Source organism: Staphylococcus sp. IVB6181 (assembly GCF_025561445.1).
In the GTDB taxonomy this organism is placed as follows: Bacteria; Bacillota; Bacilli; order Staphylococcales; family Staphylococcaceae; genus Staphylococcus; species Staphylococcus simulans_B.
The window spans coordinates 1,730,144-1,787,814 of the sequence record NZ_CP095096.1; the positions used below are offsets into that span (position 1 = coordinate 1,730,144).

Sequence of the window (57,671 nt, forward strand, 5' to 3'; positions counted from 1 at the left end):
CATACGTATTGACTTTATTGTATGTGACACAAGGTGAGAACACATTGACGAATGAGAAGCCGTCATGGTTGATTGCTTCTTCAATTAATGATGTGAGCCCTTTAATATCACTTGAGAATCCTTGTCCGACAAATGTTGCACCAGATGATAAAGCAAGTTCTAAAGGTGCTACGTTTTGTTCAATATTGCCTTTAGGCGTTGTTTTTGTCACAAAACCTGGTGCTGATGAAGGTGAAGTTTGACCTTTAGTCAATCCATAGATTTGGTTATCCATAACAATATACGTAATGTTCATGTTACGGCGTAAAGCATGAATCGTATGACCCATACCGATTGCATAACCATCACCGTCGCCGCCAGAACAAATCACTGTTAAATCTTTGTTCGCCATTTTAACGCCTTGTGCAATCGGCAAAGCACGACCATGAATTGCGTGCAGACCGTATGAATTGATATAACCTGATAAACGGCCGGAACAACCGATACCTGTAATTAACGCTACTTCTTCAGGTTCTAATCCGACATTCGCAGCTGCTTTTTGAATCGCTGCTTGTACTGAGAAGTCACCGCACCCTGGACACCAGTTGGGTTTCACGTTATTTCTAAAATCTTTAAATGTTGCCACCTGTAACCACTCCTTCAGTTTCTTTGGCAATTTCTAAACCTTTATCTTCAATTTCATGCGGTAAGAATGGTGTACCATCGTATTTTGTTTGTTTTACAAGTTTTTGATGGACATTTACATTCATTTTCAAGATATTTGCTAGTTGTCCTTGGTAGTTATGTTCAACAACTACGACTTTTTTAGCTTTATCGACCGCTTCTTGTACGATTTCTGTCGGGAATGGATGCAGTTGCTTGATTTGCAAGTGGTTGACTTTAACCCCTTCTTGTTCAAGTCTTGCTTTCCCTTCTTGAATTGCGCCTTTTGTAGAAATAAATCCGATATATAAAATATCTGCATCATCATAAGCTTGATCATCTACAACCGGTTCGCTGATTAATAAGTTTTCAGTTTTACGCATACGTTTATCCATTTGTTCTTGGCGGTTTTGTGCAGACTCACTAGGTTTGCCGTCTTGGCTGTGTTCAACACCAGTTACATGGTGAATACCGCCTTTAACGCCTGGGATAGGACGCGGAGAAACACCGCTTGCTGTAAGCGCATAACGTTTAAAGTAAGCTTTGTCATCTTCTTCACGTTCAATATCGCCTTGCAGTAATTCGCCGCGTTTGATTTCAACGCGATTGAAATCAAGCTGTTCTACTGTTTGTTTGCCTAATGCCAACTGCAAGTCGCTTAAAATGATAACTGGGCATTGATATTCTTCAGCTAAGTTGAAAGCTTCTACTGTTAAATAGAATGAATCTTCCGCATCTGTTGGTGCTAATACAATCTTAGGAATATCACCATGTGTACCGTAAATCATTTGCATTAAATCTGATTGTTCTTCTTTGGTAGGCAATCCTGTTGAAGGACCTCCGCGTTGTGTATTGACAATCACTAAAGGTGTTTCAGTCATACCTGAAAGACCGATAGATTCCATCATCAATGAAAGACCGGGACCTGCTGAAGCTGTGAATGCACGCACACCTGCATAGTTTGCGCCGATAGCCATTGTAGCCGCCGCAATTTCATCTTCTGTTTGAATCACTGTACCGCCGACTTTCGGTAAGTTATCAATCATATATTCCATGATTTCTGAAGCAGGTGTAATCGGATAAGCTGCCATAAATTTAGATCCTGCTGAAATAGCACCTAAGCCGACTGCATCGTTGCCGATCATATATAAGTGAGGTTCTGATTGACTTGCTTCTAAATGGAAATCTCCTTCTAAGTCTGTCATTTGTTCTTTCATTGCTTCATAGCCTGCATGTAAGGCTTGAATATTCATTTCAACAATACTTTCGCCTTTTTTACCGAATGTGTTGTCAATTAATGACTCAAAGGACTTAATATCTAAATCCATAATGGCACACGTTGCACCGATAGCCACCATGTTTTTCATAAGTTTTGTACCAAGTTCTTTTGCGATATCAGTAAAAGGCAGTACGATAAGTTGGGCTTTGCAATCTTCAGGTTTAGACGGTTTTGCTTTAGCATCCGCAATAATCACACTGTCGTCACGCATTTCATGATGATTGATTTCAATCGTTTCTTGATCAAACGCTACTAAAATATCTAAATCATCACTGATTGCATGCACAGGTGTATTGGATACTCTGATTTTATTATTGGTATGGCCGCCTTTAATTCGGCTTGAGAAATGTCTGTATCCGTAGAGGTAATAACCTTCACGATTCATTGCTGTGGCAAAGATTTCTCCAGTCGATTCAATTCCTTCACCTTGTTGTCCGCCAACTTTCCAAGATACTTGTGATTTCATACCTAGCTTTGCCTCCTGTAATATAGTTCATTCTAATCATAACAAAACAAACCACTGTATTACTATGATAACAGTGGTTTTAAGTGAAATTCATACTAACGGACGATACCCTTTAAATCATTTCAAAAGGATTATCTTCGTTAATTAAAATACGTTCAATATTTTTTGTTTTGCCGTTTTTATCTAAATCAATAATAACTCCGGATAATACTTCTCTGCCTTCGTCTGGTACAACATGACGCTGAGGCAGACTTGAAATAAAACGATAGATGACTTCATCACGATTAATGCCTAATATTCCATCATAATAACCAGTCATTCCTACATCTGTGATGTAACCTGTACCATTCGGCAAAATACGGTTATCTGAAGTTTGAATATGTGTATGTGTGCCCACAACAGCACTTGCACGGCCGTCTAAATACCAGCCCATAGCATTTTTCTCTGATGTTGTTTCCGCATGAAAGTCCACAAAGATATAAGGCGTTTCTTTTTGTGCTGCTTCAATTAATGCATCTGCTTTCTTAAACGGGTCATCAATATCTTGCATAAACGCACGGCCTTGCAGATTAATTACCGCAAGTTTCGTATCATTGATCTGCATATAGCGCATACCGACACCTGGTGCTTCATCAGGGAAATTGGCAGGTCGCACCATACGTTTTGCATCATCGATAAATTCATAAATTTGACGTTGTCCATACGTATGGTTGCCCATCGTCATAAAGTCAACGCCCTCTCTTAATAACTGTTTATAAATCTTTTCAGTCAGACCTTTACCGTGTGCCGCATTTTCCGCATTGACAATAGTTGCGGTCGGACGGTAATGTTTCTTTAATTTAGGCAAATATGTAGTAATCGCATTGCGCCCTACTTTGCCTACGATGTCGCCGATAAATAATATTCTCAACGTTCCTTCATCCTCTCATATTAGTTAGTTTAATGGAAAATCCATCAATTGAAAAGTGCCTAAGCCATTTAATATCATGCAGATGCAGTAAAGTTTTTTCAAAAAAATAATTAACTTTATGTAGAGGGGGTAAAGATGAATTAAGACGCTCATACACCGCAACGCTATAATTGTAAAAGAGCTGTCAAATTTTCAAAGCAGTTGTTCTTTTTAATCAATTTGTTGTATGTTATGATTTGTCTATCAAATTTATAGGAGATGTAAATAGTAAATGTCAATTAATATTGATCCCGAAAAGTTTGCAGAACTTGTACTTCAATCTAATCCATCTAAAAGCGACAATCCAGAAGATGTTGCAAAAGAGGCATTAGAACTTTATGTCAATGCATACCGTTTAGCTGAAAGATATGCACACTTATCTTCAAATGCATTTGATACATGCGAAGTACTTAAAGAAGTGAAAAATACAGATTTGCTTTTGACTAAATAAAACAACAATCTTAAATAAAAAACAATGAACAGTCCATCAATACCGACTGTTCATCCATCAGAAGTTAAGCATCTGCTTAACTTCTTTTTTATGCTTTATACCTATAATGTACACTTACGCTTCCTTCAAGTGATCAATCACAATCCTTAAATTGTCATCAATATATTTGTTCTTATGCGCAAACAGATAAAAGTCGCGTTGAATATCAACAGGCACCACCATCAATTTCTGATGATCATAAGGTGTGAGTGTCGTAGATGAAATAATAGAAATCCCCATTCCTCTTCTCACCATATTCTTTATCAATGTTGTATTATTCATCTCAACTAGAAAAACATCATTCAACCCTAGTTTTTCAATCCCTTTTTCTTGGTAGGCTCTGGTACCTGAACCCTTTTCTCTGATAAAGAAAGTATCAGCTGATTCAAACGGTTGACCTTTTTTACGAATTAAGACCAATTCATCATGTTCGATTTTCATTTTATTTAACGCATTATCTTGAATTTCCTTTTCTACTATTCCTAAATCAATCACATTATTTTTCAAATGTTCAATCACATGTTCAGAGTTGTCCAATCTTACATGAATATGAAGCTGAGGATATTTTAAAGCCAAATCTGCTAAATGCTCAGCCAAACGATATTCTCCATACGTATAACTGCTTCCGATTGTCAGTTCACCCGAAATAGTATGCGGCGCTTGTTTTAAATCTTTGATTAAACGTTCTTCTAAACGGCGTTTTTGAAGTGCATAATGAAACAGCTTTTCACCGTCTCTCGTCAAACGCATATTCGAGTACTTGAACTCAAATACTTTTACATCATATTCATTTTCCAATCGCTTGATATCTCTGCTGATGGAAGGCTGCGAGGTATATAAATTCTGTGCAGCTTTGGTATAACTTTTCGTTTTCACAACCTCAATTAATACTTTAAAAGGATCCATCCACAACACACCTTTTTGTTTATTCTACTCAATTATAACAAATCCGTTATAGTCTATATACCAATTATTTATTTAACGTTATAAGAAGCCCGTGCTAAATTAAAGGTATGAGGAGGCGTTACTATGAAAGTCATCAGACAAAAATCTTTTGCATTTGGAATAATCTTCACACTGATCATAGCGCTAATCAGTATGTTATTAGCCCAATTGCCTCTGTTAGAAAATTTAGGTGCACTGACTATCGCTATCTTATTTGCGATTGTGTACCGTCATTTAAAGGGCTATCCGGAAACTGTAAGATCGGGTATTGAGTTTTCAGCGAAACGTCTATTAAAAGTTGCGATTGTACTCTACGGGCTCAAACTCAATATCAATGAAATCATTACACAAGGACGTACCTTGTTATTAGTGGATATCTGTGTCGTGATATTCAGCATCGGATTTATCGTTTTATTAAACAAATGGATGAAAGGCGATAAACAAATCGGTCTCTTATTAGGTATCGGCACAGGTATTTGCGGTGCGGCTGCGATTGCGGCGACATCATCTATTTTAAAATCAAAAGAAAAAGACACTGCTTTAAGTGTCGGAATTATTGCCTTGATCGGAACACTGTTTTCATTAGTGTATACCGTCATCAGTTCTATTTTTCATATCTCGCCTGAACTTTATGGTGCTTGGTCAGGCAGCAGTTTGCATGAAATTGCTCATGTTGTATTAGCTGCTGGATTTGCGGGTGAAGCATCATTAAAAATCGGATTACTCGCTAAATTAGGCAGAGTCTTCTTATTAATACCAGTCAGTTTGATTTTGCTTTTTATCATGAGATTCAAATCACAAAATTCAAACGAAAAAGCTGCTATAGAAATTCCTTACTTCTTAATCGGATTCGTTATTGCCTCTTTAATTAATACGTATCTGCCGTTGCCAGAAGTATGGATGTCATGCTTAAACTTTATTTCTACATTACTTATTATTATGGCAATGGTCGGCTTAGGTTTAAATGTCGCACTCAAAGATATTAAAGACCGTGCAGGCATACCGCTTATCGCAATTGTGATTGCCTCTCTATTGCTTTCAGTACTTGTTTTTATCACATTATCTCTGCTCCACATATAAAAAATGGGCTAGAAATTCTAACCCATTTCATCTTTCTTATTTCAATTTGCACTGCGTTTTAACTTTCTGCTTTGTCTTTTTCTTCTTAATGTCTCCCATTGATGTTGTACAAATTCAATGATAGACAGTATTAAGTCTGTCATCATGATTACCTCTGGTTATTTGACTGATGTTTTCTTACTTTTAGATACCCTCAAGATAATCATGTTATGATATTTTCAGAAATCGAGTTTGAAGTATTTTTTACAACCTCATGTCAATCGAATGATTCAATTTTAATTTCGGAAATTAATATACCTTTCTTCAATTCCATAACAATGCTACTGTAACTTAATTCAAGATTATTTTCATAATTTTCACTCTTTTTTCTATAAATATGTTATTCTATTTATGTTATTTACTTTTCATCAAAGGAGTAGTTCATCATGAATATAAAGTCTATCAATTTGCTTCTATTTGATGTTATTTCGTCAGTAGGATCTAAAATCTTTAGCTTTGCCTGTGCTTTTTATATTTTGCATACAACACAAACATCGGCTATGTATTCTATTTTCTTAGCACTGATTGTTATTTCAACGGTCTTGAGTCAACCAATATTCGGAGTATTGACTGACAAATATAATAATAAAAGAATTATATTTGTTTCTCAAATCATTAATGTTATTGCACTCATCATTTTCATTCCGCTATATCAATCATTTTTCCACTATATATTAATCATAGGTATCATTTTAAACTTAACCGATGGTGCGATTAGTTTAGTTGTGAATGCAAATATCAAAAATATTTCACAAAATGATATGGAGCGATTCATCTCATTAAGACAAAGCTATAATTTAGCTATTAGCATTTTATCTCCAATCATCGGTGGTTTCCTTATAGCTTTTATCCATATTAAATATCTAGCAATGTTGAATGTTGCGACAGAAGCAATTGCGATTTTAATTATGTATTTTTTAACCATTGATCGTGTAACAGTTTCTAATAATAACAATAGCATGTTTTCAGATTTTAAAGAAGGACTCGCGTATCTCCTAAGAAACAATACTTTTATTCGTTTCATGATGATTGGCGTAATCCTTAACTTTTTAGTGAATGCTGTAATTGTAGGCGTACCGGTAATTTCTATCCAAACATGGCATATTAGTTCTGAGCAATTTGGTATTGTTGAATCAGCGACAACGATTGGCATGTTTAGTATGTCATTACTTTTATCTGTTTTCCCAATTAAGAAAAAGTTGAAAGGGCCATTCCAAATCTCAATGTTACTAATGTTCTTTTCAATTTTGTTTCTAGGTGTCTCTTTATTAATCCAACCGAATCCATTTCAAGGATTTATTATCTTATTCTTAGTTTATCTAATCAACGGCATCGCATTACCCTTAACAAACATCCCGTACTCTATTTTTTTGCAAACGTACATTGACGAAAATTATAAAGGCCGTGTCTTATCATTAAACCAGTCCATTGTTCTATGTATCACACCTTTATCATTATTGATTTTTGGATTTTTGCTTAACTACACACAAGCCGGTTTATTTATAGCTATTGCTGTTTTTGTCTTTATTATCTTGTGCTACTTCACAGTTGCTTTTAAAAAGGATGAAAATCTTCAATAACTGTTAGTTTTAATATGCATTTAGCTGTGTTCATGTCTTTATCCAAAGGCTTTGACACAGATTTTCTTTTTCAATCGAACTGATTTTATCATAAAAATCTGAGTTCACGTACTTACACAAAAAACATAAGCCATAAAAAAGGGCTCTATAATAAATTCGGTTGATGAGATAACCTAGCGGTTATTTCTCAATCGAATTTTTTGCATAAAAAGGGCGCAACCCCCTAATATTTAAGTTACCAACACAAATAAAGAGAGGAATTGCGCTTATGACACATTGTATAGCAAAAATACTTGATTATAAAGGGAAAAATATTACTTTTTCTGATGATGTTCAGGAAGTTTACTTTAACTTGGTAAGAACTTTACTATTTAAAGGCACTTTGACATACACACCAGATTGTTGTGAAAAATGCGGAGCAGTAAATGAAAACCATAGAATAGTAAAGAATGGTAAAAGAAAAACGATGATAAAGCTTATGAAGATTCAAGGTAGTCCCAGTTATTTAGAGCTCAAAAAACAAAGGTTCTTTTGTCGTTCATGCCATTCATCATTTGTAGCAAAGACGAATTTTGTGAAAAAACATCATAATTTCTGTAATAAATTAGCGCTGCATATTCTGTATCAAAGCCATGAGAATAGGTCTTGCAAAGGCATTGCTTACGATAACGATGTTAGTTCTGCTTCTGTAATACGTTATATTAATAAAACTGCAAATAGTGTTAAGTTAGGTCCATTTAATGAACTGCCCAAACATATCATGGTGGATGAATTCAAAAGTGTTAAAAATGTAGTAGGTAAAATGAGTTTTATATTTTGTGATGGTGATACGCATCAAATCGTAGATATTTTACCTGATCGTAGAAAGCGTGCATTATTTGCTTATTTTATCCGGTTTGATAGAGAAGTAAGAAAAAGAGTTGAAACAGTTACAACCGATATGTACAGCCCATATATTTCTTTATTTAAGCAGTTATTTCCAAATGCGAAAATCATTTTAGATCGATTTCACCTTGTTCAAGCATTAAATAGAGAACTCAATAGAGTTCGTATCAGGATAATGAATGAAAAAAGACATAAGGATGGCAAATACTATAGAAAACTTAAACATTATTGGAAGCTTATTCTTAAACCTTCCGAATCCTTGAATAGTACGCTTTATAAAGATAACAAGCTTTTCCCTGGATTAGAATCAGAAAAATCAATGATAAATTTTATTTTGGGTGAAAGCCCAGAGTTAAAGGATGTCTATGACAAAGTAAATGCGCTTCGTACATCAATAAAGACCAATGAAAATCATAAATTAACTCATCAAATTCTTAAATACCTTAAGGATAGAAATACTGATGGCGGACTTAAAAGAGTACTTAAAAGCTTTAGAAATTTTTTACCAGAAATTATGAATGCATTAAATCATCCTGGTCGCTCAAACGGCCCTATAGAAGCTATAAATAACAACATTAAAGTACTAAAAAGAATCGCTTATGGATACAGAAATTTCTATAACTTCAGAAATAGAATTCTAATCAAATTCAAGCTATTAGCTAAGAAAAAACATCGCTTCCATACCCCATTGCCTAAAGCAGCTTAAAATAAAAAATGCTCAGTTAGTAATACTAAATTCCATAGGAATTAAAGCAATACTAGCTGAGCGACATAGTTTATGGTAACTATAATATTTGATTTCAAATTTTATGCATCAACCGAATTTGACATAGAGCCTAAAAAAGAACCCTGAACTCTATGAGCCAAGGTTCTGTCATTTCAAAAATTATTTTGCATATTCAATTGCTCTCGTCTCACGAACAACTGTCACTTTGATATGTCCTGGATACTGTAATTCATCTTCGATTTGTTTTTTGATATCTCTTGCTAAGCGATGTGCTTTCAAGTCATCAATATCATCCGGTGATACAATCACGCGGATTTCTCTTCCGGCTTGAATCGCAAATGCTTTTTCAACACCTTCATAACCTTCAGATAAAGCTTCTAAGCGTTCTAATCTGCGGATATAATTTTCTAATGTCTCTTTACGTGCACCTGGGCGTGCTGCTGATAAAGCATCTGCCGCAGCGACTAAAATAGAGATAATAGATGTTGGTTCTACATCGCCGTGATGAGAATGAATCGCATTAATAACTGTTTCATTCTCATGATATTTCTTCGCAAGTTCTACACCGATTTCTACATGGCTGCCTTCAACTTCATGGTCAATGGCTTTACCTACGTCATGCAATAAACCGGCGCGTTTAGCCAATGTAACATCTTCTCCTAATTCAGCTGCCAGCATACCTGTTAAGTGTGCAACTTCAATAGAGTGTTTTAATACATTTTGGCCATAGCTTGTTCTGAATTTCAATCGACCTAATATTTTAACTAAGTCAGGATGCATGTTGTGAACGTTGATTTCAAATGTAGCTTGTTCACCAGCATCTCGGATAATATCATCTACTTCTTTACGTGCTTTCTCTACCATGTCTTCAATACGACCCGGATGAATCCGACCGTCTGAAACAAGGTTGACTAAAGCTGTGCGTGCAATTTCTCGTCGAATAGGATCAAAGCCCGATAAGATTACTGCTTCAGGTGTGTCATCTATAATTAAGTCGATACCCGTCAATGTTTCTAAAGTTCTAATATTACGGCCCTCACGACCAATAATACGTCCTTTCATTTCATCGTTAGGCAAGTTAACCACTGATACTGTTGACTCTGAAGTATGTTCAGCTGCTAAACGCTGAACTGTAGTTGCCAATAATTCTTTTGCGGTTTTATCGACTTTTTCTTTTGCTTCAATTTCCTTTTCTTTAACAAGTACTGCAATATCTTGTGACAGTTCTTCTTCAACACGTTGAAACTGTTCTTTAATCGCTTCATCGCGTGTGAGACCGGAGATGCGTTCTAATTCTTGTTCGTGCTTCATTATTATTGATTGAACACTACTCTCTTTTGCATCTACTTGTTGTTGTTTTTCTTCAATTTTCGATTCTTTTTGCTCTAAAATCTCATCTTTTTTGTCTAATAGATCAGACTTACGCTCTAAGTTATCTTCTTTTTGAAGAAGTCGGGCCTCTTGTTTTTGAAGATTTCCACGTATTTCTCGAAGTTCATTTTCTGTTTGTTCTTTTAAACGTTGATTTTCTTCTTTAGCCTCTAGTAATCTCTCTTTCTTGAGATTCTCTGCTTCTTTGTTCGCCTGATTGATTATATCATCTGCAGTTTGTTTGGCTTGCACTTGTTTCTCGTGCAAAACTTTTTGGGCTGCTATATACCCTACAACAACTCCTAGAATACAACCCAGCAAAATGAGTAGGAGGGTTAATAAATTCACACAAACACCTCCTTTTTCTAGGATTTTGTTTATTTGTATATCGATTTCAATATGATTATATGAAGAAATATAAGAATCATACATACCAATTGTACTTTTTAAACAGGAGCAGTGTCAAGGCTAATAGTTTACATAACCACCATAATTACACAAAGCAAAAAGAAAAACCTGGAAGCTGTTTTCCAGGTTTAAAAATCATCTATTCTTCATCGAATAAAGTTGTATTTGCGTCTTTATCCGCTTCTTTTTCTTCTTTCTCTTCAACATCTCCATCAAAGATACCTAATTTTTGTCTTAACTTGTGATCGATGTCTTCTTTGACTTCTGGATGTTCTTTCAAGTAGTTCTTAACATTTTCTTTACCTTGGCCCATACGGTCGCCGTTGTAAGAGTACCAAGCACCTGATTTATCGACAATATCATGTTCTACACCTAAGTCGATTAATTCGCCTTCTTTAGAGATACCTTGGCCGTACATGATGTCAACTTCAGCCACTCTGAATGGCGGTGCAACTTTGTTTTTAACGACTTTGATTTTAGTACGGTTACCCACGATTTCTTGGCCTTGCTTCAATTGTTCTGCACGACGAACTTCTAAACGTACTGAACTATAGAATTTCAATGCGCGACCACCAGGAGTTGTTTCTGGATTACCGAACATAACGCCAACTTTTTCACGGATTTGGTTGATGAAGATTGCTGTACAGTTTGATTTTGAAATGGCACCTGAAAGTTTACGCAATGCTTGAGACATTAAACGTGCTTGCAAACCAACGTGTGTATCTCCCATTTCACCTTCGATTTCAGCTTTAGGTGTTAACGCAGCAACTGAGTCGACAACAATAATGTCTACTGCACCGCTTCGTACGAATGCTTCCGCAATCTCTAAACCTTGTTCCCCGTGGTCAGGTTGAGATAAATAAAGGTTATCGATATCTACACCTAATGCTTCAGCGTATACAGGGTCTAATGCGTGCTCAGCATCAATAAATGCCGCTACGCCGCCTTGTTTTTGTACTTCCGCAATTGCATGCAAAGCAACTGTTGTTTTACCAGAACTTTCTGGTCCGTAAATTTCTACAATTCTTCCTTTAGGGTAGCCGCCTACTCCTAATGCATTATCTAGTGTAACTGAACCGCTTGATACACTTGAAACACGGCGAGCTTTGTTATCGCCCAATTTCATTACGGCACCTTTACCAAACGATTTCTCCATATTTTTAATGACAGTATCTAGCGCTTTTTGACGTTCATTATCCAATGTCTGGCCTCCTATTCGAGATGTAATCTCCAAATTATCTTAATTAATACTATACAGTGTTCCGATTTAAATTACAAGGAATAAACGAATATTTGTTCGCTTATTTTAACAATAACCTCACATTAGACCGAACACCCGTACCTATATAATTACATTTATTACTCTATTACCCTTAAGAAAACATATTTATTAATCGAATGTAGACATAATTCGGCGTTCTATGCTTAATTAATTTTCTTTTTTGGGTCATAGTAAATTCTTCTACTTTAAAATCATCTTGAGTCAATACACCAAGATAAACTTCATCTTCATGGTGCAAGAGTGCAATACCGATATCTGTTTGATAAAGTTCTTTGACTTGCTGTGCACCTGATTTCAATCGCGCTTCAAAAGCTTGATCAGCATCCACAAATACCGGATCATCAATCAGCATGCCTTTTAATTTATCCGCTTCGTCATCTTCTTTTAAATTGGAGTATACTTCGCCTGAAGTCACACCATCATAAATCGCAAATGTACCAGGGACTTTTTCTAAAGCTGCTTGTTCTATTGTTATGTCATCAGAACCGAAATAATAATTGCCGATACGATTTAATATAGCTTCTCTGACCGGCGCAATTAATGCTTTGCACTCTGCTTCGTTGTCGCCGCTAGCAGTGACACGTATTTTAACCTCATGCGGTCCTGCTAAAGGCGCAATCGTCGGATTCGATTGGTTATCGATTAAATCCAGCAATTCTGTCTCGACTCTGGACTCGCCGATACCCGCAAACTTAAGCTGTTCTGAGAATATCGTACCTTTCTCTTCCATTAACAGCGGCAGTAACTCTTCTTCTGCCATCGGCTCCATTTCTTTAGGCGGTCCCGGCATTAAGACAATACGTTTGCCGTCTTGTTCAACTAACATCCCTGGTGCCATGCCGACTTTGTTCGGTAAGACCGTTGCACCTTCAATTACTAGTGCTTGCTGTTTATTATTTTCACTCATTTCTTGCTTTTGTTCTTTAAAATATTCTTCAATATACTCTAATGCTGTCGCATCAGTCACAAGTGATTTCCCTAAAACTTTCGCAACCGTATGTTTGGTCAAGTCATCTTTTGTTGGCCCTAAACCCCCTGTCATCACGACAGTATCATTCTCTTCTAATGTTTGGCGCAATAAGCGTTCCAATCGTGCTTCATTATCACCGATTACTGCTTGTTCCGTTACATTCAAACCTACACCGTTGAATAACTGTGATAAGAATTTGGCATTGGTATTAAGTATTTGACCTAATAAGAGTTCTGATCCTACTGCTACTATAGAAATTTTCATAAAACTTCCTCCGTTTATATCACGTCATGTTTTCATTTGTTATATACAAATATAAGGGTGGCACAAACACAGTTATTTGTGAACTCATATGCACTGAACGTTCAACTGTATTGCACCACCCTATATCATCAATCTTATGCTTGTTTTTTAAAGACATCTCGGCCTTTATAGAAGTATTCAATACCTGAAAGTACAGTAAAGAATACACCGATGTATAATAAAACTTGTCCGATTGGGAAACCAATCCAATTTACTAATGGTTCGCCTAATAAAATCCAAACTAACGCAACCATTGTAACGGCTGTTTTGATTTTACCCAGCTGTCCTGCTGCACTGACAAACCCTTGCTCAATTTGAAGCAAGCGTAAACCTGTTACCGCAAACTCACGTGCAATAATAATAATTGCTACAACTGAGTTGGTTAAATCTAATTGCACTAAAACAATTAATGCACTGGCAACTAAAAGTTTGTCAGCAAGCGGGTCTAAGAATTTCCCCATATTGGTTACTAAGTTCCATTTTCTTGCTAAGTAGCCATCCGCAAAGTCGCTTAATGAAGCCACAATAAAAATAATGCCGCTGATAAAGAATTCGATGCGAATGGAGTGTCCTCCGATAAATGACATTTTCCCGAAGCCGAAATCGACTAAAGCGAAAAGAATCAATAACGGAATTAAAATTACCCTGAAGATTGTTATCTGATTGGGCAGATTCATAAACATTTCCTCTTTTCTTGCTATATTATATTAAGAATACTGCTGCTACCCATATTGCCAAAGTCGCAACAATAAACCCAGACAGCCAAATCACCAGCTGTTTAGAATCACTGCTTTGCGTTTTATAATCCGGCGGATTAGAACTACTGAATTGCTCAATCGTGTCATCATATAAGCTGTCAGTCGAGTTCGGCAATTCTTCTTGATGATTTTTAATCAGGATAGACGCATCAGTATTCACTGCTTTGGCATATTTAGAGATAATCCCTTCTGCATAATTGGGATTGGTAAGTGCATCAAAATCATTATTTTCAATAAGCGTCAAAGTTTCTCTTTTAACTTTTGTTTTTGATTCCAACTCATTTAATGTCATACCTAAGCGTTCTCTTTTTCCTTTTAACGTCTGTCCGATTGTACTGCTCATATGTTTACACTCCTTGAAACATTATTCAAAAAATCCGAATCCCCCGCCGAAATCACCAAAGTCATTTCCTAAATTCAAGTTATTCTTGCTCTTAACTGTCTGTTGTTTCATATGTTCATATTTAATCTCTTGATCTTCTGTTTCTCTTAACTCGATAATGTAATCAAAATCATCGAGCTGATAGTCGCAAGATTCCACAAATAAATCCGGATGTTCTACCACCTTGATTGCAGGCAAAGCCATTACTTCATCTACTAATTCTCGGTGTTTCGGATCATTTTCTCGTGCAGTTACTGCACCATCGATAATATATACATGTTCCGGTCCGTATTCGCCTTTTAATAACGAATTGCGTACAGTTTGTTTAATCAATGTAGAACTGATAAACAACCAGCGCTTATGCGCACAAACACTGCCGGCTACAATCGATTCGGTTTTGCCGACGCGCGGCATACCGCGGATACCGATTAATTTATGGCCATCTTCTTTAAAGATTTCTGCCATAAAATCAACCAGCAGACCTAAGTCTTCACGCTCGAATCGGAATGTTTTTTTATCATCGGCATCTTGCTTGATATAGCGGCCATGTCTGACAGCTAAGCGATCGCGCAATTCCGGTTTGCGCATTTTTGTAATTGATATTTCATCAATTTGATTAACAATATCTTCAAAACGACGCATTTTATCTAAACTGTCTGCACGAATTAATAAACCGCGGCGATTTTGGTCGACACCATTAATCGTCACAATACTAATCCCCATCATACCTAGGAGACTCGAAACATCCCCTAAGAGTCCTGCTCTGTTAAATGTAATTTCATACTCTAAATACCATTCAATTTTTCTTTCTGGTGCTATCATGTTTTACACGCCCCTTAGTTCAACAACATATAGTATTCATCAGAAACAAGAATGTAACATCCGTTCTTAATTATGAATGAAAGTAATTACATTATACATTATCTATAGGGATATGAATACGCATAACAATCACTAAATATACCAGCCGCCGTTTACTTTTTGAACAGTACCTGTCACACTTTGTGCCTTCTGATTATATAAATAAGCACATGCATAAGCCACTTCTTCAGGCGACACCATTCTATGCTGCGGCAGTTCATCAATAATTGCGGCTAATTCAGACGGTTCGAATGCATCAGCCATATTGCCGCTGACCATACCGGGCGTGACAGCATTGACCGTAATAGATGTCATCGCAAGCTCTTGGCTCAATGCTTTGACAAAGCCGATTTGTGCCGCTTTCATTGCTGAATACACCGTTTCCATGCTTGCACCCGTTTCTCCCCAAATCGATGAAATCAACAGGATACGACCGCTCTCGCTCGCTCTGAGCTGGTCAAGAAAATAACGTGTTGCAAGCATCATATTCTTAACATTCAAGCGATAACAAGTATCTATTTGGTCAGATGACATATCTTGAAACATACCATATAAACTTTGTCCTGCCGCATAAATCAAAATATCTAAATTGTGGATGAAAGAGAAATGCGCTTCGATGTCTATCTCAGCAGCTAAATCTGCTTGCACAAAAGAGACATTTTCATTTTGATATTGCTGCTTAAGTTCCTTTAAAGATGTCTTGTTATAATGCACAATGACTTCATGCCCATCATCCAGCAATTGACGGACAATCGCTGAACCGATGGAACCAGAACCGCCTAAAACCAATGCTTTCATTTACTTCTTAATCTCCAATCTGCTGTCCGCAATCTGATCGAAGTTCAAGCTGGCTACAGATGCTTCGTTAATACTATCTAATGTAATGCTGTCAACGATATCTAACATATTAAATAGGCTGACACCTTCAAAATATAATTTAGTATATTGATTGGCAATATATTCAGGTGAATTCAAACTAGAAATGAATTCTCCGATAAATTGTTTTTTCAATAACTCAAAAGCTTCTTCATCTGTTAAATGACCTGCTTTTGTTTTCAGTTCATCCAGCAATAAACGTTTCAGCTGACTTGGGTCTGGTGTTGAACTTGTGATGAGCGAGAAACTATAAGATGGTTCCAAGACAAATTGGTAACCGAATGTATCATCAATCAAGCCGTCATTCAGCAAATTTTGATAGAAGTCAGTTTCTTCGCCTAATACCATTTCAAAGAAGAACGTCATTTCCAAATCACGTTTCATATACGCTTCTTGAGAGCCTTCTTTTGGAACGTTTTTAAAACCAAGCATCAATCTTGGTATTTGAATGTTCATTTCTTCAACAACCTTGCTTTGCTGAACAGCTTCCGCCTCAGCTAAACTATCTCTTACAATTTCAGGTTGTGCTGTCAATTCTCGTTTCGCTTCATGTTCTGTTATCAATGTATTGATACTTTCAGGGTCTACATTGCCGACCACGAACATGACCATATTTGAAGGATGGTAGAACGTTTCATAACATAAATACAAATCATCTTTAGTGATTTTATAAATACTTTCAACACTGCCGGCAATATCCACTTTAACAGGATGATCAGCATACATCGCACGTAATGTATTGAACATCAATTTATAACCTGGTTGTTCTTGATACATCTTGATTTCTTCTGCGATGATTCCTTTTTCTTTTTCTACTGTCGCTTCAGAGAAATAAGGTGTTTCTACCATTTTCATTAAACGTAAAATATTGCGTTCGACATTAGAAGTGGCGCTGAAAAGATAACTCGTACGGTCAAAACTTGTAAACGCATTGACTTGTGCATTATCTTCTGCGAACTCTGTAAATAAGTCGCCTTCTTCTTTTTCGAATAACTTATGTTCTAAAAAGTGTGCGACTCCATCCGGAACCGTCACAAATTCATCGCTGCCTAAAGGCTTGAATCTACTATCTAATGAACCGAATTGTGTTGTATATGTAACAAACGTTTTCTGAAAACCCGGCTTCGGAATTATAAATACTTTCAAGCCGTTATCCATTTGCGACTCATATACTGTTTCATCTATTAGTTCATAATACTGCTTCTTCATTCTGCTTCATCCTCCTTCGTCAACACATAAATCGTATCTAGGATGGCACTTTTTGCAAGTTCGATAACCTCTTCCTTAGTTACATCTTGGATTTTTTGACCATAATTACCGTTCGTTAAGTCCTCAGGAAGCAAGATTTGGTTATGTGCAATTTCTACCATACTTTTTGGTCTGTCTTGAGATTCATTACGTTGAGAAATCAGAATCTTCTTCGCAAGTTCTAATTTTTCTTCACTGAATTCGCCGCGTTGGAATTTTTCAAATTCAGCCAAAATCGTATCTTTCGCAACTTCGTATTTATCTGCAGCTACACCGCTTAATACGAACATATAGCCGTTTTTACCATCAATTTGCGAATGTACAGAATAGGCTAAACTTTGTTTTTCGCGGATTTCGTTGAATAACACAGATGACGGATCTCCGCCGAACATAGTATTTAATACAACAAACGTATAGTAGCCTGGTTGACCATAATACGTTTTAAAACGGTAGCCGATATTCAACTTAGCCTGATCGATTTCATCATGTTCGATAATTGTTTGCGGTAATTCGCTTTCAGCACATTGTGCTTGAATAACAGATGAAACTTGTTTTAAAGGTTTAATATCGAATAACTGTTTGATTTTTTCTGTTACTTCTTCTGTATCAACATTACCTACTACGTAAACTGCACAATCGTCATTTTCTAGCATGGATTGGTATGTATGATATAACAATTCAGGTGTTACAGCTGGAATATGTTCAATTAAACCTGATGCTAAATAACTATATGGCTGATCTCCAAACATATTTTTCATGAGTTTTAAAAATGCAAGTTGTGCTTTATTATCATTGATAGCTTCTAATTTCTTTTTCAATAATGTCTTTTCTTGTGTTACAAATGTTTCGTTAAAACCGTTATTTTCTACTAATGGGTGATACAAGATTTCTTGCAGTAAATCTAAGCCTTCATCAAATAACGGATCTTTATGTTTCAGATAGCGCTCATTCACAAGTTCTAATGTGATGGTAATGACATGCTTATCTTTGAATTTCGTCACAAAGCTATTAACATATGCACCGTACAATTCTGATAGTTTGCGATTAAACGCCTTATCTGTCGGCCACTGTTTTGTTGCTCTTACGAGCAGTTTGCTCAATAATGAGCGTGCTGTCATCGTAGTTTCATCTAAGGGTGCCATAAATTTAAAAGTGATAATTGTAGTCTTGAATTTATCTGTCGGCATTACTTTGATACGAGGTTCTGTTTTATTATTTTGTTGGCTCAAACTATCACACCTTCCTTATTCTTCTTCAGTTTTGCGTATTGCTTTGAATTTGACCACTTCACTCTTGAAATAATTAAACGAGTAAAGAATCGGTCGATTAAGATGATCATAATGCACTTGTCTTAATAACATCAGTGCTTCGTTAGGTGCTGATTCTAATGCTTCAGACACTTTAGGTTCATAACTGACCGATTCAATCTCTGTTTCAGAATACGCAATCTTTATATCAGCAAAGGCCTTAATGGCAGTCAAGATGGACTCATCATGCTCTTGAAACGCTGCACAAGTTAAATAGCTTGTCGCAACTTTATCTAAACAATACACCACCGGACTGCCGTCAGCCGTTCTGATTCTTTCAATAATCGTCACATACTCGCCTTCATTTAAGCTGAGCGCCTTGCGATCATGTTGCGTTGCAGGCTGCTGGTCCAAGTTCATAAAAATAGTACCCGCTTTAAAGCCCTCATTTTCAATCATTTTGCTGATGCTTAATAATTTGTCCAACGGATAGAAAAACGGCTGAGGCTCCTTAACGCTGGCTTGCGCTTCAAAGCTCTGCGTTAAGACTTGCTCCGTAATAAGTTCATCCACTGCATCATATACATCATCTGTTTTCGCATTCACTTCTCTAGCGATAGATAAAGTACTAGGAACAGGATCACCCGGGTTCAATCTGCCTGACTCGATTTCACTTAAAATCCATTCTTTAATTCTGTATATTGAATTCGTATTTGTCATCATTACACCTCACCATTTTCTAAATCTACTAATACTTGACGCGGCTTGCTTCCGCGCTGCGGTCCGATTACTTGATTGTTTTCTAAGTCATCCATGAGACGCGATGCTCTATTATACCCGATTCTGAATTGACGTTGTAATAAAGAGGTACTCGCTTTTTGCTGTTCCACAACAAAGAGATACGCTTCATCATAAAGCGGGTCTTCACTTTTCTTCTCAGTACCTTCTGGTGTCGTACCAGGTTCCATTTCCTTAACGTAATTAGCTTTTTGCTGATCAATGACAAAGTTAACGACATTTTGAACTTCCTGGTCGCTTAAGAAGGCACCTTGAATACGTGTTTGAATTGAACCTCCGTTGCCGAAGTACAACATATCCCCTTTACCAAGCAATTTCTCAGCGCCGCCTCTATCGATAATTGTACGCGAGTCTGTTTGCGAGCTGACCGCAAAGGCAATTCTTGATGGAATGTTGTTTTTAATCAAACCAGTAATGACATCGACTGAAGGTCTTTGTGTTGCGATGATTAAATGAATACCGGCAGCACGTGCCATTTGTGTAATACGCTGTATTGCATTTTCCACATCTTTTCCGGCAACCATCATCAAGTCTGCCAACTCATCCACAATCACTACAATATACGGCAATAATGATTGCTTTTCATCCAGTTCTTCATTTTGACGTTTCATATAGTCATTGTAACCTTCGATGTTTCTTGTACCTGTGTGTTGGAATAAATCATAACGGCGTTCCATTTCTGAAACAATTTTTTCTAATGCTTGTGATGCCTTATGCGGATTAGTAACTACAGGTATTAATAAATGCGGAATACCATTATATACATTCAATTCTACCATTTTTGGATCAATAAGCATGAGTTTTACTTCATGCGGCTTCGCATTCAGCAAAATACTCGTGATAATACCGTTGATACAAACGGATTTACCGCTCCCTGTAGAACCTGCCACAAGCAAGTGCGGCATCTTGTTTAATTCCACACTGATGGGTTCGCCTGATATATCTCTACCCAAACCTACTTCTAATTTATTCTTAGAAGGGAATTTCTCGTCTAGAACCTCTTTTAGCGATACTAGTGAGATTTTATCATTCGGTACTTCAATACCTACAGCTGAACGGCCTGGAATCGGCGCTTCGATACGTACGTCTTTGGCTGCTAAAGCCAACGCAATATCATTATGCAGATTGACAATCTTGCTGACTTTGACACCTTGTGCAGGCTGTACTTCATATTGCGTAACAGCCGGCCCGATTTTAATTTGTGTGACTTTCGCATTCACATTGAAATTTTTCAATGTATTTTCTAACAAGCGGCCTTTCTTTTGAACTTCAGTACGTGATGTTGTTTTTTGTTTCGTTGGTGTGTTCAAAATAGAAAGCGGCGGTAATTGATAATCTGAGTTTTCAACTTCGCCCGCATCAGAAATAGAACCCATCGCATCAGATGATGCTTTTGAATCAGCACTGTCATTGCTTTGTTCAACCAATTGACGTTTAGGTCGTTTTCTTGGTGCTGCCTCTGCTTGTTCTGGTTCATGATTGCTTTGTGATTTTGGTGCACTTGTTTTCTTATCTTTCGGCTCATCTCCGAAGATCGGAATAGCACTGTCTTGTTTTTCTTCTTCAGGTATCGGCACCTCTGTGAAATCACTGACATCTTTAACTTCTTCTTGTTGCGCTGCACGTTCTGCTGCTTGTTCTTCTTTTTGGCGGCGTTTTTCTTCTTTACGCTCAGCTTGGCGTGCTTTTCTTTCTTTTCTATGTACTGCTGCTTGTTCACTGCCTGATTTCAAGTTCTCTAATAATACTTTTGCCATATCTCTGTGACGGCGTTTAGATAATAAAATAAAACTTGAAATAAACAGAATCACTGTAAATACAACCACACCGACAATAGAAACGAGCGGTATTGAAAAATGTACTAAGTAATAGCCTAAAATACCGCCGCCGAAGTTAGGGAAATGTGTTTTATCATATTGACGATACACATACGAAATCACAGGTTCTCTATCTCCAACCGCACCTTTTGAAAACACTAAATACAATTGTGTCGCAAATAACAATGCAAATTGAAGTACAATTGATCCTGTTAATCTTCTCGTTTTAGGCAATCTGCCGTTATAAGCTAAAAAGCCGGAAGCAAGAATGACTAAAATATATGTTAAATATCTGCTGTAACCGAATAAATAGTTGAAAAATGTATCAATCACTCTTCCTATTATCCCTAATTGGAAGGCACCTAGAACAACAAGTACTACAGTAATGATTGCTGCTATATAGCGCAATGGCGCTTCATTTTTTTTTTTCTTTGTATTTCTCTTTTTAGCTGTAGTTTTTCTTCTTGAATTGGTTGTTCTTTTCTTTCTTTGTGCCAAAACATACACCTTCTTTTCAATAAAATATGCTCAAGTGAATATGTATCGCAAGCATGTTGAACAAATGATGTTTTGATTCAACACGACTTACCGACTAACTTGCCATCTCTATATTTTAACATGGAACAAAATCACATTGTTAAAATTTAAATAATATGATGAAATGCTATGATACGCATAAAAGCACACCATAGCATTCTTGTATGTTAAACATGCATACTGTTCCTTAAACTTCTGAAATAATCGGAATAATCATTGGACGGCGTTTAGTGTTTTCAAATAATAATTTGCTGATTTTATCACGCATATTTTGTTTGATTTCAGACCATTCAATACGACGTTCTTGCAGACCAAGTTCTACAATTTCACGTACTTTTTCTTCCGCTTCTTTCAATAAAGCTTCACTTTCTCTGACATAAACAAATCCGCGAGATTGAATTTCCGGTCCAGCCGCAATTTGTCTATTCTTAGGATCAAGTGTAACAACCGCAATGAAGATACCGTCTTCAGCTAATAAATGACGGTCGCGCAGTACGATGTTGCCTACGTCGCCGACACCGATACCATCAATCAATACGTTGCCTGATTCTACTTTCTCGTTTAATATCATTGTTTCGCCGTCAAAGTTTAAGACATCGCCTTTTTCAGCTAAGAAAATCTTTTCAGGCGCAACACCCGCTTCAGCTGCTAATTTCGCATGTGCAATCTGCATTTTGAACTCGCCTTGGACAGGGATAAAGTATTCCGGCTTCATGATGTTGATCATCATTTTAAGTTCTTCCATGCATCCATGACTTGAAGCGTGGATTTTTTTACTGTTAGGGATAATATCTGCACCGGCACGTGCCAATTCATTTAAAGTATCCCCGATAATTACTTCCATATTTGCAGAAGCAGTCATCGCTAAGAAGACTGAGTCGCCTTCTTCGATATTCATAATTTTATGTTTTTGTCTTGCCATTTGATTCAATGCTTCTACAGGTTCGCCTTGCATACCTGTCGCAATGATTACGACTTCATTCTTTGGATAATTTTTAACTTCATTAATCGGAATCAGCAAGTCTTTCGGAATATCGAAATATCCCATTTTGCGTGCAATATTGAATGAAGATTCAAGTGAACGTCCTAAGAAAGAAACTTTGCGGTTTAACTTCTTAGCAATGTTCAGCACTTGCTGGATTCTGATAAAGTTCGATGCGTAGCAAGACACGATTAAACGGCCTTTTACTTTAGTAAATGCATCCAGCATATGAGATTCAATCACATTTTCAGGTGTGTTGTAACCTGGTTTCTCAGCTTCAGTCGAGTCGCTGATTAACGCAAAGACACCCTCTTCGCCGATTTCAGTCATTTTCTTCAAATCAGGCGCATAGTTGCCTTGCAAGCTTTGGTCGAATTTGAATTCGCCAGTGTAAACAATTGCACCGTAAGAAGTATGAATTGTTACACCTAAGCTGTCAGGAATACTGTGCGTTGTATTGAAGAATGATACATTTACATTTTTAAAACGCATCACTGATTCATTATTCACTGTATAATATCTGATTTTCTTATCGATTTTACGTTCTTTCATATATTCTTTAACTAATGCTAAAGTCAATTTTGTACCATACACTGGAGCGTCTACTTGTTCCAATACATAGCTGACTGCACCGATCGCATGTTCATGACCGTGCGATAAGAAAATACCTTTCAATCTGTCTTTATTTTCAACAACATATTGAATATCAGGAATAACAACGTCTACACCCAGCATTTCATCTTCTGGGAACATTAAGCCTGCATCCAACATGAACATTTCATCGTCAACTTCAACGATATACATATTTTTCGCAATTTCACCCACTCCGCCGAGCGGAATGATGCGTATATTTTCATTCTTTTTCTTTACTAAGTTCAATTTTTCTCCTCCTATTTATAATCCCCGACCATATAAGTATTCACTGTATATTATAAGTTAAATTCTTTTTAATGTACACTACTAAACATGTAGCGAGACTGCATTGTCTCTACCCTCTTATGTAAAAAAAGAATGCTCGCTCAGCAAATTCATGCCGCACAAGCATTCTTCATAGTCATTTGAAATTCTGATTAGTTGTTTTCTTTGTTTAATAAGACACGGTGAGAAGCATTGACACGGCCTTTACCGTCAATTTCAGTTACTTTAACTTCGATTGTGTCGCCTAAGTTCAACACATCTTCAACTTTGTTGATGCGTTCTTTCGCAATTTGAGAGATGTGCAGCAATGCATCTGTACCTGGGAATAATTCCACAAAGGCACCGTATTTTTCAATACGTTTTACTTTTGCATTGTATAATTGGCCGACTTCAGCTTCACGTGTAATTTCTTCGATAATTTCACGCGCACGGTTAATCATGTCTTGGTCTACTGCACCAATGAAGATTGTACCGTCTTGTTCAATATCCAATTTAACGCCTGTTTCATCAATGATTTCATTGATTTTCTTACCGCCAGGTCCAATGACATCTCTGATTTTCTCAGGTTTGATTGTCATTGTTTCAACTTTAGGCGCAAAAGCACTTAATTCCGGACGCGGCTGATCAATCGTTTGAAGCATATGTTCTAAGATTGTTAAACGGCCGACACGTGCTTGTTCTAAAGCTTCTTCGATAATTTCTCTTGTTAAACCATCGATTTTAATATCCATTTGGATTGCTGTGATACCTTCTTTAGTACCGGCAACTTTGAAGTCCATGTCGCCTAAAGCATCTTCCATACCTTGAATATCCGTTAAGATTGTATAGTTATCATCACGTGTCACAAGTCCCATCGCAATACCTGCAACAGGTGCTTTGATTGGTACACCGGCATCCATTAAAGCAAGTGTAGAACCGCAAATAGATGCTTGTGATGATGAACCGTTAGATTCCAATACTTCACTCACAATACGTACTGTGTATGGGAAGTCTTGTGTATCTGGAATAATGTAACGCAATGCACGTTCGCCTAATGCACCATGTCCGATTTCGCGGCGTCCAGGTGCACGAACAGGACCTGTTTCCCCTACAGAGAAGTTAGGGAAGTTATAGTGATGAATGAAACGTTTTTCTTCTTCTGGTCCAAGACCGTCGATAAGCTGATATTCGCTTAAAGCGCCTAATGTCAATACTGATAACGCTTGTGTTTGACCACGCGTAAATAAACCTGAACCGTGTGCACGAGGCAATAAACCGACTTCTGATTCTAATGGGCGGATTTCATCCGGCTTACGACCATCAGGACGTACCTTTTCATCAGCGATTTGACGACGTACTTCTTCTTTGACTAAGTCATTTAAAATCGCATTGACTTCAGAAAGCAATGCTTCGTTGTCCGGATCTTCTTCATCTTCGAATTCAGCGATGATTTCATCGCGTACTGCATCGATGTTATCTTCGCGTTCTTTTTTATCAAACGTTTGAATTGCTTCTTTCAAACCTTTTTCTTGTGTAAGTGCTGTTACTTTTTCTTCAACCTCTTGGTCGCGTTCAACAGGAACGAACTCAGATTTTTCAGGTTTCAGATATTCGATAATTTCTTCTTGGAATGCAACTAAACGTTTAATTTCTTCATGGCCGAAGAAAATCGCATCTAACATTTCTTTCTCAGTGATTTCGCTTGCGCCCGCTTCTACCATGTTTACCGCATCTTTATGTCCGGCTACTTCTAAATCTAAACGTGATTGTTCTTTTTGTTCCAATGTAGGGTTGATAACATAATTTCCGTCTACATAACCGACATTGACACCTGCAATCGGTCCTTGGAATGGAATATCAGATACGCTTAGTGCCATTGATGAACCGATCATTGCTGCCATTTGCGGCGAACAATCCGGGTCTGCACTCAATACGATATTCATGATTTGAACATCGTGGCGGTATCCTTTAGGGAATAATGGACGAATCGGTCTGTCGATCAAGCGCGCTGTTAAAGTCGCTTCATCTGCAGGACGTCCCTCACGTTTTTTAAAGCCGCCTGGAATTTTACCAGCCGCATACATTTTTTCTTCATAGTTGACAGTTAATGGGAAGAAATCACCATCACGCGGTTCTTTAGATGCAGTTGCTGTAGATAATACGACTGTATCACCATATCTTACAAGTACCGCACCGTTCGCTTGTTTTGCCATTTGCCCAGTTTCAATTGTTAACGGACGGTTTGCCCATTCGGTCTTAAACACTTTCTTGTCTTGAGACATTAGGAATCTCCTTTCTCTTGCTACCTCTTTTACATTAATAAGTCTATCATATCATTTACATGATTGTTTTTATACGAACTTTAGTATCCAAGCTATAAAAAAAGGAAAGCAACCAACGATGGTCCTTTCCTCTAACTGGTATCTGCTTAATTACTTATTAAAAAGATTAACGACGGATACCTAATGATTTGATTAATTCACGGTAACGTTGAATATCTTTTTTACGTAAGTAGTTTAATAAGTGTCTGCGACGACCTACCATTTTTAATAAACCACGACGAGAGTGGTGGTCTTTTTTGTGTGTACGCAAGTGATCATTTAAAGCATTGATTTCTGCAGTTAATACTGCGATTTGTACTTCTGGTGATCCAGTATCAGTTTCGTGTACACGGTATTGTTTGATTAATTCGTCTTTACGTTCTTGTGAAATTGCCATAGTCAATTTCCTCCTTTTAATTTGTAGTCTCCCCAGTCTGAGCCAGGCGTCGGAGTCTCGACCTGCCAAGAGTGAGGACTTTATATCATTTTGATTGCTTGAAGCAATCATTCCGACTTAGATATTATAAGATACTTCATCTCCGAAATCAACTGCTAATAGATATTTTGCTTGTTCTTTATCTTTATTCATCTGTTCAACAAGCGGATCAATCCCATCGAATTTGATTTCAGGTCTTAAGTAATGGTGCCAAAAGACAACCACACGTTCACCATAAATATCTTCGTCAAAATCAAAGATATTCACTTCGATGACAATATGTGATTTCTTAGGGTCATGGAATGTCGGTTTGACACCCACATTGCATACGCCTCTGTATATACGGTGTTCAGCGCCGATTTCCAAGCTGACCGCATATACACCTTTTTTCGGCAGTACATAGTCATCGCTCGGTTCAATATTCGCTGTTGGGAAACCGATAGTTCTGCCGCGTTTCTCACCTTGAACGACTGTTCCTTTAATGCGGTAGCGATAACCTAATTCGTCATTTGCTTTTTGTAAATTGCCTTCTTTTAATGCTTTTCTAATTTCAGTTGTTGATATTTTCTCAGAGAACATTTCTTGTTTACTCACAATCGTTGTATTAAAGTTTGCCTTATATTCTTGGAGTACAGACATATTGCCTTTGCCGTGTTTGCCGAAAGTGAAATCAAAGCCGGCAATGACTTCTTTGACATGATTTGCGACTAGATAGTTATTCACAAACTCTTCAATCGAAACATCCGCAAATTTTGATGTGAAATTGACAATAATTACATAATCGATATCATAGGATTCTAAAATATCGATTTTATCTGTTAAAGGTGTTAAATAATCTGTTCTCTTTTGTTTAGGATTCAACACCACTGAAGGATGCGGATCAAAAGTCATGACTGCTTTTTTCAAATTATTTTTTTGTGCAATGTCATTTAAAGCATGAAAGACTTGTGCATGACCTTTATGCAAGCCGTCAAAAAATCCCAATGCCATAGCAACGTCTTCTTGTATATATTGCTCAGGTTGTATCGGATGTGTAACTTCAATTACTTTCATTTTTCGCGATGCTCCTTTAATTAAATACCTTTTTCGGTTTGATTTCATTTGGTTTTTCAGCATGCGGTATATAGAGGGCAAGTGCCTTGTTGGTTTCACTGTCTTCCATGACCGTAACTGAATCAATCACTTCAGAAAATTCATTTTTATAGAATTTCTGTCCATTTAAGATACGTTGTTTGATTGATGGGTCGTCAATTTGAATATGAGGCAACCCTTTCAAACCATATTCTATCGGAAATAGCTTTTCCTGTAACGCGTCTTGCTTATATAATGCATCAATCTCATCCAAAGTTAAACTATCTTCAATAGAAAATCCGCCGCTTTCAATACGTGTCAATTGCGACATATGCGCTGGATAACCTAAGCTTGCTCCGATATCTGTCGCAAGTGTTCTGATGTAAGTCCCTTTTCCGCAGCGGATCAATAAGTCAAAAGTACATATCCCTTGTTCATAATGTACTTTTGAATTTCGTTCGATTTCATAAATATGAACCTTTCGTTTCGGTCGTTCAACTGTTTCATTATTTCTCGCATACTCATAGAGTTTTCGTCCATTCACCTTCACTGATGAATACATCGGCGGAATCTGTTCGATTTCACCTTTAAATTCCGCAATCGCTTGATCAATTCGTTCCTCTGTCAAATCTTCTGTCACTGTTTTTTGTTCTAATACATCGCCGGTTTGATCTTCTGTTGTAGTACTGAATCCTATCGTCACTGTAGCTTGATAGGCTTTGCCCATCTCCATGATATAATCGCTGACTTTTGTTGCGCCTCCGACACATATCGGCAATACTCCATTCACTTCTGGATCCAGCGTACCCGTGTGTCCCACTTTTCTCGTATGTAAAATTTTACGTAATTTAAAGACCACATCATGGCTGGTTAAACCGCGTTCCTTAAATACAGGTAAAATACCTTCCATCAACAACACCTCATCTCTGTTTCATACCTCATCTATTTTACATGAAATCCGTTCTGAATTATAGACCGAGAAAAATGCGATAAATGAAAGTACATTACTCTCACTTATCGCATTTATATTAATCCATATCATCATCGTTATCCTCTATTTCAAACCACGAAACTGAAACGACACTTTTATTGAGTGCATTAATCTTAACTATTGCACCTTCATCATCATCTACCACTTGCTGAACCACATATAATGGCGGCTTAATATCATTCTCTAAATTTATATAAATGAATTGCCCCGGCACTTCTCTTTGTGCAATGGCCTTTGCTTCATTTTCGCTAATGTAAGGCGGTGAATCAGATGACTTGCGCGAGGTTTCTTTTTTATCAGGTTTAGACTTTGATTTGGATTCTTTTTTTATTTTCTCTGTATGCACATTTTTAATTATGCCGTTTTTCCTATCTACCTCTAAGTCGTAATGCAAACCTTCATCCAGCAGTTTAATCTTATATGCGGTTTTATCTCGATTCAAACTCGATGACAATATTTTGCCATCATAACGTTCATCCGCAATTCTCTCTGCTTCTTGTTTTGTAATATCAGTTTGTCCCGACTTGAAATAAATAATGGCACCTAAAATCACGATTAATAAACAGATAATCACAATCAAAAGTATTTTAATCATCTTTTTGATTATCAATTGGTGTCACCTTTTTCATTTTCAAAATAAACGTTGTTCCAACATCCAACTCACTTTCAACTTCAATCTCAATAGCATTACGTTTGGCTAACTCATAGGCAATATATAAACCTAAACCGGAACCGCCTGATTCTCTGGCTCTGGCTTTATCTACACGATAAAACTTAGTGAAAATCTGTTCTAAATCCGCTTGTGGTATTCCAATGCCTTTGTCTTTAATTTGGACATGAATTTCATCTGACTGCGTTTTTGCTGTTATCTCTACTTCTTCTTGACTATACTTAATCGCATTATCTAAAAAGATAGTAATGAGTTGTTTGAATTGGTCCTCATTCACAAAAGCATATGCTTGGTTATCCGATGTAAAAGTAATTTCACGTTGATAAGCTTTAGATAAACGTAAAGCTTTTTGTTCCAGCACAGCATTGATATCGACTGCTGTTCGTTCAGAAGGATGGCTGTTGCGTTCTACTTTTGCTAAATCCAGCATTTGTTCAGTTAAATATTTCATGCGCTGTGCTTCACTGCTGATGGCTTCTATACTTTCATTTAAAATATCTTCTCTTGTCTTGCCGAACCGCTTCAGCATTTTACTATAAGAATTAATAACTGTTATCGGTGTTTTCAATTCATGAGAAGCATTCAAAATAAAGGTTTGCTGCTTTTCATCATGTTCGCGCAAGTTTTTCATCATTTCATTATAAGTCTTAGTCAGCTCTTGCAATTCTTTCGTGTCTTTTTTATTAATATCCATAATCACATAATGATTCGTATCAATCGTCTTTTTCATCTTTTCGATCAACTGATTAATCGGCTGTAAAATAATTTGTGTCAATAAGCGATTAAGCAAGAACACAATTAATAAGATAAATAAAGTCGACAGTGTCAATATAATCTTCAAAATATCGTATTTGCTGTATTTGAAATCGATATTCTCAAAGATCTGCAGATTGCTGACCTCGCCATCTTTCCAAATCACAGGGATACTCACCACTACAAAGTGATGTCCTCTTTTTTCAACAGCTTTCTTATATTGCTTGTTTTTATAAGGTTCACTTAAGTCTTTGTATTTGGTATTAGAAGTGACTTGGAATTTATTTTCATTGTCTTGTCCGACAATTGCGATATAACCATCCGTTAGTATCAAACTTTGCAAGACACTTTCTTTATCAGTGTTGTTCTCTTTTGCTTTTCGCAACTCTTTCATCGTACTGACTGCTTTATCTTCAAGCTGGTCTGTTTCAGCGTTTAAAGAAGTCGTCCGATAAATGAAATAAATTGTGAAATTCGTAATAATTACCACAATCGCAATCATTAAAGTGATATAAATTTGGAGTTGTGTGCCTAACTTCATGACTCATCTCTCATCATATAACCGACACCCCTGACACTGGAAATAATAGAAGTATCCGTTGTATCTAATTTCTTTCTGAGATATCTGACATAGACATCGACAATATCCGTATCTCCAATAAAGTCATAGCCCCAAACATATTCAAGTATTTGTGCACGCTCTAAGGCGATGTTCTTATTACTCATAAAGTAATACAACAGATTGTATTCTTTTTGTGTCAGCTCAACCAATGTCTGGTTTAAATAGACTTCTCGTGATTGCGGATGCAGCTCAATGTTTCTGAATTTTAAAGTTTCATCAGGTTCTGGCTGATTTAGTTGCTGCTGCTTCAGATGTGCTCTGATTCGTGCTAATAATTCCTCAATTTCAAAAGGCTTTGTAATATAATCATTCGCACCAGAGTCTAATCCGCTCACCTTGTCCATTACCGCATCTCTCGCTGTAAGCATTATAATAACAACGTGTGCATCTTCATTTCTGATACGTCTCAGCACTTCTAGTCCATTCAATTCAGGAATCATAACATCAAGCAGCACAGCATCAATTTCATGCTCATGATAAAGCTTTAATGCCTCTTTGCCTGTATAAGCAATATGCACGTCATACCCTTCATAAGTGAGTTCTAATTCAATGACACGTGCAATCTTTTCATCATCTTCAACAATCAATACGGTCTCCACTCTTTATTCACTCCTACTTCAGCGCAAGTCCAACATGCTGCCAAAAGACATAATACATTACAATCATCGCAATCATGTACAATGGCATCAACCACATGCTTAAATGCATCAGCTGTTTAATTGTAAATGGCTTCTCTTTATTTTCATAAAACAATAGTAAAGCTTTGGAACTGACAGGAAATGTTAAGCAATAGTTCATACCGATTAATGCCATAAATACAACTGCAGTCAGGTTCAACCCGAACATTTTACCGAATACAATCAATAACGGAATGAACACAACTGCACGTGAAGTATGGCTCGTAATATATAAATGAGATGTTACTGAAATTACTACAATCAATACTAACGGCACAAAAGTATTTGTCAGTTCTAAATGATGCATCACTTTAAATAAATTATGCTGAATAACATCCAGCACTTTATATTTCGCTAAAAGATTACCAAGTGCTGTAGCACCTGCCACAAAGAATATCAAACTCCATGATACTCTGTTGAATGCTTCTCGCCATCCGATCAAATCGATTTTAGGAAGCATCATAATCAAACTCATCAATATAGTAATAAATGCAATATCGAACTGGTGCACAGGTTCAGTAATCCAAAGCAGAACAGTTAAACCAATCAATACCAGCGCTTTTTTCTCCTTAGTCGAAAAAGGATGCTTTTCATGCACTGGTTCAATTATTTTTTCTGTTACTTCTGCTTCAATCGGCTGCATATAAATCTTTTTTATCATAAGCAGACTGATAATGCCAATCACAATACCAAAAGGCAAGCCCCAAATTAAAAATTGCAAATAAGTAATAGACTCGTCAGCTTGATTTTCTAATAAACCGATACCGATCAAATGACTTCCTGCACCAATTAAAGATAAATTCGTTCCCATTAAAACTAAAATCGGCATTAATAAGCCAAGGTATCGTCGATTGGCACTAAAGCGATTCGTAAAAGCCTGATAGACCGGCAATAGTGCAGCGGCACGTCCAGAAGTTGACGGAATAATCAAAGATAAAATCTGAATGAATAAAAAGACAAAAACATTCAATCTTTTTTCAGATGTACATTTGACTTCTATCCATCGGATTAAACGATCCAGCAAACCGCTTGTTTCTACGACACCGCCGATAATAAACGCACCAATCATCAGCCAAATCACATGCTCTTCTAACGATTCATATAAAATCGATTCAGGCAGTCCAAGCAATACTCCTAAACATACTACCAGCATGGCTGATAAGCCAGCCGGCATTTTGCTGAAGATAAAAAGTCCTAAAGATAAAATAAATAATGCTACACTCAATTGTCCGAGATAAGACATATTGGTTTCTAAAAAGAGCCAAATTGTAAAAATAAGATAAAGCAGTGTAGCGATTAATTTTGAATAACTCATTGCTGCATCACGAAATGATGACTTGTTGTAATACTTGGACTTTGTTCATGTTGCGCTTGGTTTATCCTTGCACCGATTTGAATAGATTTGAAGATATTGCGTGCACACTCCTCAAGCCATTGTTCTGCGTATTCAATTGATACATCTAATGATGAAGGTGCTTTGATAATGCTGTGGAATGCATCAATGCCGCTTTGATAATTGAATTCTGCTTGTTTGCCGATTGTACCCGCTAAAGCAATCACTGGTTTATCATATTTTTCCGCAATGCGTGCTACTTCTGCTGGAATTTTACCATTTGGTGTTTGATAATCTAAACACCCTTCAGCAGTAATGATTAAGTCAGCTTGTGCAATCACAGGTTCAATATGCAAGTATTGCTGAATCAAATCAAAACGCGGGTGCAGCGTCGCATGCGCAAATGCCATCAAACCTGCACCTAATCCCCCTGATGCACCTGAACCATTTTTATAAGCAACTTTCTGTCCTGTTGTCTGTTTGATGCGTTCTGCTAAAAGCTCTAAATTGTTCGCTAAGTGTTCTACTTCGTCTGGACTCGCACCTTTTTGCGGACCGAATACTCTCGCTACACCTTTTGGTCCGCATAAAATATTAGACCAATTCACTGCCACGTCTATTTGTGTTTCTAGAACACGCGGATCTACTTGTGAGACATCAATTTGATCAATATGATGAATTGCACCGCCGCCATGAACATGAATATTTCGGCCTTGTTTATCTTTAAAACGCACACCGATAGCTTGTGCCATGCCAACGCCGCCGTCTGATGTACCAGAATCACCGCAGCCGATTAAGATACGTTCTGCGCCGTGGTCAAGTGCGTGAAGCATTGCTTCTCCTACACCGTAAGTAGAAGTGTGAAGCGGATTTCTTTGGTGCACAGGCACATGTCTTAATCCTGCGATGGCTGCCATTTCTATTACCGCTACCTTTTGTTTATTCTCATAAAACATTCCATAATGTGTTTTACGTTTTTGACCTAATGGATCTTGTACATGGATAGTATATAATTGTCCATTTTTAATTTGAGTGATGGTTTGTGCGAAACCTTCTCCGCCATCTACCATTGGAATCACCTTTACATTCAGACTCTCATCTGCCGAATGCAAACCATTTTTAATTGCTTTTCCTACCTCTGCTGAGCTTAAACTTTCTTTAAAGCCTGAGGGAATTACTGCTATTTTCATAAATTCAGCCTCCTTGAAATACGATTAACATTTATATTAAGGAGGTTAAATTTGTAAAGAATTAGAGAATTATTAGAATTTGATTAAAAAACAGCCGGACATTTAATTATGTGCCCGGCTGTTTCATTCATCCCTCATCAACTTAGTCGTTTTTATGAAGGTCTTGTATCATTTTTTCGATTTTATTTCCGTATTCAATAGAATGATCATATTCAAAGAATAATTCAGGAACCATTCTTAAACGTATTCTTGAACCTAATTCGGATTTAATAAAGCCTTTTGCTTTTTCTAAAGCTTTGAAAGTATCATCTACTTCTTTTTCTTTGCCTAGAACAGTTAAGTAGACTTTTGCTTGAGATAAATCATTTGTAACTTGTACGTCAGTGATCGTTAAAAATCCGATTCTCGGGTCTTTAACTTTCGTGTTAATGATATCCATTAACTCTTGTTTCATTTGTTCACCAACGCGTTCAGCTCTCATTTTACTCATGTGTATTTCACCTCTTTATTTGAACAATGAACGATTCAGTTCAATCCAAGATTATAAACTAAAATCGCCCCTTTGACAAAGGTTTTCCCTTTATATCGAATGATTAATCTCTTTCTCCTCCACTCATAATGTAAATAAACAGTTAAGCATGTTAATTTTGCGTAAACGTAATAGTGTTCATTTCAAAATAAAGTTAACGTTTCATTTACATTGCGAAATTGTCTTAACAAAATTTTAGTGATAAACTTCTCAAATCATTATAACTAAAGCGTTTTTTTCTTCATCTAAGTTTTCTAACACGACAAACTCGAATGCCGAAGTGTCAATAAAAGCGCTTTATTGGAGTGAAAAGTTCATTTCATTTTTAAAATTCATTTCAAAAATTAACGTCTAATGAAACGAAAAGGATTCCTCTTTGTTTCATCAAATTAATGATTAAAGAGGAATCTTTTCAATTACATTGTTTAATTTATGATTGTGCTGCTTTCGAACGTTCTTTTCGTTTTTCTTTATTCATCAAAATCACTAAAATCAACGCTGCTAAACTACCTGCAGCTGATACTGCAATACCGATTTTAAAAATCATTTGATAAGCTTCAAATTCATGGCCTTTAAATTCATCTAACAGCTGCCCATCATCGTATACACCCAGAAGATCGGCGCATAAGCCATAAATGATCCGACACTCATTGCGGAACCTGAATATTTCTCAGGAAGCTTGAATTCAGAAATCGGCGCCAAAATAACACTTTTAGACAAGAAAGTTGTTAATGAGAAAGTAAATAATAAAATCATGCTGAGGACTAATCCTGTTTTAAAGAAGACCACTATTAACAACACGATAGATGACAAGAATAATGCCACAAAGATCATTTTAGTCGTAGATTTAAAGACATAGTCAGAAATCACACCTGCGATTACACCCGCTAATACCCCTACAAAACCAGTATTCAATACGCCGAACACTGCACCGAACACTGCAGTTTGTGCAGTTGAAAGATGATATTGATTTTGTAAGTAAGGTACACTGTATACTAAAATAATGTATCCCCAGTAAATAGACATCGCCGCAATGGCTGCTAACCATACTTTAGGTTGGATTAATACATAGAATAATCCTTTTAAGGCATCTAATGATTTTTCTCCTAAATGCTCATGTTCGATTTTTTCAGCTGAGATACCATTTTTCGGAATGTATTTCCAAATTAAGAATATCATCGGCAAAATCAATAAGTTATACGTAAACATCGCACCTTTAAATACAACTAAGCCGCTGATTAATGCCATGACTGCTACAACAAGCAAGCTCATAACCACTTCTTCTAAACGGTGAATCGCTTCTAACAAACCAAAACCTAAACCGCGGTGCTGTTTATCTGTAAAGAAGATGACACCGTTTAATACTGCCGGCCAGAAGAACGCATCTGTTAAGCCCCAAATGACCGCAATCACTTTTAATGTTTCAAATCCAGGCGCAAATAAAATAATATACGTCATTGTCACAAATCGAATCAATAAACCTGTGATTAGAATCGAACGAATTGAAAAACGGTTGTTGATCCATCCGCCAGGAATGTAGAAAAACATTGAAATCCCGATCAAACTGAATACTGCACCTAATTGTGCATTAGATAAATGCAGCACTTGAAGCAACGTATTATAAAATGAACCTTTGAATGCTTCAAATCCTGAATAAATCAATTGTCCTGCTGTTACAACTGTTAAATAACCGATTAATGCTTTATTATCTTTCATTCCTAATTTATTAAGTAGCCAATGCATGATTATTCCTCACTTTCCATATCTTGTAAATGAACAAGTTTTTGAGGAACATCACTAAAGACACCATCGACACCAAAGTTAAACAATTGGTTGACACGATCAATGTCATTGACAGTATATACATTCAACGTATAGCCTTCTGATTTCACTTGACTGACAAAAGCTGATGTTAAACCTTTGTCTTCAAGATGCAGAATTTTAGTATCCGCAAATGCTAAGACAGTTCGCCAATCTTCGTAAAATGCACACGTTTCATACAATACTGCACGCGGATACTGCGGCAGCTGTTCTTGTACTGCTTTTAACAACGGAAGATTAAAACTAGAGAAAAGAATTTCGATATCAGCGTCGAATTGTGCCATTTTCTCAGGCAACTGACGCATCAAAGCTTCCATTAATTTCGGTCCGTTTTTACCTGTAATCCCTTTTAACTCAATATTGACATTCAACTTTGCTTGGTTAATGAATTGGATAAATTCATCAAACGTCAATACTTTTTCATCTTTGAATCTTGTACCGAACCAATAACCGGCACTTGCTTCTTTGATGCGAGCATAAGGCGTTTCGCTGACCTCTCCTGCAATAGAAGTTGTACGTGCTAAGTAGTCGTCATGGATTAAAATTAATTGCTCATCGGAAGTAATCGCAATATCTACTTCAATCCATTGTAATTCTGGAATCTCTGCCGCTGCTTCATAAGCGGCTAATGTGTTCTCCGGTGCAACACTCGGAACACCTCTGTGTCCAAATATTGTTTTCATAGTTGTTCACCTACTCAAATGTTTAATACATTAATGCTCAATGGCTCAGTATGGTTTCTTTCTTTTCACAATCCGCACCATCAATTGATTAACTTGAGATAATCATATGCGCTCTAAAGGAATTACGCAATCATTTTTATATTTTATCATTTATAATTTACATATAATTAACATTGCAAGTAAGTAAGCGTTTTAAAATTTACATAATTGAAACATTCAAAGGTGTAAGCTATCAAAAAATCCAACCTGATTTCAGTGTTTCACTGTCATCAGATTGGATGGATTGAAATAAATGTCATTAATTTTTATTCAGACATCACGATGATGTTAAAGAAATGGCCATCGATATCTTCGAAAGTGAAACCGTAAAATCCGTTGCGTGTTTTCGGCTGATCGATGACTTTTCCGCCGGCTTTTTGAACTTCTTTTGCCAGTGCGTCTGCTTCTTCATTAGTATCTGTTGATAATGAAATCAAGGCATCATTACCATACGGTACTCGATGGATATATTTTTCAAATTGTTGTGCAGCGACGACCATAATCGGTGAACCTTTATCAGCTTTTATCCCAAACATTATCCCTTCTTGTTCCGGACGTTCCATGATTTCAAAACCGATTGCTTTATAGAAGACTTTGCTTCTTTCTAAGTCGTCACTATGCAAGTTAAACCATAAATTGTTCATAACATTGATAACCTCCCCGCTGATTAATAGGATACTTTACCCTTTTTACACATGAAAAAGCACTCCCTATTGGAAGTGCTTTTCATTAAAGTAACAAGCTTATCTTTCGATTTCAACCATTTCATAAGCTTCAATGATGTCATCTACTTTTAAGTCATTGTATTTTTCAATTGTAATACCGCACTCATAACCTTGTGCAACTTCTTTAACGTCATCTTTGTAACGTTTTAATGTGTCTAATTGACCTTCGAACGTTACGATGCCGTCACGGATAACACGCACACCTGCGTTACGTGTGATTTTACCGTCAGTCACATAACAGCCAGCGATTGTGCCGACTTTAGAAACTTTGAATGTTTGACGTACTTCTGCTTGTCCGATTACTTTCTCTTCGTATTCAGGGTCAAGCATACCTTTCATCGCAGATTCGATTTCTTCAATAACGTTGTAGATGACGCGGTGTAAACGCAAGTCTACGTTTTCTTGTTCAGCTGCACGTTTCGCACCTGCATCTGGTCGAACGTTGAAACCGATGATGATACCGTTAGAAGCATTCGCAAGTGTTACGTCTGATTCGTTAATCGCACCTACTGCTGTGTGGATGATACGAACGTTAACACCTTCTACATCGATTTTCATTAATGAAGCGGCTAATGCTTCTACAGAACCTTGTACGTCACCTTTGATAATAACGTTAAGGTCTTTCATTTCGCCTTGTTTCATTTGTTCGAATAAGCTGTCTAATGTTACGTTTTTGCTTTCTTGACGTTGTTGAAGAATGCTTTCTTCATGACGTGCTTCACCGATACGGCGTGCTTGTTTTTCATCTGAGAATGTAACGAAGCGGTCACCTGCTTGCGGTACATCATTAATACCAGTAATTTCAACTGGTGTAGATGGTCCTGCAGATTTAATACGTTTACCTAAATCATTCACCATTGCACGTACACGGCCAAATGTATTACCCACTACAATCGCATCTCCGACATGTAATGTACCGTTTTGAACTAATAATGATGCCGCTGGTCCGCGTGATTTGTCTAATTCTGCTTCAATCACTGTACCTACTGCACGTTTATCAGGGTTTGCTTTAAGTTCTTGTACTTCAGAAACTAAGACAATCATTTCAAGCAAGTCTTCGATACCGTCGCCGCTTAACGCTGAAAGCGGTACGAAGATTGTGTCGCCGCCCCAATCTTCTGGGAATAAACCGTGTTCAGTCAATTCTTGCATTACACGATCAGGGTTTGCTGTCGGTTTATCGACTTTGTTGACTGCTACGATAATCGGCACATCTGCTTCTTTAGCATGGTTGATTGCTTCAATTGTTTGAGGCATTACACCGTCATCTGCCGCTACAACTAATACAGTGATATCTGTCACTTGCGCACCGCGTGCTCGCATTGTTGTGAACGCTGCGTGTCCTGGTGTATCTAAGAAAGTAATTTTCTTGCCGTCGTTAGTGATTTGATAAGCACCGATATGTTGTGTGATACCGCCTGCTTCGCCTTCAGTCACGTGTGTGTTTCTGATAGAGTCAAGCAATGTTGTTTTACCATGGTCAACGTGTCCCATGATTGTCACAACTGCAGGACGTTCTACTGCATCCGGATCTTCTTCTTCATCATCGAAGTAGATGTCTAAATCTTCTTCATCGATAACAACTTCTTTTTCAACTTCTACACCGTAATCATCAGCGATTAATTCGATTGTTTCATCATCTAATGATTGGTTAATGTTAGCCATGATACCAAGCAAGAATAATTTTTTCACAATGCTTGATGATTCAATATTCATTTTATCTGCTAACTCGCCAACAGTAATACCTTCTAAATAAGTGATTTTTTCAGGTATTTCTTTAACTGGTTCCGGTTTTGGTGCTTGTTTTTGATTATTGCGTTTGTTTTTATTGTTTTTATGATTATTTTTGTTGTTTTGGTTCTTGTTGCCTTTTTTATTATTCTTTTTAGCATTTCCGCTATTATTATTGTTTTTATCTTTACTGTTTTGATGTTTTTTGTGATTATTTTGAGCAGCTTTATTGTCTTGCTTATCTTGAGATGAACCCGGTTTGAACTTTTTGTCCAAGGCTTTGATTTCATTCGGTTCTAACGCTTGCATGTGGTTAGACACCTCAACGTTCATCTTTTTCAATTCATCAATAACATCTTTACTTTTTAATTTTAAATCTTTTGCATACTCGTAAATTCTCTTTTTACTCATATAATCACTCCTTACGTTATTCATCTATCATTGATAATAGCTTTTTGGCAAAACCGTTATCCATTATAGCTATATTCACGCGAGAAGATTTGCCAAGTGCTTGGCCTAATTCTTCTCTAGTACCGAATATACGCAACGGAACGTGGTAACTTTCGCATTTTTGGCTGATATCTTTAGTTGTTCTGTCAGAAGCATCTTCAGACAAAATCACTAAAGGTACTTTTTTCTTCTTAATTTCTGCTAAGATGACTGATTCACCTGATTTGACTTTACCAGCCCGCATTGCCAATCCTAAAAAATTCAAGATGTTGCTCTTATTCATTTTGGAATCTCTTCTCTATAGATGAGACGTATGATTTCTTTATAGACAGGCGCTAAAGTTTCAGCATCAGCTTTAAAGAACTTTTCTAAAACGCCCTTTTGCTGAGCCTTTTCCACTAATGCGACATCTTTAGAAACATAAGCACCGCGGCCTGGTTTCTTGCCTGTCGCATCGGCAGAAATCTCTCCCTCTTTATTAATTACCACACGAATCATATCATTTTTCGGACGCATTTCATTTGAAAGTATACACTTTCTCATTGGAATCTTCTTTTTCTTCATAAAGGCATTCACTCCAAATTATTCTTCTACGTCTTTTTTATCGTCTTGTTCTTCTGTTTCAGCTTCTTCTGAGTTGTCTTCTTGTACTACAACTTCATCTTCTTCTGAAACTTCAGGTACTTCTTCTACTTGCGCTACTACAACTTCTTCAGAAAGATCTTCTTGTGCAGCATCTTCTGTTTCGTCTTGTTCCGGTACTGGATAAATACCAGCCTCTCGTGCATCTGTTTCAGATTTGATATCAATTTTCCAACCAGTAAGTTTTGCGGCTAAACGTGCGTTTTGACCGCGTTTACCGATTGCTAATGATAATTGATAGTCCGGCACAACAACAGTTGTGGATTGATTGTCTTCGTCTACGATAACTTCAAGTACTTGTGATGGGCTTAACGCATTTTTAACAAATACTTTAGGATTTTCATCCCATTGTACGATGTCGATTTTTTCTCCGCCTAATTCTTCAACGATAGCTTCAACACGTACACCTTTTGCACCTACACATGCACCTACTGCATCGATATCATCATTTTCTGAGTACACACTGATTTTTGAACGGTCTCCCGCTTCGCGTGCTACTGATTTAATCACTACCACACCATCATAGATTTCCGGAACTTCTTGTTCGAAAAGACGTTTCAGCAATCCAGGATGACTGCGTGATACATAGATTTGAGGACCTTTTGTTGTTTGTTCAACTTTGTTGACATACACTTTGATGCGTTCGTTAGGAATGTAGCTTTCATTCGGACTTCTTTCAGCTTCAGATAATACCGCTTCAGTACGTCCTAAGTTGACATACACATAACGATGGTCGACTCTGTCGATGATACCAGTTACGATGTCTTCTTCTTTATCGATGAATTCATCATAAAGAATTTCTCTTTCAGCATCGCGCAAACGCTGCATAACAGCTTGTTTTGCTGCTTGTGCACCTACACGGCCGAAGTCTTTAGGTGTAACATCTTCTTCATAGATATCGCCGATTTCATATGCAGGGTTTTTCACCAATGCAGTGCTGATATCGACTTCATCGCGATCATCAAAAACTTCTTCTACAACTTCTTTTCTTGCGATGACTTTGAAAGTACCTTCATCCATATTTAATTCTACACGTGCGTTACGTGAAGATTCATAATTCTTTTTATAAGCAGTAATCAATGCAGCTTCAATGGCATCGATTAACACTTCTCTAGGAATTTTCTTTTCTTTTTCTAAATACTCTACTGCTAGTAATAATTCATTTGACACGGTTAAATCCTCCTACTCAGGTTAAATCAAAACTGCATGACGTGCTTTAGCAATTTTATTTCTTGGGATTTCAACTTCCTTTTTCTTTTCTTTCACTTGTACTTGCATAACAATGTGTTCGTCGTCTACAGATTTCAAGACGCCTAACCATTCTTTTTCGCCTTCAATCGGGGCATAAAGTGAAACAAATACAGGTTGATCGACTGCATTGCGAAACGCCTTATCGTCTTTGATAGGACGTTCAGCACCTGGCGACGCTACGTCTAAATAATACATTTGTTCAATCGGATCTGCTTCATCCATCGCTTCGCTGATTTTTTCAGATGCAAGTGTGCAGTCATTCAAATCAACACCGCCCTCTTTATCAATAGAGATGCGAAGGAAGCGATCTTTACCCTCTTTTGCGAATTCAATATCTACAAGTTCAAAATTCAAATCATCTAATACCGGTTGAATAATTTCTTCGATTTGTTCAGTGATTTTACTCATGCTGACCTCCTTTTAAGCAAATAGAAAAGAGCGGGTAAACCCCACTCTTTGTGACTAAAGTTCATTTTTTACGCACTATTATTATAACACAGAGCGTATTGAAATGCCAATTGAAGCCCAATTAACACTTTCTTGGTCATTACATATCAAAAATAGACAATTGTGCTTTATCAGGTAAACCTGGCAATGAACCAAGTTCATCTAAATAATCAATGACTTTTTGAGATAAGCCAGCCTTTTTATTCAAGTCTTCTTTTGAAAGGAACGGTCCTTCATTACGCGCTTCAACAATACGTTTTGCTACGTTTTCACCTAATCCCGGCACTGAAATAAACGGCGGGATTAATGTATCCCCTTCAATAATAAACTCAAAAGCTTGGCTCTTTTCTAAACTAATCGGCTGCATACGGAAACCGCGATGCGCCATTTCATTCATGATTTCAAGCACAGTCAAGACGTCTTTTTCTTTCTTGCCCAGTTCCATATATTTAGAATACATATCTTTAACAGTTGCTTTAATTCCTTCTTTATCTTTAATCATCGTTAATAAATCAAAATCAGAAGCACGAACTGTAAAGTATGACGCATAATAATACAATGGATAATGCACTTTGAAATAAGCGATACGTACTGCCATCAATACATAGGCTGCCGCATGGGCTTTAGGGAACATGTATTTGATTTTCTTACATGAATCCAAATACCAATCCGGTACATCATTGGCCTTCATAATTTCTTCCCATTCTTCTTGCAAGCCTTTACCTTTACGAACTGCCTCCATAATCTTGAAGGCAAGCGATGGTTCTAATCCGGCATACATCAAGTACACCATAATATCGTCACGACAACCGATAACACCAGATAAGTCGCATGTGCCTGAACGTACTAATTCTTGCGCATTGCCTAACCATACGTCAGTACCATGTGATAATCCAGAGATTTGAACCAACTCTGAGAACGTTGTCGGCTTTGTATCTTCCAGCATTTGACGCACGAAAGCTGTACCGAACTCAGGTACACCGAACGTACCTGTTTTACACATAATATCCTCTTCGCTGACACCTAACGATTCTGGCGTACTGAAAATACGCATCGTCTCTTTATCGTCGACTGGTACTGTTTTAGGATCAATACCAGATAAATCTTGAAGCATTCTGATCATTGTCGGATCATCGTGTCCCAGTATATCAAGTTTAAGCACGTTATCGTGAATCGAGTGGAAGTCGAAGTGTGTTGTCATCCATGCTGAAGATTGATCATCAGCCGGATATTGAATAGGTGTAAAATCGTAAATATCCATATAGTCAGGAACTACGATAATACCGCCCGGGTGCTGTCCAGTTGTACGTTTAACACCTGTACAGCCTTTAACTAAGCGGTCTACTTCAGCACCGCGCTTATGAATACCTTGGTCATTTAAATATCCTTTAACATAACCGAAAGCTGTTTTTTCAGCAACCGTACCGATTGTACCTGCACGGAATACTTTATCCTCACCAAACAGCACTTTCGTATAGTTATGGGCCTCTGGCTGATATTCCCCGCTGAAGTTCAAGTCGATATCAGGTACTTTGTCCCCTTTAAATCCTAAGAACGTTTCGAACGGAATATCTTGGCCTTCCTTAATCATTTCAGCGCCGCATTCGCATTTTTTATCTGGTAAGTCGAATCCAGAACCGACAGACCCGTCATTAAAGAATTCGCTTTTTTTACACTTAGGACAAATATAATGCGGCGGTAATGGATTTACTTCTGTAATCTCAGTCATCGTCGCAACGAAACTAGAACCTACAGAACCACGAGAACCTACTAAGTAGCCGTCATTTAGTGATTTTTTAACCAGACGCTGCGAAATCAGATAGATAACAGAGAATCCGTTACCGATGATACTTTCCAATTCTTTTTCAAGTCGGTCAATCACAATTTGCGGTAAATCGTCACCGTATAATTTACGAGCATTGTTATAACTCATTTCACGAATCTCTTCATTCGCACCTTCCATACGCGGTGTATACAATTTATCTTTAATCGGTACGACACGTTCAATCATATCCGCAATTTTATTAGTATTATCGACTACGATTTCTTTTGCTTTCTCTTCGCCTAAGAAATGAAACGCATCTAACATTTCATCTGTTGTTCTGAAATGCGCTTCTGGCAAAGTAGAACGATTCAACGGGTTGCCTGGTTGAGAGGCAATCAAAATTTTACGTGCAATGCCGTCATGTTCATTTAAGTAGTGCACATTCCCTGTCGCAACGACTGGAATATTAACCGCTTCTCCTGCCTTTAACAAACGTTGGTATATCTCTTCCATCGTTTCATTATCGCGGATTAATTCTCTATCGATTAAATCTTGATATAACGCAGGCGGCTGTACTTCAATATAATCATAGTATTTCGCAATACGTTCTACTTGAGATTGATCTTTCTGCATCACTGCAGTAAAGACTTCACCTTCATCGCAAGCAGATCCGATTAATAAACCTTCGCGGTATTCGTCTAATAACGAACGCGGAATTCTCGGTGTACGATAGTAATATGTGACTAAAGACTCGCTGACAATTTTGAATAAGTTCTTAAGTCCTTGCTGGTTTTGAACTAAAATCGTCACGTGGCTTGGTCGTGCACGTTTATATGCATCTTCATTAGATAGAGACTGGTTGATATCTTGATGATTCTTAACGCCTAATTCATCTACTTGTTTCAACATCTTCATAAAGATATAAGCAGTTGCTTCGGTATCATAAATGGCACGGTGATGTTGTGTCAGTTCTACACCGTATTTCTTAGCTAAGAAGTTCAAGCCGTGTTTACCGAACTCTGTGTTAATCGTACGTGATAATTCTAAAGTATCAATAACACCGTTCGTATAATTGCCAAGTCCTGCACGTTCATAGCCTGTATCAATAAAGCCCATATCGAAGGAAGCATTATGCGCTACAAAGATTGCATCTCCGACCCATTCTTTAAATTCTGTCAGTACATCATCTATCTCAGGTGCATCGACAAGCATTTCATCAGAGATATGTGTTAAATTCTTAATCGTTTCAGACAAACGTTCATGCGGATTACTGAAACGTTCAAACTTATCAATGATTTCTCCGTCATGTACTTTGACCGCAGCTAACTCGATAATTTTATCGTACTGGTTAGAAAGTCCAGTTGTTTCGACGTCGAATACAACATAAGTTGCTTCTTTTAAATTGCGGTCTGTCGGATTATAAGCAATCGGTACACCATCATCCACAAGCATACCTTCCATACCGTAAATCATTTTAATGCCGTTCTTTTCTGCAGCGCTGAATGCATCCGGATAAGCTTGTACCACGTTATGGTCTGTCACCGCAATCGCAGGGTGACCCCATTTCGCAGCTTGTGCTACATAATCGCCGATTTGATTAATACCATCCATTTGACTCATCGCAGAATGCAGATGCAGCTCTACACGTTTTTCATCTGCTTTATCTTGTTTAGGTGTCTTTTTGATTTCTTCAATATCAGACATCATCATTACTAAGTCGCGAACGAATGTATCTTCTTCTATACGGCCTTGTGCACGTACCCACTTGCCGACGCTTAACGCTTTGAAGTGATCTAAATCATCTTTGTTTTTACGCGTAAACATTTTCAGCACAAGCGAGTCTGTATAGTCGGTTACTTTCAATTCCACAATATGGCGTCCGCTTTTTAATTCTTTGATATTCATATCAAAGATAACACCTTCGATTGCGACTTTGAATTCTTCTTCAATAATCGAATCAATCGAACGAACATTGTCCACTTGAATTGGTTTACCGATTTGACATTTGTCCACTGAACTTTCGTTATTATCTTGTTGTTTAGCTTTTTCAGCTTTCATTTTTTCTAGTTTTTCTGTCGCTTCTTTGGCACTTTGCTGATCTTCTTCTTGAATATAAGCTTCAAGCGATGCTAATTCATTATCATGATCTGCAATATCTGTTTCAAAGATAATTTTATTAACGTCAAAGCCGCATTGTCTGTATGCTTTGACTAAGCTGCCGTTGCAAGCTTTATGGAAATAATCACGTTCTATATCATTTGAAACCATTACTTTTAATACATTGCCTGACATGATTAAACGTTTTTGTTTTAATTGTCCTTTTACTTTTGGAGACAAGCGTGTTTGATCAATACAATGATTGAAATATTTCATCGCAAATTCATCTTGGCTTTGTGTATCTTCAACCACAAATTGCCAATCAATCGTTGCGATTTCTTTAAATTCTTCAATCAATGCGTGTGTAAATAACATGTAGTCTTCATAAGAGAGGAAACGAGGCAGTGTAATTTGAAAGAGCCATGTGCGTTCTTTTTGCGACACATCAATGCGGTTCAATTCACTTTTTTCTAATATATCTGTCTCCAGCTGATTTGCTATTTTAATCTGATCAGCCAGCACTTTAAATTTTTCTTGATTCGTCATTGCCAAGACAATTACCACCTTAGTTATTATTACATCTTTCATAGGATTCAGGGCTGCAGCTTTGTCAGGGTGTGTACGCATAACACCCATGTTAAACGAAAAATTTGAACCACGTTCTAAAAACGCGGTTGAATTTTCTTACGTTCTGAAGTTCTAAAATATTATACCAAATTTTCATCCATTCTTAAAATCTATGAACTGTTTTGCTATGTATATAACAAAAAAGCCGAAGTACTTATGTACCTCGACCCTTTTATCAATGCAATTAGATTTGTGCATATAAATCTTTAACATAATCAAGCAATTCTGACGCAGCCACTTCGTCGCTGTCGCCTGTATCGCGGCGTTTCACTTCTACAATACCTTCTGCAGCACGTTTACCTACAACAACACGAACTGGAATACCGATAAGGTCTGCATCGTTGAATTTAACGCCTGCACGTTCTTTACGATCGTCATATAACACATCAAAAGAAGACTGCAATTCGCTGTAAAGCTGATCGCCTAATTCACGTTGGTCCTCTTTTTTAGGATTGATTGTGATTAAGTGAACTTCAAATGGTGTTACTGATTTTGGCCAGATAATACCATTGTCATCATTGTTTTGTTCAACGATTGCACTTAATGTTCTTGAAACACCAATACCGTAGCAGCCCATGATTAATGGCTGTGCTTTGCCTTGGTTGTCTAAGAATGTCGCATTCATTGCTTCTGAGTATTTCGTGCCTAGTTTGAACACTTGGCCGACTTCGATACCTTCTGCGAATTTCGCGGCGCCTGAGCCGTCGCTTAATGCTTCACCTTCAAGGATGAAGCGGAAATCTCCGAATGCTTCTACGTTAAAGTCGCGTTCAGGATTTGCATTAATGAAGTGGTAGCCATCTTCATTCGCGCCGACAACTAAGTTAGAAATTTCTTGAATGAAATTATCCGCATAGATTTTAATACCTTTTTCTTGAATCGGTCCGATTGAACCTGGGTTAGCACCGACAAGATTAACAATTTCATCTTGGCTTGCAAGTTCAATGTTGTCTGTACCGAAGTATGCTTTTAATTTCACATCGTTGATTTCATGATGACCGCGTACTAAAACAATAATAAATTCTCCATCTACTTTGAAGACCATAGATTTCGCAATTTGATCAAGCGGACGATTAAGCAGATCCGCTACTTCTTGTGCAGTATGCGCATTAGGCGTTTTTACTTTTTCCAACTCAAGCAATGCTTCTTGATCATTGTTCGGTTCGTAAACAACTTCTGCTTTTTCAATATTAGCGGCATAGTCGCTGTTTTCACTGTATACAATTGTATCTTCACCGATTTCGCTCAGTGCCATAAATTCGTGTGTATGGCTGCCTCCGATTGCGCCTGAATCTGCGACTACCGGACGTGCATTAATACCTGCACGTTTAAAGATTCTGCCGTATGCATCATACATTTCATGGTATGTTTCATCTAATGACGCTTCATCAGCATGGAATGAATACGCATCTTTCATGATGAATTCGCGGCCGCGCAATAAACCGAATCTCGGACGTTTTTCATCTCTGAATTTAGATTGAATCTGGAACAATGTTAATGGCAACTGCTTATAAGATTTTAATTCATCACGTACGATAAAAGTAACAACTTCTTCGTGTGTTGGTCCTAATGCGAATTGGCGGCCGTTACGGTCTGTCAAACGCATTAATTCACTGCCATAAGCATCCCAACGACCTGATTCTTCCCACAATTCTGAAGGCTGCAATGCGGGCATTAAAATTTCTACCGCATCAATCTTTTCCATTTCTTCTCTGATAATTGATGTAATATTGTTCAGTACACGCGTAGCCAGCGGCAAATAGCTGTAAATCCCGCTTGTACTTTGTTTGATTAATCCTGCTTTCAGCAATAACTGATGACTTAAAGCTTCAGCTTCTGCCGGCACTTCTCTCATCGTTGGTATAAATACTTTTGACTGTCTCATAAAACTAAGGTCCTCCGTTTCTTATAAGAAATAACGTTGTATGTCATTCCATGTTACTAATATCATAATAATAATCACAAAAATTGCCCCTGCACCGATAATATAAGTTTCGGCCTTTTTGTTTACAGGTCTTCTGAAGATCGCTTCATATAATACAAAGAGTATTCTTCCGCCATCTAACGCAGGTATCGGCAATAAGTTCATTAATCCTAAGTTGACACTTAATAAGGCTGTCCATCCTATCAAGTTAATGATACCAGTTTTTACGACAGTATCAACATTATGATAGATACCTACTGGTCCATTTAACATGTCAAAGGAGAAGCCGCCTGTAAAGATACTGGCTATCATGCCGACAATCGCTGTAAAGATTAATGTTCCTGCTTTAAAGAATTGTTCAACTCCGGATACAAGCGGTGCTGTTAGCGAAGAATGTTCTTTATCAGGTTGGAAACCTAAGATATAAAAAGTTTCAGATGTCGTTTTGGAAGTTTTCTGTGTTACTTTTTTCGGTTTGAATTCAGCCTTATGCTGCTTACCGTCGCGTTCACGTTCATAAGCAATTGTTATTTTCTTGTCTTTATTTTCCTCTAAAGCATTTTTAATGTCTTTGAACTTCTCGATTTTATGATCACCGATCTGCTCAATTTTATCCCCCGGTTTTAATCCTATTTCTTGTGCCGGCGTATGATCTTCAACAGATTTAATCACATTATTCGGCGTACCTTGATAATAAGCTAAACCGATAAAAATCACGATTGCTAATAGGAAGTTGAATAATGGTCCTGCAAAAAGTGTTAAAAACTTCTGTAATGGATTCTTATGCATAAATTGGCGGTTTCTCGGCGCAATTTGAATCAAACTGCCGTGTTCCACGAAATAAGCTTCTTTCGCAATATGGAAGCGATGACGTTCATCGTCATAAGATGTAATCCCTTCAACATACATTTCATCTTTGAAATCAATTTTCTTCACTTCGATGACTTCTGCTTGTTGGAATTTATGCTGATCATCTAACAGAATATGTGTAATTTCGTCTTTGTCGTTTAATTTGATTTTGACAGACATGCCTGGTTCAACAGGCGCTTCTTCCAGTCCGTCTCCAGCCATGCGGACATAACCGCCGACCGGCAATAGTCGAATAGTATATAATGTTTCGTTTTTTCTAAAACTGAATATTTTAGGTCCCATGCCAATCGCAAATTCGGGACACATAATTCCTGCACGTTTCGCAAAGAACATGTGACCATACTCATGGACTGAGACAATAACACCGAATACGATAATAAAAGATAATAATGTTATTAGCAAAGTTGGCCACTCCTACTTAATAAATTGGTACATCGTCTATGTAACCTTTTTAGTCTTGTTTCTATAGTTTCATAAAATCATTTTAATCAAATTCATCCGAACATACAATGAATAAACGGCATGAAACAGAAAAGAGGCATGCCTCAAGCAAACGATGTAAGATTGTTTGCACTGTCGCATGCCTCACTTTTTAATTTTGCAATAATAGAATATTTAATAATGGTAAGACGAACATAAAGCTGTCGAAGCGATCGAGTATACCGCCGTGACCCGGTAAAATTCTTCCTGAGTCCTTCACACCGAAGTGGCGTTTGAAACCAGATTCTACAAGGTCGCCCAGTTGTCCGAACATACTTAATACGATTGTGATTGCCAGCATCAGCACAATATTAACCGGGAAATCGATAAACATCTGCATGATAACAGGGACTAATAAGCTGCAAAGCACACCGCCGATAAAGCCTTCAATCGTTTTATTCGGACTGATGACAGGCCAAAGTTTATGCTTTCCTAATGTACGGCCGAAAATGTATGCGCCAGTGTCTGTTGTCCATACTACTAAGAATGCAAATAAGATATAAGCTAAACCTTCTTCACGTGTTTCGTAAAGGTACATAAACCCTATTCCTACGTATGCGACAGCCATTAAACAAAAGGCAGCATCTATAAAGCTGAAACGGTTCTTTGATGTCACAGTATAACTTAAAATGACAAAACTCATAATAATGAGCCCTTTTAACTGAACAGCTAATACCCATGAACCTAATCCTTGCGGCAGCATAATTATGACCAGAGCCAGTGCACTGATAATCCCAGGTATAGAAATAAAACGGATTTTATTCATATTTAGTAATTCTTTTAATGCGATAAATGCTAGTAAAAATGAAAAGTACATGAGTACTTGTCCGCCGATGATTAAAATCGGTAAAAAGATGATTAGGGCAATAATTGCCGTGACCGTTCTAACTCTCATATTTTACTCCTACCTTATAATTATAATAGCCCGCCGAAACGACGTTGTCTCTTTTGATAAATCTTAATACAATCATACAATTCATTTTCATCAAAATCAGGCCATAATTTCTGATTGAAAATAAATTCGCTGTACGAAATCTGCCAGATTAAGAAGTTGCTGATACGTTGTTCGCCTGATGTACGAATTAATAATTCAGGATCAGGATAGTTGCTTGTCATCAGATAATCGTGAATTGTTGCTTCAGTGATATCCTCGCTATTATATCCTTGTTTGACCATATCATCAAACATTCGACGAACACTATCGACAATTTCTGCTCTGCCGCCGTAATTGATCGCGAAAATCAATTTCAAACCTTTATTATCAGCTGTCTTTTCTTTAGCGTGGTTGATTGCTTTCAACGTTGATTCTGGTAAATCATCCGTAAAACCGATTGTTTCCACTTTCACATCTTTCTCTATCAACTCAGGTAAAAAGGTTTTTAAGAAATTGACAGGCAGATTCATGATATAGTTTACTTCTTGTTCAGGACGGGACCAATTTTCTGTAGAAAAGGCATATAAAGTTAAATACTTCACGCCTATATCACTTGCTGCTCTTGTAATTTTCTTGATGGTTTGCATTCCCTCATAATGCCCTTTAATTCTTGGCATCTTACGTTTTTTTGCCCAACGGCCATTACCATCCATGATAATCGCTATATGTTCGGGTATATTATGTAAATCTAATTCTGAATGATAATTCTCGCTTTCAGATTGATTTTTATTTCTTAGCTTTTTAAACATGGTCTATCCTCCGAGCTCAATCTATCTCTGTTACATTATAATAGATTATTCATGCAATTATCTATCATTTTATCACACTCGTTAAACGCAATGAATAGAACAATTAAAAAACTGTACCAAAGTCTGAGTTGGTACAGTTTTTGTCACATTATTTTTAACTTTTCCAGTTAAGATAATTTCAATGAATTAAACAGACATAATGTCTTTTTCTTTATCTTCTAATACTTGTTCGATTTCTTTGATAGAATCGTCAGTGATTTTTTGAACTTTATCTGTTAATGTACGTAATTCATCTTCAGAAATGTCGCCGTTCTTTTCATCTTTTTTCAATTCGTCGTTGCTGTCGCGGCGAATGTTGCGGATAGAAACTTTAGCGTTTTCACCCATTTTTTTAACGTCTTTAACTAATTCTTTACGGCGTTCTTCTGTTAAAGCCGGAACAGTAATGCGGATTACTTCTCCATCGCTTGTAGGGTTTACACCTAAGTTAGCTGCGTTGATCGCACGTTCAATATCAGATAATGAAGTTTTATCATATGGTGATACTACTAATAAACGCGGTTCAGGTACGTTGATGCTCGCTAATTGTTGTACTGGTGTTGGTGCACCGTAGTAATCAACATTAACGCCTGCTAATAAGTTAGAGTTAGCACGACCTGCGTTGATTGTAGCTAATTCACGTGATAAACTTTCAACTGATTTCTTCATTCTTGATTTCGTTTCGCTTAAAATGTCACTCATCTTTCTTACACCTCAAATTTATTTAGTTATTGTTGTTCCGATTTCTTCTCCCATTACTGCACGTTTAATATTACCCTCTTCAGTAATTGAGAACACATTCAACGGAATATTGTTATCCATACAGAATGATGCAGCTGTAGAGTCCATGATTTGAAGACCCTCTTGCAGCATTTGAATATATGTCAAATGCTCATATTTTACAGCATTTTCATCAACTTTAGGGTCAGCTGAATAAACACCGTCAACATTATTTTTACCCATTAAAATTACATCAGCTTCTACTTCAGCCGCACGCAATGCAGCTGTTGTATCTGTTGAGAAGTAAGGGTTGCCAATACCTGCAGCAAAAATTACAACACGTTTTTTCTCTAGGTGTCTGATTGCACGACGTCGAATATAAGGTTCTGCAACTTGTTTCATTTCGATTGATGTTAATACACGTGTATCACAGTCAAGTTGTTCTAAACTGTCTTGAAGTGCTAATGCATTCATTACTGTTGCTAACATACCCATGTAGTCAGCAGTTCCGCGATCCATACCTAAGTCGCTGCCAGTTTTACCTCTCCAAATATTGCCGCCGCCGACAATGACTGCGATTTCACAGTCTAATTCTACGACTTCTGCAATTTGTTTTGCAACACTTTTAATAATAATCGGATTAATACCGAATCCTTTATCTCCTGCTAGTGCTTCTCCGCTTAATTTCAAGACAACGCGATTGTATTTAGAAGTTTCAGCCATTTTCTTATCCTCTCTATAGTAAAAATATGTATGTGATACAAGTAAAGAAGACACATAGCGGTACGTCCAATACAAATGTGTGCATTTATATAGATATACAAGGGTGTCTTCTTTCTTGTTCAACATTTTAATAGATTATTATTTCATTTGTCCTTTAACTTCATCAGCAAAGTCTTCGCTACGTTTTTCCATACCTTCGCCTACTTCATAGCGTACAAAGTCAGTTAATTTACCGCCTTTTGATTTAAGGAATTGTTCAACTGTAACGTCTGGATCTTTAACGAAGTCTTGGTCAACTGCACAAATTTCTTGTAAATATTTGCGTAAACGGCCTTCAACCATTTTTTCAACGATTTTTTCTGGTTTGCCTTCGTTTAATGCTTGTTGTTTTAATACTTCTTTTTCGTGTGCAAGTTCTTCTTCGTTTACTTGGTCAGAAGAAACATATTTAGGATTGATAGCAGCGATGTGCATTGCAACGTCTTTAGCAGCTTCAGCATCAGTAGTACCTTCTACTACAGTTAATACGCTGATACGGCCGCCCATGTGTTCGTATGCACCGAATGCATCGTTGTCGCCTTTAGTTCTGATAGCGAAACGACGTAAGCTTAATTTTTCACCGATAGTTGAGATTGCTTTGTTGATACGTTCAGAAACAGTGTCGCCTGTAGCTAATTTTGTTTCTAACAATGCTTCAACTGATTCTGGTTTAGTTTCAAGAATGTGTTGTGCGATTTCTTTAACTAGCTCTTGGAATCCTTCGTTACGTGCTACGAAGTCAGTTTCTGAGTTGATTTCTACGATTACAGCATCGTTGCCTTCAACTCCAACATAAGTGATACCTTCAGCAGCGATACGGTCTGCTTTTTTAGCAGCTTTAGCAATACCTTTTTCACGTAGGTAGTCGATTGCTTTTTCAATGTCGCCATCAGTTTCTACTAATGCTTTTTTACAATCCATCATACCTGCGCCAGTTCTTTCGCGCAATTCTTTAACTAATTTAGCTGTAATTTGTGCCATTCAATTTTCCTCCATTTATATAACATAATATAATCAGTCAAATGTAGTATATCAGTTCTCTGTATAAATATAACTCTATTTGCCCTGCTTTAAACTTGCAATATCTGATTATTCTTTTATTTTCAAAATTCATGCTGTGCACGTCAAGTGCATCAACATAATCTTCAAATTTTATTAATATTATTTTTAAAAAAAGGTGATAAGCCTCTAGATCTTATCACCCATTTTGAATTATTCTTAGTTTGATTCAACAGAAGTTTCTTCAGTTTCTTTTGCTTCACCTTTGTCATCTTCGTTTAAGTCGATGTTTTGTTCAGCAGCTACTTCTTCGTTAGAAACACCTTGTTGACCTTCTAAGACTGCGTCAGCCATTTTGCCTGTTAATAATTTAACGGCACGGATAGCATCGTCGTTTGCTGGAATTACGTAATCAATTTCATCTGGGTCGCAGTTAGTATCAACGATACCTACGATCGGGATGTGTAATTTACGTGCTTCAGCAATTGCGTTGCGCTCTTTACGAGGGTCAACTACGAATAATGCTTGAGGCATTGATTTCATATCACGAATACCACCTAAGAATTTGATTAAGCGGTCGTATTCTTTTTTGATTTCAACTACTTCTTTTTTAGGTAATACTTCGAATAAGCCGTCTTCTTCCATTTTTTCAATTTCAGAAATACGTTTAACTCGTTTAGAGATTGTTTTGTAGTTAGTCAAGATTCCGCCTAACCATCTTTGGTTAACGTAGAATTGACCAGCGCGCTCAGCTTCATTTTTGATAGATTCTTGCGCTTGTTTTTTAGTACCTACGAATAAGACTTTACCGCCGTCTTCAGATACTTGTTTTAAGAAGTTGTAAGCTTCGTCAACTTTTTTCACTGTTTTTTGCAAGTCGATGATATAAATACCATTTCTTTCAGTGAAAATATATTTTTTCATTTTTGGGTTCCAACGGCGTGTTTGGTGACCGAAGTGAACACCTGCTTCTAGCAATTGTTTCATTGAAATTACTGCCATGATTAAAATCCTCCAATTTGGTTATTTTCCTCCATAAACCGCTCATACAAAAACGACGAATATCACATCGCACCCTTTGCATTTCAGCAGTTTATGTGCGTTATCGGCTCTATAGCCGTCATTAAATATAACATATTGCTCTGCATAAAGCAATATTTAAAAGTTAAGTTGTCAGTTAATCAACGATTATTTCGTTTTTTCTAATTCATCTAAGAATTGTTCTTTCTTAACTTTGATGAAAGTACCTTTCATACCAAGTGAACGAGACTCGATCACACCAGCACTTTCTAATTTACGCAATGCGTTAACGATTACTGATCTTGTAATGCCGACACGGTCTGCAACTTTAGATGCGATTAATAAACCTTCTTTGCCGCCAAGTTCTTCAAAGATATGCTCGATAGCTTCTCTTTCCGAATAAGACAATGAATTAATTGCCATGTTGATTGCAGCTTTATCGCGTGCTTCTTGCTCGACTTCGCTGTGTTTTTCACGTAAGATTTCCATACCTAATACAGTAGCCGCATATTCGCCTAAGACTAAATCATTCTCGTCAAAGCCGTCTGTTACACGTCCAAGTACTAACGTACCTAAACGCTCACCTCCGCCAAGTACTGGGAAGATTGTTGTTTTGCTGTCGATAAATGCATCTCTGTTTTCCGGAGGGAATACAGATAACTCATCATCGATTCCGATATTTGATTCAGTTTGTTTAACATCCATTAATTTGTCAGTATATTCAGCTGGGATATGGCGGTCTTCTAACATTTGATTGATTCGACTGTTTTTAAGCAATTCATTTAAGCTTGCGCCAAGAATTTTACCTCTGCGTGAAACAATAAATACGTTTGTTACAGTAACCTCGCTGATTTTTCGCGCAACGTCTTTAAAGTCAACAGCAATTCCTTTATGTTTTTGCAACAGTGTATTCAATTCTCTTGTTTTTGAAAGTAAACTCATTTTTCTTCTCCTTTTGTATTTATAATTATAAGTTTATAAGATAAATGCACTTAAATCTTTATTCATAGAAATAGATTTCAACTTGTCATCAACATATTGTGCTGTTATCTCTACTACCGCATTAGGCATTCCAGGTGCTTCGTAAGAAAGATCTTCTAACATTTTTTCTAAAATCGTGTGTAAACGTCTTGCTCCGATATTGTCAGTATCTTGATTGACTTGGAAAGCAGTTTCAGCAAGACGTGTGATAGCTTCATCTGTAAAGTTGACCGTAACTTCTTCTGTTTGTAATAACGCTTCATATTGCTTGATTAAAGAAAGTTTAGGCTCTTTAAGAATATTCACAAAGTCTTCGACTGATAAACTTTCAAGTTCAACACGGATCGGGAAACGTCCTTGCAATTCAGGAATCAAATCACTTGGTTTTGATACGTGGAACGCACCTGCTCCGATAAAGAGCATGTGTTCTGTGTTCACACTTCCGTATTTGGTTTGTACAACGCTTCCTTCGACAATCGGCAAGATATCTCTTTGTACACCTTGTCTTGAAACATCTTGTCCGCCAGCTTGATTATTGCTTGCTACTTTGTCTATTTCATCAATAAAGATAATACCCATTTGCTCAGCTAATTCCAACGCTTCTTGGTTTGCTGTCTCGTGATCGATAAGTTCATCTGCATAGTTATCTGCTAAAATCTTGCGTGCAGTTTTAACCGGAACTTCACGTTCCACTTTCTTCTTAGGCATTAATTGATTCATCATATCTTGAACTTGTTGATTTTGGTTGGTACCAAGCATACCCATTGCGCCAGGATCTTGGTCCACTTTAATACGTACTTTTTCTTCTTCTAATTCGCCGTTTAATAATTGTCTGCGAATTTCAGAACGTTTTGTTTTAATATCTTCTGTCGGCGGTTCTTCCTCTTCGTCATCATTATTGCCAAAGTTCGGCATCATGCCTCCGAATAATGATTCAAAAGGATTTCCTGCATTTTGATTCGCTTTTTTCTTCATACTTGGTACAAGTAATTTCACTAATTTATCATTTGCTTTTTTGACCGCTTCATCTTTAACTTGTTCTTTCCTGCCGTCTTTAACAAGTCTTACAGCTACATCAACCAAGTCACGCACCATGCTTTCGACGTCGCGTCCTACATAGCCTACCTCCGTGAACTTCGTTGCTTCAACTTTGATAAACGGTGCACCAACGATTTTAGCCATTCTTCTTGCGATTTCAGTTTTACCCACACCAGTTGGACCAATCATCAAAATGTTCTTAGGAACGATTTCTTGTTTTAATTCTTCGTCCAACTGACTTCGGCGATATCTGTTTCTCAAAGCAATGGCTACTTTTTTCTTAGCGTCATCTTGTCCGACAATGTACTCATTGAGTTGAGATACAATATCTTTAGGGGTAAGTTTAATAGCGCTAGCATCCATTCGTTGATCAACCTCCAATATATATTTTACCTTCTTCCCATGAACTGGAAAAAATAGCGTTGTCTTAATGTTTAATGTATTTATAATTCTTCGACAATAATG

Annotated in this window: 50 protein-coding genes (2 of these 50 running past the window's edge); 4 read left to right on the forward strand and 46 right to left on the reverse strand. The window is 37.2% G+C overall.

Annotated elements, in window-relative coordinates; all coding sequences use genetic code 11:
* From MUA90_RS08435 to MUA90_RS08445, 3 genes are all read right to left on the reverse strand, one after another.
* Window positions 1-625 carry the 5' portion of a 2-oxoacid:ferredoxin oxidoreductase subunit beta gene (locus MUA90_RS08435; RefSeq protein WP_105992926.1) on the reverse strand. It extends 242 nt beyond the left edge of the window, so the window shows 625 of its 867 coding nt (coding positions 1-625); it begins with the start codon at window positions 623-625; its stop codon lies off the left edge, out of view.
* Window positions 612-2,387 (reverse strand): 2-oxoacid:acceptor oxidoreductase subunit alpha, encoded by a 1,776-nt coding sequence (locus MUA90_RS08440; RefSeq protein WP_262586289.1) that lies wholly within the window; start codon window positions 2,385-2,387, stop codon window positions 612-614. Before MUA90_RS08440 ends, MUA90_RS08435 begins: the two co-directional genes overlap by 14 nt.
* 112 nt (window positions 2,388-2,499) lie before the next feature.
* Window positions 2,500-3,297 carry a TIGR00282 family metallophosphoesterase gene (locus tag MUA90_RS08445; RefSeq protein WP_105992928.1) on the reverse strand — a complete coding sequence of 266 codons (798 nt, stop codon included), beginning with the start codon at window positions 3,295-3,297 and terminating at the stop codon, window positions 2,500-2,502.
* 271 nt (window positions 3,298-3,568) lie between these two features.
* Between MUA90_RS08445 and MUA90_RS08450 the strand changes: the two genes are divergently transcribed.
* Window positions 3,569-3,787, forward strand: coding sequence for a hypothetical protein (locus MUA90_RS08450; protein ID WP_262586291.1), 219 nt, complete (start codon window positions 3,569-3,571; stop codon window positions 3,785-3,787).
* Window positions 3,788-3,901: 114 nt separating this feature from the next.
* Here the strand turns inward: MUA90_RS08450 and MUA90_RS08455 are convergent, their stop codons facing one another.
* Window positions 3,902-4,732 (reverse strand): LysR family transcriptional regulator, encoded by an 831-nt coding sequence (locus MUA90_RS08455; protein WP_262586292.1) that lies wholly within the window; start codon window positions 4,730-4,732, stop codon window positions 3,902-3,904.
* 123 nt (window positions 4,733-4,855) lie between these two features.
* On the opposite strand from MUA90_RS08455, the gene MUA90_RS08460 reads away from it, so the two are divergent.
* From MUA90_RS08460 to MUA90_RS08470, 3 genes are all read left to right on the forward strand, one after another.
* On the forward strand, window positions 4,856-5,851 hold the full coding sequence (locus MUA90_RS08460; protein WP_262586294.1) for a YeiH family protein: 996 nt from the start codon (window positions 4,856-4,858) through the stop codon (window positions 5,849-5,851).
* Between the two features lie 425 nt (window positions 5,852-6,276).
* On the forward strand, window positions 6,277-7,470 hold the full coding sequence (locus tag MUA90_RS08465; protein WP_262586295.1) for an MFS transporter: 1,194 nt from the start codon (window positions 6,277-6,279) through the stop codon (window positions 7,468-7,470).
* Between the two features lie 268 nt (window positions 7,471-7,738).
* On the forward strand, window positions 7,739-9,061 hold the full coding sequence (locus MUA90_RS08470; protein ID WP_262586296.1) for an ISL3 family transposase: 1,323 nt from the start codon (window positions 7,739-7,741) through the stop codon (window positions 9,059-9,061).
* A gap of 180 nt (window positions 9,062-9,241) precedes the next feature.
* On the opposite strand, the gene rny is transcribed toward MUA90_RS08470, so the two are convergent.
* The 42 genes from rny to hslV all read right to left on the reverse strand — a co-directional run.
* A complete protein-coding gene (gene rny, locus MUA90_RS08475) occupies window positions 9,242-10,801 on the reverse strand; it encodes a ribonuclease Y (protein ID WP_262586298.1) in 1,560 nt (519 codons plus the stop codon).
* 199 nt (window positions 10,802-11,000) lie between these two features.
* On the reverse strand, window positions 11,001-12,062 hold the full coding sequence (gene recA, locus MUA90_RS08480; RefSeq protein ID WP_105992933.1) for a recombinase RecA: 1,062 nt from the start codon (window positions 12,060-12,062) through the stop codon (window positions 11,001-11,003).
* 172 nt (window positions 12,063-12,234) lie between these two features.
* The gene (locus MUA90_RS08485) at window positions 12,235-13,377 is read right to left on the reverse strand and encodes a CinA family nicotinamide mononucleotide deamidase-related protein (protein WP_262586299.1); all 1,143 of its coding nucleotides are present in this window, start codon (window positions 13,375-13,377) and stop codon (window positions 12,235-12,237) included.
* Between the two features lie 134 nt (window positions 13,378-13,511).
* The gene (gene pgsA, locus MUA90_RS08490; protein WP_105992935.1) at window positions 13,512-14,093 is read right to left on the reverse strand and encodes a CDP-diacylglycerol--glycerol-3-phosphate 3-phosphatidyltransferase; all 582 of its coding nucleotides are present in this window, start codon (window positions 14,091-14,093) and stop codon (window positions 13,512-13,514) included.
* A gap of 25 nt (window positions 14,094-14,118) precedes the next feature.
* The gene (locus MUA90_RS08495; protein ID WP_114603461.1) at window positions 14,119-14,517 is read right to left on the reverse strand and encodes a helix-turn-helix domain-containing protein; all 399 of its coding nucleotides are present in this window, start codon (window positions 14,515-14,517) and stop codon (window positions 14,119-14,121) included.
* Between the two features lie 21 nt (window positions 14,518-14,538).
* Window positions 14,539-15,378: a DUF3388 domain-containing protein gene (locus MUA90_RS08500; protein ID WP_114603462.1), complete on the reverse strand. Its 840-nt coding sequence runs from the start codon at window positions 15,376-15,378 to the stop codon at window positions 14,539-14,541.
* Between the two features lie 132 nt (window positions 15,379-15,510).
* Window positions 15,511-16,215 carry an elongation factor P 5-aminopentanone reductase gene (gene ymfI / locus MUA90_RS08505; protein WP_262586301.1) on the reverse strand — a complete coding sequence of 235 codons (705 nt, stop codon included), beginning with the start codon at window positions 16,213-16,215 and terminating at the stop codon, window positions 15,511-15,513.
* Window positions 16,216-17,502 carry an EF-P 5-aminopentanol modification-associated protein YfmH gene (gene yfmH / locus MUA90_RS08510; RefSeq protein ID WP_262586302.1) on the reverse strand — a complete coding sequence of 429 codons (1,287 nt, stop codon included), beginning with the start codon at window positions 17,500-17,502 and terminating at the stop codon, window positions 16,216-16,218.
* On the reverse strand, window positions 17,499-18,728 hold the full coding sequence (gene yfmF / locus MUA90_RS08515) for an EF-P 5-aminopentanol modification-associated protein YfmF (protein ID WP_262588824.1): 1,230 nt from the start codon (window positions 18,726-18,728) through the stop codon (window positions 17,499-17,501). The genes yfmH and yfmF overlap by 4 nt, the downstream gene beginning before the upstream one ends.
* 57 nt (window positions 18,729-18,785) lie before the next feature.
* Window positions 18,786-19,508 carry a GntR family transcriptional regulator gene (locus tag MUA90_RS08520; protein WP_114603498.1) on the reverse strand — a complete coding sequence of 241 codons (723 nt, stop codon included), beginning with the start codon at window positions 19,506-19,508 and terminating at the stop codon, window positions 18,786-18,788.
* A gap of 2 nt (window positions 19,509-19,510) precedes the next feature.
* Window positions 19,511-21,901, reverse strand: coding sequence for an FtsK/SpoIIIE family DNA translocase (locus MUA90_RS08525; protein ID WP_262586303.1), 2,391 nt, complete (start codon window positions 21,899-21,901; stop codon window positions 19,511-19,513).
* A 226-nt stretch (window positions 21,902-22,127) separates the two neighbouring features.
* On the reverse strand, window positions 22,128-23,801 hold the full coding sequence (gene rnjB, locus MUA90_RS08530) for a ribonuclease J2 (protein WP_262586304.1): 1,674 nt from the start codon (window positions 23,799-23,801) through the stop codon (window positions 22,128-22,130).
* Between the two features lie 191 nt (window positions 23,802-23,992).
* The gene (pnp, locus tag MUA90_RS08535; RefSeq protein ID WP_262586305.1) at window positions 23,993-26,101 is read right to left on the reverse strand and encodes a polyribonucleotide nucleotidyltransferase; all 2,109 of its coding nucleotides are present in this window, start codon (window positions 26,099-26,101) and stop codon (window positions 23,993-23,995) included.
* 166 nt (window positions 26,102-26,267) lie between these two features.
* Window positions 26,268-26,537 (reverse strand): 30S ribosomal protein S15, encoded by a 270-nt coding sequence (rpsO, locus tag MUA90_RS08540; RefSeq protein WP_105992943.1) that lies wholly within the window; start codon window positions 26,535-26,537, stop codon window positions 26,268-26,270.
* A 117-nt stretch (window positions 26,538-26,654) separates the two neighbouring features.
* Window positions 26,655-27,629 (reverse strand): bifunctional riboflavin kinase/FAD synthetase, encoded by a 975-nt coding sequence (locus MUA90_RS08545; RefSeq protein ID WP_105992944.1) that lies wholly within the window; start codon window positions 27,627-27,629, stop codon window positions 26,655-26,657.
* A 16-nt stretch (window positions 27,630-27,645) separates the two neighbouring features.
* Window positions 27,646-28,560 (reverse strand): tRNA pseudouridine(55) synthase TruB, encoded by a 915-nt coding sequence (gene truB, locus MUA90_RS08550; RefSeq protein ID WP_262586306.1) that lies wholly within the window; start codon window positions 28,558-28,560, stop codon window positions 27,646-27,648.
* A 115-nt stretch (window positions 28,561-28,675) separates the two neighbouring features.
* Window positions 28,676-29,248, reverse strand: a complete 573-nt coding sequence (locus MUA90_RS08555; protein WP_262586307.1) for a PepSY domain-containing protein — start codon at window positions 29,246-29,248, stop codon at window positions 28,676-28,678.
* The gene (locus tag MUA90_RS08560; protein WP_262586308.1) at window positions 29,226-30,602 is read right to left on the reverse strand and encodes a sensor histidine kinase; all 1,377 of its coding nucleotides are present in this window, start codon (window positions 30,600-30,602) and stop codon (window positions 29,226-29,228) included. Before MUA90_RS08560 ends, MUA90_RS08555 begins: the two co-directional genes overlap by 23 nt.
* On the reverse strand, window positions 30,599-31,282 hold the full coding sequence (locus tag MUA90_RS08565; protein WP_262586310.1) for a response regulator transcription factor: 684 nt from the start codon (window positions 31,280-31,282) through the stop codon (window positions 30,599-30,601). Before MUA90_RS08565 ends, MUA90_RS08560 begins: the two co-directional genes overlap by 4 nt.
* A 13-nt stretch (window positions 31,283-31,295) precedes the next feature.
* Window positions 31,296-32,675 carry an SLC13 family permease gene (locus tag MUA90_RS08570; RefSeq protein ID WP_262586313.1) on the reverse strand — a complete coding sequence of 460 codons (1,380 nt, stop codon included), beginning with the start codon at window positions 32,673-32,675 and terminating at the stop codon, window positions 31,296-31,298.
* A complete protein-coding gene (locus MUA90_RS08575; RefSeq protein ID WP_262586314.1) occupies window positions 32,672-33,883 on the reverse strand; it encodes a glycerate kinase family protein in 1,212 nt (403 codons plus the stop codon). The genes MUA90_RS08570 and MUA90_RS08575 overlap by 4 nt, the downstream gene beginning before the upstream one ends.
* A 142-nt stretch (window positions 33,884-34,025) precedes the next feature.
* Window positions 34,026-34,373 carry a 30S ribosome-binding factor RbfA gene (rbfA, locus tag MUA90_RS08580; RefSeq protein WP_105992951.1) on the reverse strand — a complete coding sequence of 116 codons (348 nt, stop codon included), beginning with the start codon at window positions 34,371-34,373 and terminating at the stop codon, window positions 34,026-34,028.
* Window positions 34,374-34,994: 621 nt separating this feature from the next.
* On the reverse strand, window positions 34,995-36,155 hold the full coding sequence (locus tag MUA90_RS08585; RefSeq protein ID WP_316959787.1) for an MFS transporter: 1,161 nt from the start codon (window positions 36,153-36,155) through the stop codon (window positions 34,995-34,997).
* A gap of 2 nt (window positions 36,156-36,157) precedes the next feature.
* Window positions 36,158-36,916, reverse strand: coding sequence for a glycerophosphodiester phosphodiesterase family protein (locus tag MUA90_RS08590; RefSeq protein WP_105992953.1), 759 nt, complete (start codon window positions 36,914-36,916; stop codon window positions 36,158-36,160).
* A gap of 305 nt (window positions 36,917-37,221) precedes the next feature.
* The gene (locus MUA90_RS08595) at window positions 37,222-37,599 is read right to left on the reverse strand and encodes a VOC family protein (protein ID WP_114603476.1); all 378 of its coding nucleotides are present in this window, start codon (window positions 37,597-37,599) and stop codon (window positions 37,222-37,224) included.
* A 99-nt stretch (window positions 37,600-37,698) separates the two neighbouring features.
* The gene (gene infB / locus MUA90_RS08600; RefSeq protein WP_262586317.1) at window positions 37,699-39,822 is read right to left on the reverse strand and encodes a translation initiation factor IF-2; all 2,124 of its coding nucleotides are present in this window, start codon (window positions 39,820-39,822) and stop codon (window positions 37,699-37,701) included.
* 16 nt (window positions 39,823-39,838) lie between these two features.
* Window positions 39,839-40,144: a YlxQ family RNA-binding protein gene (locus MUA90_RS08605; protein ID WP_105992956.1), complete on the reverse strand. Its 306-nt coding sequence runs from the start codon at window positions 40,142-40,144 to the stop codon at window positions 39,839-39,841.
* Window positions 40,141-40,425, reverse strand: a complete 285-nt coding sequence (gene rnpM / locus MUA90_RS08610) for an RNase P modulator RnpM (protein ID WP_105992957.1) — start codon at window positions 40,423-40,425, stop codon at window positions 40,141-40,143. Before rnpM ends, MUA90_RS08605 begins: the two co-directional genes overlap by 4 nt.
* 18 nt (window positions 40,426-40,443) lie before the next feature.
* Window positions 40,444-41,673, reverse strand: a complete 1,230-nt coding sequence (gene nusA / locus MUA90_RS08615) for a transcription termination factor NusA (RefSeq protein ID WP_114603479.1) — start codon at window positions 41,671-41,673, stop codon at window positions 40,444-40,446.
* A gap of 21 nt (window positions 41,674-41,694) precedes the next feature.
* Window positions 41,695-42,162: a ribosome maturation factor RimP gene (gene rimP / locus MUA90_RS08620; protein ID WP_262586318.1), complete on the reverse strand. Its 468-nt coding sequence runs from the start codon at window positions 42,160-42,162 to the stop codon at window positions 41,695-41,697.
* Between the two features lie 139 nt (window positions 42,163-42,301).
* The gene (locus MUA90_RS08625) at window positions 42,302-46,609 is read right to left on the reverse strand and encodes a PolC-type DNA polymerase III (protein WP_262588825.1); all 4,308 of its coding nucleotides are present in this window, start codon (window positions 46,607-46,609) and stop codon (window positions 42,302-42,304) included.
* Window positions 46,610-46,874: 265 nt separating this feature from the next.
* Window positions 46,875-48,575 (reverse strand): proline--tRNA ligase, encoded by a 1,701-nt coding sequence (locus MUA90_RS08630; RefSeq protein ID WP_262586320.1) that lies wholly within the window; start codon window positions 48,573-48,575, stop codon window positions 46,875-46,877.
* A gap of 21 nt (window positions 48,576-48,596) precedes the next feature.
* On the reverse strand, window positions 48,597-49,886 hold the full coding sequence (gene rseP / locus MUA90_RS08635) for an RIP metalloprotease RseP (protein ID WP_262586322.1): 1,290 nt from the start codon (window positions 49,884-49,886) through the stop codon (window positions 48,597-48,599).
* A 190-nt stretch (window positions 49,887-50,076) separates the two neighbouring features.
* Entirely contained in the window at window positions 50,077-50,859 is a 783-nt protein-coding gene (locus MUA90_RS08640; protein WP_105992962.1) for a phosphatidate cytidylyltransferase, read from the reverse strand.
* A 20-nt stretch (window positions 50,860-50,879) separates the two neighbouring features.
* A complete protein-coding gene (locus tag MUA90_RS08645; protein ID WP_105992963.1) occupies window positions 50,880-51,647 on the reverse strand; it encodes an undecaprenyl pyrophosphate synthase in 768 nt (255 codons plus the stop codon).
* Window positions 51,648-51,833: 186 nt separating this feature from the next.
* Entirely contained in the window at window positions 51,834-52,388 is a 555-nt protein-coding gene (frr, locus tag MUA90_RS08650; protein WP_105992964.1) for a ribosome recycling factor, read from the reverse strand.
* A gap of 18 nt (window positions 52,389-52,406) precedes the next feature.
* Window positions 52,407-53,129 carry a UMP kinase gene (gene pyrH / locus MUA90_RS08655; protein WP_105992965.1) on the reverse strand — a complete coding sequence of 241 codons (723 nt, stop codon included), beginning with the start codon at window positions 53,127-53,129 and terminating at the stop codon, window positions 52,407-52,409.
* A gap of 138 nt (window positions 53,130-53,267) precedes the next feature.
* Window positions 53,268-54,149, reverse strand: a complete 882-nt coding sequence (gene tsf, locus MUA90_RS08660) for a translation elongation factor Ts (RefSeq protein ID WP_105992966.1) — start codon at window positions 54,147-54,149, stop codon at window positions 53,268-53,270.
* A 237-nt stretch (window positions 54,150-54,386) separates the two neighbouring features.
* Window positions 54,387-55,169 (reverse strand): 30S ribosomal protein S2, encoded by a 783-nt coding sequence (gene rpsB, locus MUA90_RS08665; protein ID WP_105992967.1) that lies wholly within the window; start codon window positions 55,167-55,169, stop codon window positions 54,387-54,389.
* Window positions 55,170-55,355: 186 nt separating this feature from the next.
* Window positions 55,356-56,129: a GTP-sensing pleiotropic transcriptional regulator CodY gene (codY, locus tag MUA90_RS08670; protein WP_114603485.1), complete on the reverse strand. Its 774-nt coding sequence runs from the start codon at window positions 56,127-56,129 to the stop codon at window positions 55,356-55,358.
* Window positions 56,130-56,162: 33 nt separating this feature from the next.
* Window positions 56,163-57,569 carry an ATP-dependent protease ATPase subunit HslU gene (hslU, locus tag MUA90_RS08675; protein ID WP_262586326.1) on the reverse strand — a complete coding sequence of 469 codons (1,407 nt, stop codon included), beginning with the start codon at window positions 57,567-57,569 and terminating at the stop codon, window positions 56,163-56,165.
* A gap of 80 nt (window positions 57,570-57,649) precedes the next feature.
* A protein-coding gene (gene hslV, locus MUA90_RS08680) for an ATP-dependent protease subunit HslV (RefSeq protein WP_114603486.1) crosses the window boundary here: on the reverse strand, window positions 57,650-57,671 show its end. Its footprint extends 518 nt past the window's final position; 22 of the gene's 540 nt are visible here — the last part of the coding sequence; its start codon lies beyond the right edge, outside the window — the gene reads right to left on this strand; the stop codon is at window positions 57,650-57,652.

Excerpts from the sequence above, each read along its gene's own strand:
- MUA90_RS08440 (WP_262586289.1), bottom strand. The coding sequence starts at position 2,387 with ATGAAATCACAAGTATCTTGGAAAGTTGGCGGACAACAAGGTGAAGGA.
- MUA90_RS08450 (WP_262586291.1), top strand. The coding sequence starts at position 3,569 with ATGTCAATTAATATTGATCCCGAAAAGTTTGCAGAACTTGTACTTCAA.
- MUA90_RS08455 (WP_262586292.1), bottom strand. The coding sequence starts at position 4,732 with ATGGATCCTTTTAAAGTATTAATTGAGGTTGTGAAAACGAAAAGTTAT.
- MUA90_RS08460 (WP_262586294.1), top strand. The coding sequence starts at position 4,856 with ATGAAAGTCATCAGACAAAAATCTTTTGCATTTGGAATAATCTTCACA.
- MUA90_RS08465 (WP_262586295.1), top strand. The coding sequence starts at position 6,277 with ATGAATATAAAGTCTATCAATTTGCTTCTATTTGATGTTATTTCGTCA.
- MUA90_RS08470 (WP_262586296.1), top strand. The coding sequence starts at position 7,739 with ATGACACATTGTATAGCAAAAATACTTGATTATAAAGGGAAAAATATT.
- MUA90_RS08485 (WP_262586299.1), bottom strand. The coding sequence starts at position 13,377 with ATGAAAATTTCTATAGTAGCAGTAGGATCAGAACTCTTATTAGGTCAA.
- pgsA (WP_105992935.1), bottom strand. The coding sequence starts at position 14,093 with ATGAATCTGCCCAATCAGATAACAATCTTCAGGGTAATTTTAATTCCG.
- MUA90_RS08495 (WP_114603461.1), bottom strand. The coding sequence starts at position 14,517 with ATGAGCAGTACAATCGGACAGACGTTAAAAGGAAAAAGAGAACGCTTA.
- MUA90_RS08500 (WP_114603462.1), bottom strand. The coding sequence starts at position 15,378 with ATGATAGCACCAGAAAGAAAAATTGAATGGTATTTAGAGTATGAAATT.
- ymfI (WP_262586301.1), bottom strand. The coding sequence starts at position 16,215 with ATGAAAGCATTGGTTTTAGGCGGTTCTGGTTCCATCGGTTCAGCGATT.
- yfmH (WP_262586302.1), bottom strand. The coding sequence starts at position 17,502 with ATGAAGAAGCAGTATTATGAACTAATAGATGAAACAGTATATGAGTCG.
- yfmF (WP_262588824.1), bottom strand. The coding sequence starts at position 18,728 with ATGCCGACAGATAAATTCAAGACTACAATTATCACTTTTAAATTTATG.
- MUA90_RS08520 (WP_114603498.1), bottom strand. The coding sequence starts at position 19,508 with ATGACAAATACGAATTCAATATACAGAATTAAAGAATGGATTTTAAGT.
- pnp (WP_262586305.1), bottom strand. The coding sequence starts at position 26,101 with ATGTCTCAAGACAAGAAAGTGTTTAAGACCGAATGGGCAAACCGTCCG.
- rpsO (WP_105992943.1), bottom strand. The coding sequence starts at position 26,537 with ATGGCAATTTCACAAGAACGTAAAGACGAATTAATCAAACAATACCGT.
- MUA90_RS08545 (WP_105992944.1), bottom strand. The coding sequence starts at position 27,629 with ATGAAAGTAATTGAAGTTACACATCCGATACAACCTGAGCAATATATA.
- MUA90_RS08560 (WP_262586308.1), bottom strand. The coding sequence starts at position 30,602 with ATGAAGTTAGGCACACAACTCCAAATTTATATCACTTTAATGATTGCG.
- MUA90_RS08570 (WP_262586313.1), bottom strand. The coding sequence starts at position 32,675 with ATGAGTTATTCAAAATTAATCGCTACACTGCTTTATCTTATTTTTACA.
- MUA90_RS08575 (WP_262586314.1), bottom strand. The coding sequence starts at position 33,883 with ATGAAAATAGCAGTAATTCCCTCAGGCTTTAAAGAAAGTTTAAGCTCA.
- rbfA (WP_105992951.1), bottom strand. The coding sequence starts at position 34,373 with ATGAGTAAAATGAGAGCTGAACGCGTTGGTGAACAAATGAAACAAGAG.
- MUA90_RS08585 (WP_316959787.1), bottom strand. The coding sequence starts at position 36,155 with ATGCATTGGCTACTTAATAAATTAGGAATGAAAGATAATAAAGCATTA.
- MUA90_RS08590 (WP_105992953.1), bottom strand. The coding sequence starts at position 36,916 with ATGAAAACAATATTTGGACACAGAGGTGTTCCGAGTGTTGCACCGGAG.
- MUA90_RS08595 (WP_114603476.1), bottom strand. The coding sequence starts at position 37,599 with ATGAACAATTTATGGTTTAACTTGCATAGTGACGACTTAGAAAGAAGC.
- infB (WP_262586317.1), bottom strand. The coding sequence starts at position 39,822 with ATGAGTAAAAAGAGAATTTACGAGTATGCAAAAGATTTAAAATTAAAA.
- MUA90_RS08605 (WP_105992956.1), bottom strand. The coding sequence starts at position 40,144 with ATGAATAAGAGCAACATCTTGAATTTTTTAGGATTGGCAATGCGGGCT.
- rnpM (WP_105992957.1), bottom strand. The coding sequence starts at position 40,425 with ATGAAGAAAAAGAAGATTCCAATGAGAAAGTGTATACTTTCAAATGAA.
- rimP (WP_262586318.1), bottom strand. The coding sequence starts at position 42,162 with ATGAGTAAAATCACTGAACAAATCGAAGAAATTATTCAACCGGTATTA.
- MUA90_RS08625 (WP_262588825.1), bottom strand. The coding sequence starts at position 46,609 with ATGACGAATCAAGAAAAATTTAAAGTGCTGGCTGATCAGATTAAAATA.
- MUA90_RS08630 (WP_262586320.1), bottom strand. The coding sequence starts at position 48,575 with ATGAGACAGTCAAAAGTATTTATACCAACGATGAGAGAAGTGCCGGCA.
- MUA90_RS08640 (WP_105992962.1), bottom strand. The coding sequence starts at position 50,859 with ATGAGAGTTAGAACGGTCACGGCAATTATTGCCCTAATCATCTTTTTA.
- MUA90_RS08645 (WP_105992963.1), bottom strand. The coding sequence starts at position 51,647 with ATGTTTAAAAAGCTAAGAAATAAAAATCAATCTGAAAGCGAGAATTAT.
- frr (WP_105992964.1), bottom strand. The coding sequence starts at position 52,388 with ATGAGTGACATTTTAAGCGAAACGAAATCAAGAATGAAGAAATCAGTT.
- pyrH (WP_105992965.1), bottom strand. The coding sequence starts at position 53,129 with ATGGCTGAAACTTCTAAATACAATCGCGTTGTCTTGAAATTAAGCGGA.
- tsf (WP_105992966.1), bottom strand. The coding sequence starts at position 54,149 with ATGGCACAAATTACAGCTAAATTAGTTAAAGAATTGCGCGAAAGAACT.
- rpsB (WP_105992967.1), bottom strand. The coding sequence starts at position 55,169 with ATGGCAGTAATTTCAATGAAACAATTGCTAGAAGCAGGTGTTCACTTC.
- codY (WP_114603485.1), bottom strand. The coding sequence starts at position 56,129 with ATGAGTTTACTTTCAAAAACAAGAGAATTGAATACACTGTTGCAAAAA.
- hslU (WP_262586326.1), bottom strand. The coding sequence starts at position 57,569 with ATGGATGCTAGCGCTATTAAACTTACCCCTAAAGATATTGTATCTCAA.